Below are 57,671 nucleotides of genomic sequence, written 5' to 3'. Positions count from 1 at the left end.
CGGCCGCACATGCCGCCGCATGTCCGTACGTGCGTCGATAAGGGATTGGACACTACGGCGAACGACGCGTCTGTGAGCGATCCCACCGAACGCCGATGTTCATACGAAGCCGGGATCGCGCCCCGAGTTGCCGGCGCATGCGATGCACGCGGCACGGCACGCATCACGGCCTGCCGACCGACACGTTCGCGTACGGCCCGGCGTCCGCTTCACGCGCAGCGGGATCGGCGGCGCGTGCGGCCGGCCATGCCGCGTCGCGACCGAGCGCCTGCATGCACAGCCCGATCACGATGTCCGTGCCGAGCGCGCCGTACACCGCGTGATCGACCTGCGGCTCGAGGTACAAGCGCACGTGACGCGAGCGCCGGAACGCGCACTCGATCGCACCGAAGTGGCGCCGCACGTCGTCGATGCCGGGATCGAGCGCGCCGTACACCAGCGTTGTCCGGACATTGCGTTGCGCCAGCACGTGCATCACGCCGCGCGGCGTACCGTCGCGCGGCTTCCATCCGACGCGCGCCGCCGCCTCCTTCACCGGCACGCTGACCCGCGCGATCGCATTCGCGGCGACTGCGCGCACGATCGGCCGCAGGTCGCGCCGCTCGCGCACGAGGCGCTTCCACTTCTGCCAGTCGCGCACCGACAGCCAGTAGCCGCGCACCGAGTTGTTCCGCTGCTTCTGCACCGCCTCGAGCGCGAGGCCGGCCGGCCACACGAAGCGCGCGAGGTTGATCGCGATCACACCGCCGAGCGACGGGGTCTTCACGGCCGCATGCAATGCCGCATACGCGCCGGAACAGATACCGGCCGCGACGACTTCCGGGGAGCCGAGCGCACGCAGCCAGTCCGCGGCGGCCGCCACGTCGTCGCTCGACCGTGCCGAATACACGACGCGCGACTGGTCGTCGGGCGCGGTGGCCCCGCTGTCGCCGACGCCGTTCACGTCGATCCGCAGCGTCGTGACGCCGGCGCGTGCGAGCGTGCGCGCGAGCCGCACGCTGAAGCGCCCTTCGCCGCTGCGCGGATTCGTCGACGTGTTCGCGATCACGAGCGCCGGAGCAACGGGATTCGCGGGCCCCGTATCGGCGGGACGGCACAGCACGCCAACCAGCCGGTCCGGACCGACCGCGACGACCTGCTCGGTCATGTCGATCATGTCGAGTGCAACGGCCGATTCGCCATTCCATGGCGGATCCAGCGGCCACGCCGCGTCGATGCCTGCCACGCCGCGCGGGGCGCGTTCGGCGATCCACTTCGCGAGCGAATCGATCGCCTCGCGCGGCAGCCGCGAACGCGTACCGTCCAGCATCGTCGTCGGCCATTCGCGGAACGGATCGGTCGCCACGTTGACGCCGCGCGCGAGCAGCGCATCGCGCAACGCCGGTCCGTCGCCCTGATCGGGCTCGATCAGCAGCATCGCGCGAGGCAACGTCGGTGCATCGCGCACGACGTCGCATAAATCGACCGCCTTCAACGCATCGACGAAATCGTCGGGAAAGCGGTGCCCCAGCACGTTCATGCACGGTTCGTCGCGATGTGCGGCTCGAATCGCCGGCGACGTGATGTCGAGCCACTGGCGATGCACGAACGACAGTTCGCGCAGGTACGCGCGGCCCCGCACGACGGGCGCGAGCGCCGCCAATGCGTCGACGCGCGGCGACGGGCGCCGGCCGTCGCCCGCGGCGGCCAGCATCGCGAACAGCGCGCCGGCGCGGAGTCCGACGAGCGTCAGCGACGCAACGCCGACCTGGTCGCGCAACAGATCGATCGCGTCGTGAATGCTGCCGATGCACGCGGCATGCCGATCGGCGTCGCGATCGTCGCCCGCGGAATCGCCCGTGCACGGATAGTTGAAGCGCAATACCGTGGCGCCGTCGCCGGCAAGGCGCTCGGCGATCGCCCGCATGAGCTTGTGCGTCCACGATGCCTCGTGGCCCAACGATTCGCACAGGATCACGCCTTGTGTCGTCTGTCCTTCGTGCAGCCACCCCACGCAGCTGCCGAACGTAATGGGCTTCAATCGGTACTCCTCGGATCGGTATTTTTATCGGATGCGGACACGCGCCCCGGCGGCTCCACCGGAACGAACGATTCCACGATCGTGCGACTGCGCAACGAACGCACGGCCGCGGGCAGCGGACCACCGCCGCGCCCCTGCGCGGCACCGCCCGGACTGTTCCATGCGTTGGCCTGCTCGCGTTGCCGGCAAAGCGATGTTGCGTGCCCGAATCATCGTCAGGCCGTTTCCGCCATGAACCAAAACAGTGCACCCGATTAGAGCACTCGGTTGGAGCGGCCTTCGGTGCGGCAGCTTACAAATGCATTCGTCACTGTCGCGATACGACGCCGCGCGCCGCATCGCGATTCATGCCGCACGCATGAACGGAATCCGCGAACGGTAGGCTCGCGAACACAGTCGTCCCGTGCGGCCCGTATCATGGCCGCCATACGATGTGGCCGTGTCCGGCAACGCCGGGCGAAACCGGCGCCGGCCGGGACAGGCCGCGAACCGATGCAGCCGGGTCAGCGCCGACCGGATGCACGCGCGCACCGCGGTCCAATGCCGCCTCACTGCGACACCCACGGCGCCGACCGAGCGAATGTCAAACCTCAAGAAGAATTTCCTGCTGCTGCTGACGTTGCAGATTTCGATGTACGCGGTGCCGCTGCTGATCGCACCGCTGCTGACGCACGCACTCGGGCCCGAAGGCTACGGTCAGCTCGCGTTCTCGCTCGCTGTCATTGCGTATCTCACCAACTGCACGAGCTACAGCTTCGACCTGACCGCCACGCCACGCATCGCACTCGCTCGCGACAATCGCGCCGAACGCTCGCGCATCTTCTGGGCGACGCTGTACGCGCAGATCGGCATCGCGGTGATCTGCTTCATCGTGCTGGTGGCGCTGACCTTGGTGGTCCGGCGCTTCGGCGAAGACCGCGACCTGCTGCTGATCGGCTTCGGAATGGTGGCCGGCGTGGCGTTCACGCCGGGCTGGTATTTCCAGGGCATGGAAAAGTTGCGCGCGCTCAGCGTGATCCTGTTCGTTGGTCGCATCCTGAGCCTGCCGGCCATGTTCGCGCTCGTGCACAGCCCGGCGGACATCGACCGCGCGATGATCGTCAACGCAGCGGTGCCCACGCTGTCCGCAGTCGCGCTGGCCGCTTACCTGTACTTCAACCGGGAAATCGACTTCGTGCGCGTCGGCGCCGCCGACATCGCCGAATCGCTGAAGGGCGGCTGGCAGGTGTTTCTCGCGTCGACGTCGATCGCGTTCTATGCGTCGACCAACACCGTGCTGCTCGGCTTCGTCTCCGGCAACGTCGCGGCCGGCTACTTCGCCGCCGGCGACAAGCTGATCCGCGCGGCGCTCAGCATGCTGCAGCCGCTGAAGGCCGCCACCTACCCGCGCATCAGCTACCTGATGCGGCACGCGCGCAACGACGCATTCTCGTTCCTGCGCAAGCTGTTCGTCGTGCAGGTCGCCATGGTGCTCGGCATCTCGCTCGTGATCTTCTTCGGCGCACCGCTCGCCGTACGTATCCTCTATGGACCGTCGTACGAACCGACGGTCCACGTACTGCGCTGGATGGCGTTCATCCCGTTCATGGCCGGCATGACCGATCTGTTCGGCGTTCAGACGATGCTGCCGCTCGGGATGAAATCCGCATTCACGCGCATCCTGATGTCGTCCGGCATCCTCAACATAGTGCTCGTGCCCGTGCTCGCGAAGTACTTCGCCGAACTGGGCGCGGCGGCCGCCGTGCTGACGGCAGAAGCCGCAGTCGCTGCGGCGCTCGCGACCGTCGTCTATCGCGCAGGCATTCCGCTGCCCGGCAGCCCTGTCGCACGGCGCGGCTAGCGCAGCGGCACATTGCACCGCGCCCCCGGCGGTTCCATCGGCCTGCCGGCCCGGGCCGGATGACGTACGGTTCGATGCGCTCGCAACGAGTCGCGTCGTGCCGCGCACGGTGCCGTCCCCGCGCCGGAATGCTCGCCCCCGGTACTTCTTACCCCGCCGCCCCTACGCAATCGGGAACGATGACCGGCCGCATCTCGCGTGCCCTCACCCGATCGAAGAAAGATCGTACATATCGGTAGAAACACCGATGCTGTAGTCAAACTACATTCGTACGATTAGTCGCTGCAGAGAATCGCTACATCCGATTCGGCAGTGCCGGGCGGTCCGCGTCGCCGTCCGCATGGTCCGATCGGGGCCCAACCGGCCGTAACGATTCCCCGCCCGGACTGGCATGCCGACGCGCAACCACCCTGCATCGCCAGCCGAATGCGTACGGTGCGAATCCACCGGACGTGCGCAGCTCCAGACATCATCCGAACAACCGGCAATACGATCATGGAGAGCAACATGCGGGACACACTCTGGCCGGCCGCCGTGCTGGCAGCGACCCTCTGCACCAGCGTCTATGCAGCCAACGCCGATTTCGATTCACGTGGCGATGCCATCGACGCGTTCGCGTCGTCCGCCGCGCAGCGGCGCGCCGACCTGCTCGTGCGCAAGATGACGCTCGACGAGAAACTTCAGTTCATCCATTCGCAATACGAAATGTCCAAGGTGCCGGGCGGCGGCGCCGGCTACATCCAGGGTGTGCCGCGGCTCGGCATTCCCGATCTGAACATGGTCGACTCGGCGACCGGCTCGGGCAGCACGTCGCAGGCCAGCACGACGTTCCCCGCGACGATCGCGGTGGCCGCGAGCTGGGATCGCCGCCTGTCGTACGACTATGGCAAGCAGGTCGCGATCCAGTTGCGCGCGCAAGGATTCGGCATGGGTCTCGGCGGCGGCACGAATCTCGCGCGCGAGCCGCGCGGCGGCCGGTTGTTCGAATATCTCGGCGAGGATCCGCTGCTCGCCGGCGACCTGCTCGCGGAGCGCACGCTCGCCACGCAGCGGCAGAAGGTCATCGCGACCATCAAGCACTATGCCGGCAACGAGCAGGAACACGGCCGGATGGGCGGCAACACGCAGATCGACGAGCGCACGCTGCGCGAGCTGTACCTGCTGCCGTTCGAGATCGCCGCGAAACGCGGGCAGCCCGGCAGCGTGATGTGCAGCTACAACCGCCTGAACGGCACGTACGCATGCGAGAACCCGCATCTGCTGAACGACGTGCTGAAGAACGAATGGGGCTTCCAGGGCCAGGTGCAGTCCGACTGGGGCGCGACGCACAGCACCGCCGCCGCGATCAACGCCGGGCTCGACGAGGAAGAGGACGTCGGGTCAACCGTCTACCTGACACCGGCCGCGGTCAAGCAGGCGATCGCGAACGGCTCGGTGTCGACCGCGCGCCTCGACGACATGGTGCGCCGCAAGCTCGCCGTGATGATCCGCGTCGGCGTGATGGACGATCCGGCGAAGAGCGGCGGCACGATCGATTTCGCAGCCGGCAACCGGTTCGCGCAGAGCGTCGCCGAGCAGTCGATCGTGCTGCTGAAGAACGACGGCAACCAGTTGCCGCTGGCGGCGTCCGCGCTGTCGCGCATCGCCGTGATCGGCGGCCATGCCGACGCGGCCGTGCTGTCCGGCGGCGGCTCCGGCAACACGCGCGACCCGGTCAGCGGTTCGTTCGCGGGCTGCGGCGGACTGACGTTCGGGTCGTCGACGGGCTGCAGCTGGTGGCGCAATCCGTGGCTCAAGGTCGACGTGCCGATCGTCGCGGCGATCCGCGCGCTCGCGCCGGCCGCGCAGGTGACGTTCGCCGGCAACAGCGACCAGCAGTCGCCGTTCCGTGCGTACACGCAGCAGGAAATCGATCAGGCCGCGGCGCTCGCGGGCCGCTCGGACGTCGCGATCGTCGTGGTCGCGCAGCCGGCCGGCGAGGATTTCGGCGATCTGCAAAGCCTGAGCCTCGCGAATCCGTCGAACCAGGATGCGCTGGTCGAGGCGGTGGCGCGTGCCAACCCGCACACGATCGTCGTCGTCCAGAGCGGCAATCCGGTGCTGATGCCGTGGAAGGACAGCGTGTCGGCGATCGTCGAGGCATGGTATCCGGGCGAAGGCGGCGGCAAGGCGATCGCGAACGTGCTGTTCGGCGCGGTCAATCCGTCCGGCAAGCTGCCCGTCACGTTCCCGGCACGCGATCAGGACACGCCGACGTGGGGGCAAAGCGGCGCGTTCGAAAGCGATCCGGTCTACGCGGAAAAGCTGAACATGGGCTATCGCTGGTACGACGCGCGCAACATCAAGCCGATGTTCGAATTCGGCTACGGACTGTCGTACACGCACTTCGCGTATTCGGGATTGTCGGTGTCGCGGCAACGGGACGGCTCGCTGAGCGTCGCGTTCACCGTGCGCAACGACGGCCGCGTCGCCGGCGCGGAAACGCCGCAGGTCTATCTCGGCGTGCCGTACAAGGACGAACCGCCGAAGCGGCTGGTCGGCTGGGAGAAGATCCGGCTGAACCCGGGCGAGGCCCGGCACGTGCGCGTGACGGTGTCGCCGCGGATGCAGAGCGTGTGGGACACGTCGCGCAACGGCTGGAAGGTCGTGCCGGGCGGGACGGTGTATGTCGGCGCGTCGTCGCGCGATATCCGGCTGCAGGGTAGCTGAGCGGCCGCCCCGCGATGCCAGGCGTCGGGTGGCTGCCCTGCCCGGCGCCCGGGCGCGCGAGCACGGCGGCGATTCCTGCGACGAATTACCCGGCGCTGACTCGCATCGCGCAAGGAATCGCCCGGCTTCGTTCGCATTGCCGACTACGCGGCGACAATCCGTACGCGGCGCCCGCACCGATGAAAATCCGGAACGCCATCCATTCCCGGTTTGACTTGCTCGCGCCGCCCGTTCGGGTAGGATGGGAACGTGCGATTTGCCGGATTCCGTACCGGCCACTCCACCGCACGAATGTATGTGCTAGCGTGGTGAAACCGCAGCGCGGTCGCGCCGCCGATGGTTGCGAGCGAAACAGGTCGGCAGGATTGTGGACGCGCTTCGTCGTCAGTCGTCATTGCAAAGGAGTTCTCCCATGTGGACCAAGCCTGCCTACACCGATCTGCGTCTCGGTTTCGAAGTCACGATGTACGTGTCGAATCGCTGATCCGGCACGCCATCCGGAAAGCAAAGCCTCGGTCTGCCGAGGCTTTTTCTTTGCTTCGCCCTCCGGCCTCTCGACGCACCGCCATGCTCATACACATCCTCGGATCCGCCGCGGGCGGCGGCTTTCCGCAATGGAACTGCAACTGCGCGAATTGCGCGGGGTTTCGCGCCGGCACGGTCGACGCGCGAGCCCGCACCCAGTCGTCGATCGCGCTGTCCGACGACGGCACGAACTGGGTGCTGTGCAACGCGTCTCCCGACATTCGGGCGCAGTTGCAGGACTTCCCGCCGTTGCAGCCGGCGCGCGCGCTGCGCGACACCGGCATCGGCGCGGTCGTGCTGATGGACAGCCAGATCGACCACACCGCCGGCCTGCTGAGCCTGCGCGAAGGCTGTCCGCTGCAGCTGTGGTGCACCGACACGGTCCGCCAGGACCTGACCACCGGTTTTCCGCTGTTCAACATGCTCGAGCACTGGAACGGCGGGCTCGTCTGGAACCGCATCGCGCTCGGCGGCAGCTTCGCCGCGCCGGCCTGCCCGAACCTGCGCTTCACGCCGCTGCCGTTGCGCAGTGCAGCGCCGCCCTACTCGCCGCACCGTCACGATCCGCATCCCGGCGACAACATCGGCCTGCTCGTCGAGGATCGCCGCACCGGCGGCACGCTGTTCTATGCGCCCGGCCTCGGCGCGGTGGACGACGCGCTGCTGCAACGAATGAACGACGCGGACTGCGTGCTCGTGGACGGTACGCTGTGGGACGACGACGAGATGCAACGACGCGGCGTCGGCACGCGCACCGGGCGCGAAATGGGTCATCTCGCGCTGAACGGCCCGGGCGGCATGCTCGACGTGCTGGCGCGGGTGCCGGGCCCGCGCAAGGTGCTGATTCACGTCAACAACACCAACCCGATCCTCGACGAACGCTCCGTCGAACGCGCGGAATTGCGGCAGCGCGGTATCGACGTCGCCTTCGACGGGATGGACATCGTGCTATAAAAAATGCATGGCGCCACCGCGACGCACATCGCGATCGCGCGCAGTCGGCGGCGGTACGCCGTGCGCCGTGCGCCCCTTACCCCCCAACGTCATGGAATCGTCGATGAGCCAACCCGCTCTGACTCCGGCCCAGTTCGAACAGGCGCTGCGTGCAAAGGGTGCCTTCTATCACATCCACCACCCGTACCACGTCGCGATGGTCGAGGGCCGCGCGACGCGCGAGCAGATCCAGGGCTGGGTCGCGAACCGCTTCTACTACCAGGTCAACATTCCGCTGAAGGATGCGGCGATCCTCGCGAACTGCCCGGACCGCGAGGTGCGCCGCCAGTGGGTGCAACGGCTGATCGATCACGACGGCGCGGCCGGCGATGAAGGCGGCATCGAAGCATGGCTGCGGCTGGGTCAGGCGGTCGGTCTGGACCCCGCGGAGTTGCGCTCGCAGGCACGCGTGCTGCCCGGCGTGCGTTTCGCCGTCGACGCTTACGTCAATTTCGCGCGCCGCGCGAACTGGCAGGAAGCGGCAAGCAGTTCGCTCACCGAGCTGTTTGCGCCGCAGATCCATCAGTCGCGTCTCGATACGTGGCCGCGCCATTACCCGTGGATCGACCCGGACGGTTACGCGTATTTCCGCATGCGCGTCGGCCAGGCGCGCCGCGACGTCGAGCACGGCCTCGAGATCACGCTCCGGCATTGCACGACCTACGACAGCCAGCAGCGGATGCTGGAAATCCTGCAGTTCAAGCTCGACGTGCTATGGACGATGCTCGACGCGATGGCGATGGCTTACGAGCTGAATCGGCCGCCCTATCACACCGTCACCGACCAGCCCGTCTGGCACAAGGGAATCACGCCATGAACTTCGACAGGAATCGCGTGCCGCGCTGGCGGCCGGGTTTTCGCTTTCAGTTCGAGCCGGCGCAGCATGCGCACGTGCTGCTGTACCCGGAAGGCATGGTCAGGTTCAACGAAAGCGCGAGTGCGATCGGCGGGCTGATCGACGGCACGCGCAGCGTCGCGGACATCGTCGCGCATCTCGAACGGCAATTCCCGGACGTACCCGAACTCGGCGTCGACGTCGAAGGTTTCATGGAGACCGCCCGTGACCAGCACTGGATCGAATTCGCGTGAACCGCCGACATCCGACGCGACGCGAGCCGCGACCGGATTGCCGCTGTGGTTGCTGGCCGAGCTCACGTACCGCTGCCCGCTGCAGTGTCCGTACTGCTCGAACCCGCTCGATTTCGCCCGCCACGGCGACGAGCTCGACACGGCACAGTGGTTCAGGGTCATGGCCGAGGCGCGCGAGATGGGCGCCGTGCAGATCGGCTTCTCGGGCGGCGAACCGCTCGTCCGGCCTGACCTGCCTGACCTGATCGGCGAGGCGCGCCGCCTCGGCTTCTACACGAACCTGATCACGTCGGGCATCGGCCTCACCGAGCAGAAGATCGCCGAATTTCGCCGCGCCGGCCTCGATCACATCCAGATCAGCTTCCAGGCGAGCGACGCGACCGTCAACAACATACTCGCCGGATCCGAAAAGGCATTCGCGCAAAAGCTCGCGATGGCACGCGCGGTCAAGGCACACGGTTATCCGATGGTCCTGAACTTCGTCACGCACCGGCACAACATCGACGACATCGACCGGATCATCGAGCTGTGCATCGCACTCGACGCGGATTACGTCGAGCTCGCGACCTGCCAGTATTATGGATGGGCCTATCTGAACCGCCGGGCGCTGCTGCCCACCCGCGCGCAGCTCGAGCGCGCCGAGCGCATCACGAACGAATACCGGGCGACGCTCGCGGCGGCGCACAACCCGTGCCGGCTGATCTTCGTCACGCCGGACTACTACGAGGAGCGGCCGAAGCCGTGCATGAGCGGCTGGGGCAGCCTGTTCCTGATCGTCACGCCGGACGGCACGGCGCTGCCATGCCACGGCGCACGACAACTGCCGATCGCCTTTCCGAACGTGCGGGACCACGGCCTGCGGCACATCTGGTACGAGTCGTTCGGATTCAACCGCTTCCGCGGCGACGACTGGATGTCCGAACCGTGCCGGTCGTGCGACGAAAAGAAGAAAGACTTCGGCGGATGCCGCTGCCAGGCATACATGATGACCGGCGATGCTGGCGTGGCCGACCCTGTGTGTGCCAAGTCGCCCCATCACGATCGGGTCGTGAAAGCACGCGAGGCCGCCCTCGCGCCGCTGCAACCCGTCGCGCAACTCGTGTTCCGCAACGCGCGCAACTCGCGTGAATTGACGAAGACCTGAACGGCGCGCCGCGGGCGCCGCGGTGCGCGGCCGATTGCCGATTGCCGGCCGCCGGCTGTTTCCGGATATCGAACGCAATGTTCGCGCATTGCATCGGACCGGCTCACTATAATTCGGTCGAACGAATCCGGCCGACAGGCCCATTACCGGAGCAGACCATGACCGATCTCCATATCGTCGCCGTGCTGTACGCGAAGGAGGGACAGGAAGCGCAACTGCGTGAAGACCTGATCGCCCTCGCTGCTCCGTCGCAAAACGAAGAAGGCAATCTGCGCTACGAGGTGCATGTCGATTGCGAAGATCCGCGCCGGTTCGTTTTCGTCGAGCATTGGGCGAATCCCGAGCTGCGAGAAAAGCATCACACGCAAGGCGCGCACATTCTGAATTTCCACGCCAACGGCGTGAAGAATGTCGAGCGAGCGGAAGTCTTCAAGCTGTCCCGCCTCGCCTGATTTCAGGGTCGGCCCGCGACGCGCCGGCCGGCAGCACACCGCCCGCAGCATTCCCGCGAAAGAACTGCCCGGACGGCTCGCGACGATGTCCGGGCCTGCGTTCCTCGCTACCGCGTCCGATCGCGAAGGCGGCGTGCGATCGAACGCGAACGGCGCGCCGCAGCGCGCCTGCGCTCACTGCTTGGGAACCGCAAACGCATAGAGCTTGTGACTGTCGCCGGCGTAGGGCAGCCCGAGTACCTTCGTGTGATAGCCGGTACCCCAGTAAACGGTGCCGTCGACGATCGCGGCGCCGGCCACGACCGCGCCACCGCTGTCGAACTTCCACTTGATGTCGCCGGTGGCCGCATCGAGCGCGTACATGTTCGCGCCGGTGCCGGCGAGCGAGCCGGCATAAACCACGCCGTCGGCCTCCGACATCGCGACCGTGTCCATCGTCTGCTGCGGATCCGCCGTGCGCCAGAGCACCTTCCCCGTGGCCGCATCGACGGCGGCCCAGATCCCGCCGGTGGTCGACGTCATGCCCTGCGGCCCATTGACGGCGATCGATTCGTGGTTCATGTTGCCGATCGACACGTAGATCCGCTTGCCGTCGGCGGCCGTGCCCCACAGCATGCCGCCCAGCAGGCTGCCCGGGCCGACCTGCGTATGCCACACCACCTTGCCCGTCTTCGGTTCGAGTGCCCAGTAGACGCCGCTCTTCTGCCCGGCGCCGAGCAACGTGCGCGTATGCCCGCCGATCGTCGTGGTGAACAGGTTCGGCCCCGAGCCGAAGTCGAAATCGGGACCGTCGTTGTGATCGTAATTCGTCGACATGTCGGCCGGCAACGTTCGGGTCGCCCAGGCGATCTTGCCGGTCTTCAGATTGAGCGCGACGAAGCTGTCGATATGATTGGCCGGCGAGCCCGGTTTGCACTTGGTCTGCGTCGGATACCGGCACACGCCCTTCGGGACGGTGAAGTTGTTGCCCGTCGTCACGTACAGCAGGCCGGTCTGCCGATCGACGACCGGCGTGTTGCCCCAGACCGAGCCGCCGGTGTAGCCTTCGGGCACCATGTACGTCTTCCACAGCAGCTTGCCGGTCGTCGCATCGAGTGCGACCACGCTGCCGCGGTACGTGGGCACGTCCTTGAGCGCTTCGGCCCGCGACGACACTCCGACATAGACGACACCGTCGTCGACGACCGGCGAGCTGGTGATGATCGCCGACGGATCCGCTTCAACCTGCGTGCGCCATTGCGGCGAGCCGTCGTCGGCCTTGATGCCGAGCATGAACGCGCCGGTCGGATTGTTCGCGAGCTGCGTGCCCTGGCCGATCACCAGCGTGCCGTTCCAGTACGCCGGGGTTGTACGCGACGCATCGTTCGGAATCCCGCTGTAGTCGCTGACTTTCCTGTGCCATTTCACCTGCCCGCTCGCCGCGTCCACGGCCCACAGCGTCCCGCCGAAGTCCGGCACATAGACGACACCGCCGACCACCGCCGGCGTCGCCGATACGTTGCCGTCCGTGTCGAGCGTCCATCTCGGTGCGAGCTTCGCGACCTCGTCGGGCCCGATTCCTTTCCCGGCCGGCGCGCTGCGCGTATTGCGAACGTTTTGCCCGGCCATCGGCCAATCCGTCGCGCTCTGCGCGAAAGCGCCGCTGCCCGTGACGACGGTTCCCGTCAACACGACGGCGGCCATGATCGCCGAACGCCGCCCGTGCAACCAGGAAGGCCGGTACATGCTTGTTCTGCTGAACGCCTTCTTCATTTTTCCCTCTCTATGAGATGGTGGATCGGGGGACCAGCGCCAAACAGTTGTATGAACAAATATCTGCATCCGTTGCGCGTCATGGCGAACGACGACGTCGACGCGAAGTGCGCGTAAGGCAAGCATAGGAGAGCACTTCAACGTCTTACAAGCACGACCTGAGGACGCGGAACGACTCCATCCCCTTCGCAATCAATTGGACTCCTGCCCGATCGTTTGATTACTGTCGCGACTGGATTGCGCCGGGTACGCGACCGCCCGGTCCCGCGCCTCATCATCGCCCCGTATTCACCGGTGAACAACGGGGTTTTCGGCAACCCATGGTTTCCGTTTTTTCGATGCTCACGCGTCGGCCATCGCGTCACGCGCCGGTCGCGGCCCACGGCGCGGCCGCGAGGCGCTCCGCCAGATAGTCGACAAACGCGGTCACGCGCACGGCGCGCAGATTGCCTGGAGGCGTCACGAGATTCACGCTGACCCGATCGATGCGCCAGTCGGGCAATACGTCGACCAGGTCGCCTCGTCTCAGCGCGTCCCAGACGACGAACTCCGGTTGCAAGCCCACGCCGCGGGCTGCCAGCAGCGCGGGAACGATCACGTCGGCATTGTTGCTGCGAATGCTGCCGCGCACGGTCACCGCGAATGTCTGTCCGTCCGCATGGCGAAACTGCCATAGTTCGGGCGTCGCCAGTCCCGTGTAGACGAGACAGGCGTGTCGCGCGAGATCGCGCGGGTGGGTTGGCCGTCCCCATCGTTGCAGATAAGCCGGAGAAGCGACCAGCGGGTAATTCATCGCGCAGAGCCGGCGCGCCCGCAACGACGAATCGGCGAGTTCCGCGATGAGCACGGCCACGTCGAACCCGCCCGCGACCACATCGACGATCCGGTCGGTGACGGAAAGGTCGATCTCCACCGCCGGATAGCGCTCGAGAAACGCCGGAATCAACGGCGCGACATAGCGGCTCGCGAACGACATCGGCGCGGCCACGCGCACCAGACCGCGCGGCTCCGTCGCGTGCGACGACGCCTCGGTCTCCGCCGCCGCCGCTTCGGTGAGGATGCGTATCGCTCGCGATCTCGCGATTTCGCCGGCCGGCGTCAGCGAGACCTGCCGCGAGTTCCGATACAACAACGCCGTGCCGAGCCGGCGCTCGAGCCGGGAAATGGCTTTCGACACGGTCGGCTGCGAAAGCTCGAGCGCTTCCGCGGCCCGGGCAAAAGAACCGGTTTCGAGCACGTGCGCGAAAATCGCCCACGCTTCGAGATCAGGGAGTATCTGCATCAGACAGCAAGCCTCCGGTCAGGCGTTCCGGCCGGTTCCGGCCGATACCGGTGCCGCTCGCTGCAGCGTTCGCGCTGCACGAGCACCACCGCCGATACCGTCTGCGCGATGCGCACACCGCTAGAACAGCGTATGAATGCCGATGCGGGCAATGGCCTGGTTCGCGCCGGACGAAGCGCCATCCGGGTCCAGCACCCCGTTGATGCGGGCCTGGGCGCCACTGTTGGCCCGCTGCCACGCGCCGCTCGCGTACACCATCGTCCGCTTCGACAGCGTGTACTGCACGGTCGCCGTCAATTGATGCGCGTGGTCGTTGTCGAGCGCCGCGTTGCCCTTCATGTACAGGTAGTCCGCGCCGATCCGGACCGGACCGGCGAACTGCCAGGTGCCGCCCCACTCGGCCATCCATACCGAACCGCCGGATGCCGCGTTATGCACGGTCGTCATCAGGGCGCTCAGCTTCGCCGGCCCGATCCGGTAGTGCGCGCCCGCGCCCCAGTTGCGTACGCTCGTCGCGGTGGAACCGGCTCGAGGGCCGTATTTCTCGTTGGTATACGCAGCGGCGGCACCGAACGGGCCGGCCTCGTAGTCCAGACTGGCGCTCACCGTATTGCCGGCTCCGATGGAGCCCGGCACACCGCCGAACCCGTAAAGCGCGCCCGCCCTCAACCCGTGGATGGCGGGGCTCACGTACTTGACGGCGTTCGCCACGCGCTGGCTGCCGGCCATCCGGTCCCAGTCGAACGCGCCGGTCGGATTGCCCGGCAGAGCGAGCTTGCGGAACGGGCCGTTGCGCAGGTTGTACAGGCCGGCGACATCGGCCGCGGCGTCGGTGCCGCTGAAAAACAGCGTCTCCGCCATGAATTCATACTGGTTACCGAGCGTCAGCGTGCCGAGCCGGTCGTTCTGCACGCCGACGTATGCGGTCCGTGCGAACAGGCCATTGCCGATCGTCGCGCCCGTACCGGGGGAAAGCTGGCTGACCAGCTGGAAAATGACCCGCGAGCCGCCGCCGATGTCTTCGCTGCCCCGCAAGCCGAGCAGGCTCGGCGTAAAGATCCCGTCGTCGAATTTCGCGTTGCCGTGACCGGCTTCGTTGCTGACGTAGCTGAGCCCCACGTCGAGTGCGCCGAACAACGTGACGCTGCTCTGCGCACATGCCATCGGCACAAGAGCAACCAGCAGCGGACCCGCGGCAATCCAACGCTTTCCGAACATCAGCAACCTTCTATTACTTGGTCGTCCGAATCAAAATGAACGGACTCCGCGAAAATTCCGCGCAGATACAGTGGTACAGCGATGCAGCTACGCACGCGCATGCCGTGCTTCGTTCTCGCGCGACGGTCGACACCCTTTGACGGGGACGAGTCTAGCGCATGGAACGGCGCGTCGACGTTCGGCCGCCGAGAACATAATGTTCTGCATCTCGCGGCTACGCAGTGCGGTATGGATCGCCTACACTCGATCGGTGCACGCGCAGACGCTCGACGATCGAACCGTCGAACCGAAGCCGGGATGCCCATATTCCCGGCAGCATCGACGCCGGTAATGATTCTCGTTCGTTTCTGCGCGCCGCGATCGACGCGATTCCGGTACGCGAGTACATCCACGCCGCTCGCCGCGCTTGACATCCGCCAATGTAAGCCTTCGGGAATTGCCTGCCAAAATGCGGGCAATTCTGGCTCCGGCGTCGATACTTGCGCAACGCCGCCGCCCTATCGACGTCGCGCCATGGATGTCAGTATCCGTCTTTCGGCCGACAAATCTCGGCAAGAATATCGAGACCCCGTGCCGGTTCCCGTACGAAAGGATTAGTCTCGTCCCACGCGTAGCCGGCCAGGATCGAGCAGATCATGTCCTTCACGTCCGATGCCTTGTCCTCATGGAACACGATGTCCTGCAACGCCCCCGAGTACCAACGCTCGACGAACGCGCGGAAGGTGTCGATACCCTTGCGCAGCGCGATGTCGTAGTCGCGCGACCAGTCGACCGACTCGCCGCGCAACTGACGCTCGAGCGCGGCGACCGCCAGATGGGCCGAGCGCATCGCGATCGTCACACCCGACGAAAAGATCGGATCGAGGAATTCGCCCGCGTTTCCGAGCAGCGCATAGCCCGGCCCGTGCAGGCGCTCGACATTCGACGCATAGCCGGAGATGCGCCGCACCGGCATCGCGAACGGCTTGCTCCCGACCAATCGCGACAGGGTCGGCTCGCTCTGCAGCAATTCACGCAGTAACGATGCCTGCCGGGACTCCGGCACGTCGAGGAACCCGGCATCGGCCACACATCCGACCGACGAGCGCCCGTTCGTCAGCGGGATCATCCAGAACCACACGTCGCGCCGCTCCGGATGGACGGCGATGCAAATCTTGTCGCGATCGGTCGAACCGGCAGGCAGGCTGTCTTCAACGTGTGAAAAGATTGCCGCGCGCGTCGGCAGTCCGGTAGGCGCCTCGAGGCCCAGCAATCGCGGCAACACGCGACCAAACCCGCTCGCGTCGAGCACGAACGACGCGTGAACGGAATAGTCTTGGCCGGCTTCGTCGACGACGTCGAGACGCGGCGTATCGCCGGGCGCGAACGCACGCACTGTATGGCCGAATCGTACGTCCGTGCCTTGTGCGGCCGCGCAGCGGATCAGCAGATCGTCGAACGCAGCACGTTCGACCTGGTAGGCCGTTCCCCAGCCTTCGGAAAATTTCTCGCGGAAATCGAACGACGACATTCTGTCGCGGTAAACGAAATACGCACCGTTCTTGAACTGGAAGCCCGCCTCGACGACCGCCTGCAGCATGCCCGCCTCCTCGAGATACTGCATGCTCTGTGGCAACAGGCTTTCCCCGATCGAGAAGCGCGGAAAATGCTGGCGTTCGAGTACCAGCACCGAGCGGCCGGCCTTGCACAGCAGAGCGGCCGCAACGGCACCGGACGGCCCTGCTCCGATGATCGCGACGTCGACGGAATTCGATCTCATATGGTTCATGCTTGCCAATTCATTTCGATTGATTGGGTATCTTATGTTTCTCACGCCATGATCCGGCGTGGCAAACTACAATAGGTGCTCAACAAATCCAAGATTACGACGAGAGACCCATGACGTCCCACCACACGCACGCTCCCGCCTATGTTCCCGAAACCCGCTTCGGCATCTGGTTTCTTCGCACGTACACGTGGGAGCATCATGTGCTCAGGGTTGCCATCGACGATCTGAAACGACTCATCTCGGCACCGCTGCCGACCGCGCCCGTCATCGTCGATGCTGGCTGCGGCCAGGGGAAGTCGTTCCGCCTGCTGTCCGATGCATTCTCGCCCGCCAGGATCATCGGCATCGATTGCCACAGCGAGTCGCTCGAACATGCAGCGACAGAAGCCCGTCGCTGCGCTACGCCTGTCGAACTGCATCATGCCGACTGTACGCGGATTCCGCTCGCAGATTCGAGCGTCGACATCGTCTTGTGCCATCAGACCTTTCACCATCTCGTCGACCAGGAGCATGCGCTGAGCGAGTTTCGCCGCGTGCTGAAACCTGGCGGCCTGCTGCTCTTCGCGGAATCGACCGACGCGTACATCAAGTCATGGGTAATCCGGCTACTGTTCCGTCATCCGATGGAGGTTCAGAAAAGCGCCGATGGCTACCTCGCCATGCTCCGTCACGCCGGGTTTGCATTCGAATCCCGCAACGTGTCGTTTCCGTATCTGTGGTGGAGCCGCGCCAAAGACTTCGGCCTGCTCGAGCGCATCGGCCTGTACGCGCCGAAGCCCGGCAAGCGCCGCGAAACGCTGGTCAACGTGGCCGCACGCAAGCCTGTCTGAGCCGGGCCACCGTTCGGCGGCCCGCGCCCGCTGCGTGCCCGTTACGGCTTCAACGTCACCACCTCGCCCGTCAGGGCGGCGCCGGCTACGATCGCACCGGCGCCGCACGTGTACTCGGTCGAGCTCGAACGCAACACGTTGCGATAGTTGCTCTTGATGCCGATGACGGCATTGCCGCCTTCCTTTCGCGCGCGCGCCTGGAGTTCGAGCACGGCCGACAGGAACACATGCTGGCACGCCGCCTCGTCGCTCTTGCCGAACGAGTTGGTCTTCTTGTTGGTCGCGAATGAACCATACGACCTGAGGACGCGCGGATGCGCCTGATCGCCGAAATACAGCGCGACGCCGTCATCGAGCTTGCCTTCCTCGCTCTTCAACGCGCTCTCGATCGGATAGTCGTTGATCGTGTCGCGTGCGTATGCGGCCGGCGCCGCGAACGTCGCGGCGAGCAATGTCAATGCAATACGATATTTCACGTCTACTCCGTTATTGTGTGTTCAGTTGCACGACATCGCCCGATACGGCGATCGCACCGGCGCTGGCGCTTACGCCGCACGTATATTCGGCCGTCGAATTCGAACGCGTTTCATGAAAGCGCGTCGTCACATTGATGACCGCGTTGCCGCCGTGATTCTTCGCATAAGTGCGAAGGCGATTCAGTGCCTCGGCCAGCGCCTGCTCGCACGTCGGCTGCTCGGTTTGAGTCCCGCGCTGAACACGCACGGACTCCGAACGCGGACCGATGCTGGCCTTCACGTCCGGATGCGGCTGCGCACCGAAATAGATCGCGACGCCACTCGCGTCCGCTGCCGTCGCTGCCGCCGGCAGGGGCAGCGAACGGACCACGGTGCCGCACCCCGTCAGCAACGATGCCGCGACCAACATGCCGGCCAGATGTCGTTTGTGCTTCATTGTTATCGTCCTCTCAGCTCAGTAATTTCACATCAATCGCCCTTCCAGGCGTCCAACAACACACTTGCACAGCTGCCGCCGAAGCCGAACGAAATCGACAGCGCGCGGCCGATCGTCGCTTCGCGTGCGTCGCGCACGAGCGGCATGCCGGCGACTGCGGGATCGGCGTCGCTGCCGACGGCCGTCCCCGCGACGAAACCGTCGCGCATCATCAGGAGCGTATAGATCGCCTCATGTGCACCGCTCGCGCCAAGCGGATGCCCCGTCATGCCTTTCGTCGACGAGAACGCCGGCACGTCGCCGCCGAATACGTCGACAAGTGCATTCAGTTCCTCGATGTCGCCGAGCGGTGTCGACGGCGCGTGCGTGTTGACGTAGTCCGGGCGTCGTTCGCAGCCGGCGAACGCGGCGCGCATTGCCCGTGCGATGCCCGGCGCGTGAGGCGCCGCCATGCCGGCGCTGTCCGTGCATTGACCGAACCCGGCGACCTCCGCGTAGATTCGCGCGCCGCGCGCACGCGCATGCTCGAGCGATTCCAGCACGAGAATGCCGGCACCGGCCGCAATCACGAAACCATCGCGGCCGAGCGAATACGGGCGCGACGCGCATTCCGGCGTGCCGTTGAAACCGCTCGACAACGCGCCCATCGCGTCGAACATCAACGTCATGTTGTCGTGCAAAGCCTCGCTGCCGCCGGCCAGCACGATGTCCTGGCAGCCGGCGCGAATCAATTGCGCCGCGTGCCCGATCGCCAGCGCCCCGCTCGTGCAGGCGGACGACGGCGAGTACGACACGCCTTCGATACCGAACAGCTGCGCAACGGATGCCGACGCCGTACTGCTCATCGCCTTCGGGACGACATAGGGCGGCGTCTTGTCGATGCCGCGCTGCCATGCGATCGCCATCGCGTCGTCGTATTCGGCCATCGATCCGATTCCCGAACCGATGATCGCGCCCGCACGCGGCGAGCGGAGCCGTTCGGCATCGAGGCCTGCATCGTCGAGCGCTGACGCGGCTGCGTGCGCGGCAAAGCGCGCCGTATCGCCCATGAAGCGCTCGTGTTTGCGCGCGAAGCGCGCGTCCGATGCGACGGACGCCACGCCCGCGATCTGGCTGCGAAAGCCGCGCGCGCGCCATGCGTCGACGCGGCTCACGCCCGAGCGACCGGCGCGCAGCGCGGCCGCCACTTCGTCCAGCGCGTTGCCGAGGCACGACACGATGCCGAGCCCCGTGACGACCACGCGCGACGCCGCGCCGCCGATCGCCGTCACGCGGTGAAGCGCCGGAAAACCAGCGACGTGTTGATCCCGCCGAACGCGAAGTTGTTGCTCATCACGAATTCCGCGTCGATCCGGCGCGCGTCCCCGACAATGTAGTCGAGCGATGCGCAGGCCGGATCCACCGTCTCGAGATTGATGGTCGGCACATACCAGTTGCGCTTCATCATCTCGATCGTCCACCACGCCTCGAGCGCACCGCACGCGCCCAGCGTGTGCCCGACATAGCTTTTCAGCGAGCTGATCGGCATGCGCTCGCCGAACACGGACGCCGTCGCGTGACTCTCCGCCACATCGCCGCGATCGGTCGACGTGCCGTGCGCATTGACGTAGCCGATTGCACCGGGGTCGATCGAAGCATCGCCCAGTGCGAGACGCATCGCTATCGCCATCGTCTCGGCCGTCGGCTGGGTGATGTGCGCACCGTCGGAATTGCACCCGAAGCCGACGATCTCGGCGTGGATCGTCGCACCGCGCGCAATCGCGTGCTCGTGTTCCTCGAGCACGAGCGTCGCGGCACCTTCCCCGACCACCAGGCCGTCGCGAGCGGCATCGAACGGACGCGGCGTCAGATGTGCGGCATCGTTGCGCGTGCTGGTCGCGTACAACGTGTCGAACACCGCCACCGCGGGCCCCGACAATTCTTCGGCGCCGCCCGCGAGCATCAGCGTCTGCTTGCCCGTCGCGATCGCCTCGTATGCATAACCGATCGCCTGACTGCCCGACGCGCACGCGGACGACGTCGGCACAATTCGGCCCTTCAGATCCCAGAACAGGCTGACGTTGACCGCGGTCGTATGCGGCATCATCTGTACGTAACTGTTCGACGTGACGTCTCGCATCGAACCCGTTTCGATCATCGTGCCGAACGCCCTGATCGGTTCGACCGACCCCGACGACGATCCGTACGCGACACCCATCCGGCCATCCCGGATCGACGGGTCGTCGGTCAATCCCGCGTCCGCCAGCGCCAGTTCGCTTGCACGCACGGCATACATCGACACCGGCCCCATCGATCGCGTCTTCTTGCGCGGATACGTTTTCGGCAGCTCGAAGGCCGGCAACGGACACGCGAGCCGCGTATGCAACGCTTCGTAGCAATCCCATTCCGGCATGCGCCGCACCGCATTGCGCCCTTCACGCAATCGCGCCTCGATTTCCTGCCAATGCTGACCGAAGGCAGTCACGCCACCCATTCCCGTCACGACCACTCGCTTCATCACACCATCCCGCCGTTGACACCGATCACTTGCCGGGTGACGTAGGTCGCCGCATCCGACATCAGGAAGCCGACTACCGCCGCGACTTCGTCGGGCTGGCCGACGCGACCCATCGGCACCGTCTTCAATACATGCTCCAGCGGCATGTCGTCGAGCATGCCGGTGTCGACCAACCCGGGTGCCACGCAGTTGACCGTGATCTTGCGCGATGCCAGCTCCACCGCGAGTGCCTTGGTCGCGCCGATCAGGCCAGCCTTCGCGGCGCTGTAATTGACCTGGCCGCGATTGCCCATCACCCCCGACACGGATGCGATCGTCACGATACGGCCGCCACTGCGCAGGCGCACCATCGGCATCGTCAGCGGATGGACGATGTTGTAGAACCCGTCCAGCCCGGTTTCGATCACAATGTCCCAGTCTTCCTCGGACAGCGCCGGGAATGCGCCGTCACGCGTCACGCCCGCATTGCAGACGATCCCGTAGTAAGCGCCGTTCGCTTCGACATCGGCTTCCAGTTCACGCCGGCACGCCGCACGATCGCGCACGTCGAACTGCAGTACGCCCGCCGTGCCGCCCTGCGCGCGAATCTCTGCGGCGACCGCTTCCGCGTCGGCACGGCCGGTGCGGCAATGAACCGTCACGGCAAAACCGTCCGACGCCACACGCAGTGCCACCGCGCGGCCGATGCCGCGGCTCGCTCCTGTCACGAGAACTCGCCGTGTCATGAATTGAAGCTCCCTTCGATGAAAGATTGAAAATCGTCCGGTTGGTACACCTTGACGACGGCTTCCGCGCAACACTCGCCTGCGGCATGAATCGCACACTCGTACGCGCCGTGCCCCTCGTCGCCGCGCAACAGCTCACGGGCCACGATGCGCAACACCGTATCCGCACCGAACGCCGTACGATGCGCGACGTAGCGGTTCGCACCGAGCAACACGCCCGGTTTTGCGCGGCCGCCCGCGTGGGCGGCAAGCAGGCCGACGTGCGCGGCGATAGCCTGCGCCATCAGTTCGATGCCGATCCACGCCGGCATCGCCCCGTTGCCGTCGGCATACCACGCATCGCGGCGTGCGATCGCGCTCACCTCGATACCCGTTTCCGAGCAGCGCTCGATTGCATCGAGCAGCAGCATCGTGCCGCGATGCGGCAACACGTCAGTCACGTTGCCGACGGGAATGTCCGCGCCACCGTGCAGCGCATCGCTCAATGATCCGGCATGCATGTCAGGTCCCCAGAATCAGGCTGGCATTGCTGCCGCCGAACGCGAACGAATTGCTCATTACATAGTGTCCTGCTGCATTGCCGGTCAGCCGCCGCTCGCTTCCGACGAGGTCGAGTCCAGGCAGCGCCGGGTCGTGCTCGCCGTCCCAGAGGTGTCGCGGCAGCGCGATCCCGCGCGCCAGCGTCAGCCAGCCGAAGCCTAGCTCGGTCGCGCCCGCCGCGCCGAGCATGTGGCCGGTCAACGGCTTGGTCCCGCTCGCCGGCACACCCTGCGGAAACACCCGCGCCATCACCTTCGCTTCCATCTCGTCGTTCAGCCGCGTCGCCGTCGCGTGCAGGTTCACGTAGCCGATCGACGACGAAGCGACGCCGGCGTCCGCGAGCGCTGCGCGCAGCGCGTCCTCCGCACCGTGACCCGCGGGATCCGGTGCCGAGATGTGATGCGCATCGCTCGACTCGCCGACGCCGGCCAGCCGGACGGCCGCTTCGTCGCGACTCATCACGAACAGCGCGGCCCCCTCGCCGATATTGATACCGTTCCGGTTCCGGCTCATCGGATTGGTGCGGCCCGGGCTGACCGATTCGAGCGACGCGAAACCCTGCAGCGTCAGCTCGCATAGCGAATCCGCACCGCCGACGACAACCGCATCGCACAGCTTCAACCGCAGCAGACGGCGTGCGGCCGCGAATGCCTTCGCACTCGACGTGCAGGCAGTCGATAGTGTGTAGGCCGGCCCGGCCACCCGCAGCACCGCGCGCACGAACGGCGCCGCCGTACCGATTTCCATCTGTCGATAGTCAAATCCGGCGGGCATCTCGCCGAGCGCGGCGAGCTGGGCGAGCGCCTGCTCGGCCGCCTGGATGCCGGACGTGCTCGTGCCGATCACGACACCGATCCGGCCTGGGCCGTAACGCGCGATCATCGCGTCGACGGACGGCCCGATCTGCGCCAACGCGGCGAGCAACAGTCGATTGTTCCGGCAATCGAAATGCGCGAGCGCCGGCGGCGGCTCGATGTCGAGCGTGGTCCGTACGCGCCCGACCCAGCCGCCGGCGGGCACATCGGTACGCGGCTCCATGCCTGGTGCGATGCCGGCGCGCAGTGCGTCGACGATCGCGTCGGTGGTGGCGCCAAGCGCGTTGATCATGCCGGGTGCGGACACGTAGACCGCCGTCTGGATCGAGTTCATGCGCGACGCTCCTTCGTGGATGGCGTGGCGAGCGGTGCGAACAGCACGGAAAAGACGATGCCCATCGCGAGCGTCGTGCCGAAGCTGCGCAGCGCGGGCATCGCGCTCGCCCCGAGCATCCCGAACGACAGCAACGTCGTGGCAGCCGACAGCAGCACGCCGGTCCATACGGCGCCGACGCCGGCTGCATCCCGCATGCAGCCTTCGCGCAGGAACACCGCATAGTTCGCGCCCACGCCGAGCACCAGCATCAGCGCGAGCCAGTTGAACAGCGTGAGCGGCACCCGCGCGTAGCCGAACGCGGCGAGCGTCAACGCAATCGCGAACACGACGGGCAACGTGGTGACGATGCCGCCGCGCACGCCGTATCGCCACATCAGCAGTGCGGCGACCACGATCAGCGCGCCCGCCAGCCACAAGCCGCTGTCGACTCGATAGGCGCCGAACAGGCTCGACACACTCGAGGCCTTGTCGACCCACGATACGCCCGGCAGCGCGCGCGCGACGGCCGCAAACGTCGCGGCGTTCGACCCATCGACGCGCTCGGGAATCGCGAGCGCCGCATCGACGGGACCGGCGCCGCCGTCGATTTTCCCGAGCCATAGATGCCGGAACGGTGCTGACCAGCGCGCCGCCAGCCAGGTGTCGACGGACAGCGTCGCCGGGACGTCGCGGGAGAACGCCCGCATCCACGCATCGGCGACCTCGTCGCGGAAGCCCGCGTGAGCGAGGCTCTCGCGCAGTGCAGCGGGGTTGGCAAATACGTGCGTGGCCAGCACTGCCCGATTGTGTGCCTGCCGCTTCGCCGACGGCACGAACATCGCGATCGACTGAACGCGCCCGACCCGCTGTTGATCGAACGCCCCGATCAGCGCCTCCGAGCGCTCGAGCACCTCTTCCTGAGACGCGCCCTGGATGACGAAGAATTGCGCGGTGTTGGCGAGCCCGACCGCTGCGCGAATGCGGTTTTCCTGCCGCGCGAGATTCGCATCGCGCTGGATCAGCAGATGAATGTCGTCGTCGCTCTTCAGGACAATCCACCCCGGAATCGCGACCAGCGCCACCAGCACGGTGGCGGCGACGGCGCGCCGGCCTGTCAGCAGCGCCTGCCAGCTGCTCAGCAGTCGGGCTGCGTACGCGAAAACGCGAGACGGCACGCGGCGTGGCCCGCGGACAAGCACGAGCGGCAAAAAGCCGGTGACCGCCGCGAACGCGCTGAGGATACCGACGATCGCAAAGCACGCGATCTGCTTGAGTGCCGGGAACGGCACCCACATCAGGATCGCGTAGCCCAGCAGACTGGTCGCGAGCGCAACCGCGAGCGCCGGTCTGACCGCCGCCGCCGCGCGCCGTGCATCCCATTGCCGCCCCGCTGACAGGTAGGCGACGAAGTACTGGATCGAATAATCGACGGCCTCGCCGATCAGGCTCACGCCGAACACCAGCGTCAATAGATGTAGCTTGCCGAATACGAGCAATGTCGCGGCCAGCGCACAAACGATGCCGAACGCCGTCGACGCAAATGCGAGCACCAGCAGGCACGGCGAGCGGAATACGCTCATCAGCAGCAGCGCGATGCCGGCCAGCGAAACCGCGCCGATCACATGCACGTCGCGCTCGGCACTGGCGCGCGCGGCTTCCGCGTAGAACACAGCCCCTGCCCGGTCGATGCGGACGCCCTGGAAATCGGCCACGAGCGCACGTTCCGCATCGGCGGTGGCAACACGTACCGCATGCTGGATCTTCGATTCGTAGGCCGACCCCGGCAGCGACGTCATCACGAGCACGCCCGTTGTGCCATCGAAATGCGACACGAGCATGCCGTCCTCGAGCGACAGATCGGATGCCGCGAGCGGCAGCGCGCCAAGCCAGTGCTGCAGCCAGCCGAACGGATCGTCGGCAACCGCGGTCTGCAGGCCGTCGACCGGCGGTGCATACAGACGCCGCGCCAGTTGCTCGTCGAGCGTGGCGCCGCCCCGTTCGAGCGTGCTGCGATCCGCGTCCGTCAGCAAACCGGAGCGCGCCGGCAGGTAGGAGGCCGCGATCTGCGAAAGGTCGAACGGAGGGACCTCGACGGTCACCGAACGAAATGCGCCGCTGGCGCCGAGCCGTGCGCCGAACAGTTTCGCGGCAGCCTTGGCGCGTGCGGCGTCCGGGTGGCTCACCAGATAAACGGTGCGATTCCCGAGCGCATCGCCGAGCATGTCGACGGCGCGTTCGGCAACCGGATTCGCCTCGGTGGCCGGCAGCAACGCGAGCAGGTTCGTCTGCAGCGGCGTCGGCCCGCTGAAGCGCCACAGGATGATCGCGGTGGCCGCGAGCGTAACGAGCAGCCAGGCGACGCACAGCATGCGCCGCCGGATACGTCCGCCCGCGCCGTCGATCACGTCGCGTGCCGTGCTCATTACCGTGCCTCCAGCCACGCGCGCTCGGCCGGCGCGGGAGCGTCGACCGGCGTCGGCCGGACAAACTCCAGCGCGCTCACGTTGCCGTTCGCGAACGTCATGTCGAGCCGGCCAAGATATGCGCCGCCGCTCATTTCGAGCACCCGCACCGCCTGCGCGAGCTGCGGCTGATTCGGCCGCAACACCATCCGCCATCGTTCCGGCGTGCCGCTCGCCTCGACGTCGAACTGTGCATACAACGCCGACAGGTCGCCGCCGAGCATGTCGCGCATCATCCGCGATACTTGCGCGACGCCGCGGCCGCCGCCGTTCGCCCCGACGAGACGCCCGTCTGCGCCGACCTCGCGCACGCCGCCATCGGTAATCACGTAAGTGGCCTTGTATGGCGTTTCGATGCGCCACACGACACCGGAGCGTCGATCGAACAACATCGATCCGGTGCTGACGAGCGGCTGCTTCATCGCCGACAGTGTCTGCGTCTGCCGGAAATTCGCGCGAATCGCGCCGACCCGCGCAAGCCGCACCGCGATATCGGACACCAGCGCCGCACTCGCGTGCCCTGCCGCCGCGTCAAGAGCGGGAGCAGCCGATACCGGGCCACTCGCGAGCGCCATGCACGCGGCCAGCATCGCCACCGCGAACCGTCTGCCGTGCGAATTCAGGCCCATCGTGCATGCACCCTTTCGATCAGGGCCGCCGGCGACACGAACTGCAGTTCGCGCGTCGTCGCATCGACGGCCAATTGCACCGTATACCCCTTCGTCAAGCGCTCGCCGGAAGCGGCGTCGACGATTTCGTAGCCGATCTTCAGCCGGTTCTCGAATTCGAGCAGCGTCGCACGCACGTCCAGCTGCTGACTGTAATGGGCCGGGCGAACGTACTTCAGATGTGCCTCGACCACCGGCCACATGTACCCCGACGCCAGCATCGCCGGATAGTCGTAGTCGATCATGCGCAGGAGGGCCGCGCGGCTGCTTTCGAAGTACTTGAGGTAATGGCCGTGCCAGCAGACGTTCATCGCATCGACGTCATGAAACAGTACTTCGACGCGCGCCGTCGCGCTCAGCGCCGGACGAGACGTACTCATGCCGCCTCCCCGTGCCGGATTCCGTCCAGCAATCCGCCAATCGGTTCGCATGCGGCGAGGCGCGCGGTCAGCGCGCGCAACTCCGCTTCGAGCGGTCGGTCCTCCACCACAAGCGGCGAGTGTCGGCCCACATCGTCGATGAACGCGCGCAACGCGGGCGACAGCTGGGCCTGCGAATCGTCACGCAGCCGCAGACGGACAGCTTGTACGCTCGCGAGTACATGCGCTGCGGCAACCTGTTCGGTCAGCGCCAGCACGCGCAGGCAATCCCGCGCGGCGATCGTTCCCATGCTGACCTTGTCCTGATTGTGCGACTCCGTCGAGCGCGAGAACACGCTCGCCGGCATCGTATGCTTCAGCGCCTCCGCCGTCCATGCCGAGGACGAGATCTGCACGGCCTTGAATCCGTGGTTGATCGGCGCACGAGCGGGGGCGGCGCCCGTCAGGTTGCGCGGCAGTCCGTTGCTGAATTTGTCGTCGACCAGCAGTGCGAGCTGGCGATCCATCAGGTCCGCGAGATTGGCCACCGCGGTCTTGAGCGCGTCCATCGCAAACGCGATGTGACCGCCGTAGAAATTGCCGCCGTGCAGCACGCACCCTTCGTCCGGATCGATCAGCGGGTTGTCGTTCGCGCTGTTCAACTCGTTCTCGATATCGCGGCGCATCCACGACAACGCATCGCGTACCACACCGATCACGTGCGGCGCGCAGCGAACCGAATAGCGATCCTGCAGCCGGCGTCCCGGTAGTTCGTCTCGTCCGGCCAGGTCCGCGCGGATCCATGCCGCCGCTTCCGCCTGCCCCGCGTGCGGTTTCGCGTCGAACAGCCGCGCATCGAAGTGCCCGGCCCGGCCGTCGAGCGCGACGGTCGTCAATGCCGTCAGCCGGGCCGCCACCCGCGTCAGGTAATCGGCACGCGCAAACGCGAGACAGGCCAGCCCCGTCATGACCGCCGTACCGTTCATCAGCGCCAGCCCTTCCTTCGGCGCAAGCGTCAGCGCCTCGCGATCGATTGCGTGCCATACATCGCGCGCGTTGCACTCGCCACCGTCGAACACGACAGTGCGCTCGCCGACCAGCGCCGCGGCGATATAGGACAGCGGGGTCAGGTCGCCGCTTGCACCGACCGAGCCCTCCGACGGAATACGCGGCAGGATGCGGTAATTGACGAGATCGGCCAGCCGCTCCAGCAACGTGAAGCGGACGCCCGACAAGCCGAACGCGAGCGAATTGAGCCGAGCGACGACGATGGACAGCGTTTGCGTCGCATCGAACCAGTCGCCCATGCCGCAGCCGTGATACCGGGTCAGTTGCAGCGGCAACGCTTCAACCAGCGACGGCGGCACTTCGACGACGCACGCATCGCCATACCCCGTCGTTACGCCGTACAGCGTGCCGCCATTCGCGAGATAGTCGCGCAGCCAGATTGCGCCGCGCTCGATCCGCGCGCGCCATTCGGGCTGCGCGTTCAGGGCGACCGGCGCACCGTCGCGGGCGATCGCGACGACGTCCTCGATCGTCAGATGCCGGCCGCCGACCACGACGGCCGACCGGCTCGGGGCTGCCGCCGCGCGTGTCGCGACGTCGTTCATGTCATGCTCCGCCACGCGGACCTCCATCGGGCCGCGCCCAGAAATCGAAGAAGTTGAACCATTGATAGGGAGCCTTGCGGCAATAGTGTTCGAGCCGCGCGGCATAGCGCTGCGCCCATGCCGCTACGTGGCCGGCGCGCTCCCGGCGCGGTAGCTCGATCCGGTCGGCGAACGGCTCGAAATAGAGCCGGTAGCCGCGCGCCTCCTTCAGGCAAAAGAACAGGTAGACCGGGCAGCCGAGCGCGTGGGCGAGGATATACGGGCCCTGCGCGAACGGGGCGGTCTCGTCGAGAAAACGGGCGTCGACGGTCTTGCCGGAGTCGCGTGGCGGCACGCGGTCGCCGACGATCACGAGCAACTCGCCCGCGTCGATACGCGACTGCATCATCAGCGCCGTATCCGGCCCGAAGTCCGACACCTCGACGAGTTGCTTGGCGAATTCCCGATTCGCCCCGGCGAGCACGCCCGTAAACCGCTTCGCATGCTCGGTGTAGACGATCGCCGTGACCTTCGTGTGCGCATCGCGCAGCGCAAGCGCTCGCGTCATTTCGAGGTTCCCCAGATGCGCGCCGATCACGAGCGCGCCACGCCCGCTCGCCGCGAGCGCATCGAATGCGGACGAATCGTCGAAACGCACGTCGAGTTCGTCGAGACGCCCGGACCATGCGACGAACTTGTCGAATCCCGCCTGCGCGAACGCAAGCATGTGCCGGTATGCACTGCACCATCCCGGCTGCGGTACGGCCGCCGCTTCCACGTCGCGCAGACGACGGATATAAGCGTGCGACGCGGTGCGTGCCGTGCGATTCGTCAGTACGAAATAGCCGACGATCGGATGCAGCCAGAGCGACGTGAAACCCTTGCCGAACCAGCGGCAGCTCAGCGCGAGCAACGCCATGCCGACACGGCTCCCACGCTCGGGCAAGCGCCACCACGCGCGCGTGCGCGTCGTCGGCGATGCACCGCGCCGACCGACGAGCCGGCGCGTCAGCAGCATCGGCGCGCGCGCAAGCATCCCGGCGACGAGGCGCGTATGGCTCAGGCTGATCCGCACGTTGTCACGCCACACGTCGAAATGCGACACGCCGTCCGCAGGGTAGACGACGCGCGTCGGGATCGTCCTGAATGCAAGTCCGCGCCAGTGAAGGCGGACCAGAATTTCGCTGTCGAAAGCCATCCGTGCGGGCATCGATACGGTGTCGATCAACTCGCAAACGGCGTCGACCGGATAAAGACGAAACCCGCACATCGCATCGGGAATATCGAGCGACAGCGTTTCGATCCATACCCACGCGTGCGTGAGATAGCGGCCGTACAGGCGCGCCTTCGGCACACTATCGTCGAAGCGCGGCCGACCGAGAATCACGGCGTCCGGCTCGGCCTGCGCGGCCGCCACGAACTTCGGCACGTCGGCCGCGTCGTGCTGACCGTCCGCATCGATCTGGATCGCATGCCGATAACCGCGGGCGCGCGCCGCACGCAATCCTTCCATGACCGCCGCGCCCTTCCCGCCGTTGACGGGCAACCGCAGCAACGTCATCGAGCCTGCGTACTGCGCTGCCAGCGCGCTCAACGCCCGCTGCGTCGGCTCGTCGCTGCCGTCGTCGATCACCAGGATCGGCAGGCCATGCACGGCGAGCCGCGCCAACGTGCCGCCGATGGCGTCGCGATGGTTATAGATCGGAATGACGATGCAGGTTCCGTTCATCCGGCCGCCGCACCGTAGACCAGTACGCCGGACGTGCATTCGCGCCCGCCGCGGCGAAACGCGAAGCGCGCGCATCCGCGGACCGGATCGTGCGCGATGCGCAGCGCCAGCACCGCGCCGGGCGGCACCGGCGCCTTGAATTTCAGGTGTTCGATGCAACGGATTTCGCGCGCGGCCGGCATCTCGCGGCCGGCAAGGCGTGCGGCCCAGTCGATTTGCACGACACCGGGCAGGATCGGCAACCCCGGAAAATGTCCTTCGAAATGCACGAGCGTGGCCGGCACGCGCAGCTCGTAATGCAGCGCGTCGCCGCTGCGCCATGACGCGAGCAGTTCGAACCCTTCCGGTGCTGCCCTGAATGCGGCCGCCAGCGCGGCGGCCGGCAATTTGCCGCGCGCATCAAAGGGCATCGCGTGCAGGAATCGCCAGTAGCGTGGCAACGCCGCCGCGTCGAGGTAAGTCCCGAGCGCATGCCGCAGGGTCGTCGCGACGGCCACCCGTCCGTCGGCGACGAGCGCTTCGCGCCCCGCGGCGGTCAATACCACGACGGCGCCGACGTGCGCGCGTGTCGTGCCGTCGATCACCGCCGCCGCCGCCTGTTCGACGAATGCATGCGCGTGCAGACGCGCCTCGAGCTCGGGCAGCGACACGCGCTTGCCGTCGAGCTTGACGACGCGATCGCGCCGCCCTGCGAGCACGAAGCGGCCACGCGTGTCGAACCGTACGGTGTCGTCGGTGCGGTGCCAGCGATCGTGGCCGAGATGGGCGGAACGTACGGACAGTACGCCCTCGTCGTCGCACCGCACGTCGACACCGGTCAGCGGCTGCCATGCGTGCGACACGTCCTGGCGACGCCACGCGATGCCGCCCGTTTCGGTGCTGCCGAAGATCTCGAGCGGGGCCGCGCCGAACGCGTTCGAATACGCCGCTGCCGCATCGGCGGGCAACGGGCCGCCGGACGAGAAGAACGCGCACGGCGCGGGCGCCTGCATCGGAAAACCCGGCATCGCCGGCCAGCGCATCAGTTGCGACGGTGTCGAAACCACGGCACCGCCACCGTAGTCGGCCAGCCGCTGCCGCAGTTGCAGCGGCTCGAGCACCGATGCCCGGTCGAACGCACGCCCGGCCGCCAACGGCCACAGGATTCTGAAGAGCAGTCCGTAGATATGGTGGTGCGGTACGCTCGACAACGTCACCGCGGTACCGACGCAACGGCCCCATTCGCGCTGCAGCGTTCTCACTTCGGCATCGAACTGCGCGAGCGACTTTCGCACCGGCTTCGCGGTGCCGCTGCTACCGGACGTGAAAAGCGTCACCGACATGGCGGCATCGATCGGACGCGCGGGAATTGCAGAGGCGCCGTCCGTGTCGCGCGCGCACGCGGCCAACGCCGCGGCATCCAGCATCAGGTCGTACGCATGATCAAGATCAGAGAGATAGCCGGGCGCGTTGCTGGCTGGAATCACGACCTCCGCGTGCGCCGCCGCGATCGCGAAGAATGCGCACGCAAACTCGTACGGATCGTCCGTCCAGATAGCAACCCGTCGCGCGCCGCTTGCGACCACCACCCGCGCAATGGCATCGGCCCGGGCGCGCAGATCGCCCAGCGTCAGCACGCGAGCGCCGTCGCGACAGACCGCAACGCCGCTTTCGGCTTCGGCGCACAGGATCTCGTTCAGAGCGATCATGCGACACCGGTCCGTTTTCGCGCGGCGGCGATGAAGAGTCTGCGCCATACCCACTCGCCCGCGATCAGCGCGCCGATCAGCACGTATGCGATCAGCCCGTTGTACAGCGCCCACGACGCACTGGTCCAATACAGCGCCGTATAGACCGAAATACCGCCGTTGACGATGAAGAACGCGCACCATACCTGTGTGACGCGACGCGTGTACCGGACGATTTCCACGGTCGGTTCGGGATATGTCAGGCGTGCGAATTTTTCGATCATGGTCGGCCCGCGCCACAGCGTCGCGCCGAACGCGACCAGCAAGCCTGCACTGACACATGCTGGATAGAGATGAAGAAGCCGCTCGCTGTCGGTCACGGCGATCGCGATCGATAGCGCGGTCAATGCACCGGCCACGCACCAGTCGAGCATCGCGAGCCGTTTGAGCGCGTGCGCCAGCGTGCCCTTGCCGATCGTGCGCTGCAACCACAGCAGCGCCACCAGCAGGCAACCGACGTAACGCGGCGACATGCTTTGCCACGCAAACAGGATGACGAACGGATAAGCCACGACCAGCGCAGCCCTTGCCGCGACACGTGCCCAAGGCGGCAAGGCCGTACCGCTCGTCGTCCGCATGCCCGTCACTGCCATCGTCAAGCGCGCGCGAGCAATGCGTGAACGGCGGCAATCACGTCACCGACCGTACGCACGGACTTGAACTCTTCGGGCTTGATACGCTTGCCGGTCATTTCCTGAAGCTTGATGGCGAGATCGACCGCGTCGATGCTGTCCAGGTCGAGCTCTTCGAACAGGTGGGTCTCGGGCGTCACCTGCTCCGGTTCGATGGCGAAATTCTCGTGAAAAATGGCGCGGATGCGCTCCAGGATTTCTGCGTCGGTCACGCTTGGTTCCCCTTTTCCAGCACGGCTTCGTGCGGTGCCTGATGAGACTGCTGATCGGCAATGAAGGCCGCCAGCGTATTGATCGATCGAAAATGCGCCTTCGTACGCTCGTCGTTGGCGGCGATGGTCAGTTGAAACTTCTTGCGCAGCATGATGCCGACTTCGAGCGCATCGACGGAATCCAGACCGATTCCATCAGTCGAGAACAACGGCGCATCGTCGTCGATATCGTCGACCGTCATGTCGCTGAGATCGAGCATCTCGATCAGCAGCTGCTTAATTTGCAGTTTTAAAGTATCCATGCTGAAACAGGCTTTGGGTAATATGCACTTCCACCTCGCGGGCAATGCTCCGAGCTGCAATCGATTGTGATGCAGCGCGCGATGCCAGCCGGTTCAGGTCGAGCGGCTCCAGTACGTCGATACGCATGCGAAAGGCGCGACCTGGCACGTGATACCAGCGTATGGCCTTGGTAAATACCGGTGGGTCGCAATCGATCAACACCGGCTGGATCCGGCTGCCGGACTGCAGCGCCATATGCGCGAAGCCGCGCGAGAACGCATGCAGACGATTGCCGCCCGGGCTGCGCGTCCCTTCCGGGAAGATGATCATCGTGTACCCGGCCGCGAGTTGCCGCGCGCCCGCTTCGACGAGATTGACGGCATCTGCATTGCTCACGTACTCGGCTGCACGGACGATGCCCCAGAAACACGGATTGCCCCAGTGGCCGCGCTTGACGACGCAGCAGGCCTTCGGCGTCAGCGACAGGAGTACCATGACGTCGAGCCACGTCGGGTGGTTGGCGACAACGATTGCGGGGCCGACCTCGGCAAGTCGCTCGGCGCCGCTCACCTCGAGCGTCATCACGCCGACGCGCTGCAGTAACGCAACCAACGCGCGGAAGAAATGGTGAATGACGAGAGTCACGCCACGCTGGCGCGAGCGCCGATGCGGCCACAGTCCGCCCGCGACGATGAGCAGTAACGAAAACAGCGCTCCGCACAACGCGAAAAACGCGAGACTCGCACCGGTTGCGAACAAACGCCACCCGTAGTCAAGCCGCGCGATCATGCCAGATCCATTGCCACGACGCGTGTTGACCCGACCACGATGCCGGCGAGCGCGTCGCCAGGCAACGCAGCACCGCTGCGCTTTGCGTACCGGCCGCATCGTCTGAACCGTGGAAGCCACCCGCGCGGCCTGTCGTCATTTCGCAGGTCAGATAGCCGGCCGGTTCATCCGCGCCGAGCAGAATGGCGAGCCCGACACTGTCCGGATCGTCGCCAACATCGCCGTACACCGAATCGGCCGGCTCGTGCGCATAGACCAGCAACACCGGCGAGGCCGGCGACGTTTCGTATTGGGAAAAAGCTTCGAGCAGCGCGTAACCGAGGGTTTCATGTCCGGCAGCGATCGCCGTCGCCGCCGACCGGTCGTGACGGGCGATTCCGAATATGCCCGTTACGGCATTGAGAACCGAGAGACTGAAGGCCGTTGGCGAGACGGGTTCCGCAGCCGCGATGTCGGCGAGAATGCCGGTGGTTCGCGCCAGTTCCCCGTGACGCGATGCGAATACCATGCGCACCGGAAGTTTCGATCCGGCGCAGTCGTAGGCGGCTTGAAGCGCGAGACGCGACAGTCGGCTCAAGCGGCGTCGCACCATCGGATCGAGGGCTTCGACGCCCGGTACCCCCGCGGTCGAAATCGACGTCCATCTGGCGATTGGCATGGTCCAATGCAAATCGGCCATTGTTGTTCTCGTTGGAATTGTTACTCTTCAGTGTTTTTATATAGCGCCGTCCCATATTGGGGTGGTTGCGCTCCGCTTTCGCTCAAATCCGCCCATCGCGCGCATTGAATACCGGACTCGCGCCATCGATCTCCTTTGTCGCAATGCCAGGAAAAGACTGGAAATCATCATGTTGCGATGCCGGCACCCGGATTTTCAATCGCCGCGACTGAGTAGGCGGTATCTCGGTGCGGCGGAACTGTAACAGGGCTGTTACAAAAGATCAACGCCGCCGTGCAATGCGCGCTGGACATTTGACCATTTATCAATTTCTCGAAAGGCCGATGGATGGCCGTTTATCGCCGCGCCCGCCGCCCGGCACACGTTGCGCCGATCCGGCGCAGGAATGGCTCATAATGCGCTCGATGCCGAATCACCCATTTTCCGCTCGATGAGTTACTCGCTCGCCACCCCGTACACCCGGGAACTCGAAATCCGCAAGAGCCGCTTCATCGCATTCGCGATCCCCGTCGAAGACCGCGACGCCGCGATGCAGGCGTTGCAGCGCCTGCGCGACGAGCATCCGACGGCCACCCATGTCTGCTGGGCGCTGCTCGCGGGCGGGCAGTCGGGCATGTCGGACGACGGCGAACCGTCGGGCACGGCCGGCCGGCCAATTCTGGAAGTGCTGCGCCATCACGATCTCGACGGCGTGCTCGGCGCGGTCGTCCGCTACTACGGCGGCGTGAAACTCGGCGCGGGCGGCCTGGTACGTGCGTATACGGACGCGATCGCGTCGGCGCTGCTCGATGCCGAGCGCGTCGAGCGCATTCGCCACACGCGGTTCGCGATCGAGATCGGTTATCCCGACGAGGCGCGCGTGCGCCGCTGGATCGAGCAGTCGGGTTACGAACTGGCGGACAGCGCGTACGGGATGACGGTGAAGCTCGTCGTGAAGCTTCCCGAAACCGCCGAAGCGGCGGCAAAAGCCGAACTGTTCGACCTGACGCAAGGACGCTCCGGCTTCCCGGACCTGTAGCGAGCGGGCGGCGTCCGTCCATCGCGATCACGGCTGCCTGCCGATTGCCGATTCCCACGAAAATTCAGATGCGTCCGATAGAAAAAACGCGCGGCGGTATTTAATCTCCGAACATTACCCGCGCCACATTTCGCACCTGCGCGGCCGGGAGGCACCGCCACAGCCAGCATGCCGCGGCCGCGCACGTCGCACGCATCCCATCGCGCGCCGTCAAAAATCAGAATTCAGCTACGGGGATATCGGACGCATGCAACTGCAGAAACTGCAAGCCCAGCTCGCGGAACTCGATCAACGCATCCGCGCGGCGCGCCGCCGCGAACGCAACGCGGCACTGACGCAGGTGCGCCAGATCGTGACGAACTATGCGCTGACCGCGCGGGAAATCTTCGGGCAGGGTTACAGCGATCGCGCGAAGCTGTTCACGACCGGTGCGAAATACCGCGACCCGGCGACGGGCGCCACCTGGAGCGGGCGCGGCCGCGCACCCGCATGGATCGCCGGGCGCGACCGCACCGCATTCCTGATCCGGGATTGACGCGCGCCGCGTTGCACGGCGCGCCGGTCCGATCGCACGCGCGGGCGGAACCCGGCTCTGAACCGAAACGCGAACGGCTCAGTAGACTTCCGGCACGATCATCGTATCCGGCACCGGCCGCCGAATGTAGTCCTCGTGATGCTCGCGCTGCGGCAGGTCGATCGTCGGGCGCGGCACCTCGTGATACGGCACCTGGGTCAGCAGATGGTGGATGCAGTTCAGCCGCGCGCGCTTCTTGTCGACCGCCTGCACGACCCACCACGGCGCCTCGGGGATATGCGTGCGCTGCAGCATCTCTTCCTTCGCGGCCGTATAGGCCTCCCAGCGGCGGCGGCTTTCGAGATCCATCGGGCTCAGCTTCCACTGCTTCAGCGGATCCTCGATCCGGCTCTGGAAGCGCCGTTCCTGCTCATGATCGGTGATCGAGAACCAGTACTTGACGATCTGGATCCCGCTGCGCGCGAGCATCTTCTCGAACTCGGGCACCGAGCGGAAAAACTCCTCGTATTCGTCGTCGGTGCAGAAATTCATCACGCGCTCGACGCCCGCGCGGTTGTACCAGCTGCGGTCGAACAGCACGATCTCGCCGCCGGCCGGCAGGTGCGCGACGTAGCGCTGGAAATACCACTGCGTGCGCTCGCGGTTGTTCGGCGCCGGCAGTGCCGCCACGCGGCACACGCGCGGATTCAGCCGTTGCGTGATGCGCTTGATCGCGCCGCCCTTGCCTGCCGCGTCGCGCCCTTCGAAAATCACGACGAGCCTGTGCCCCGTGGTCACGACCCAGTCCTGCAGCTTCACGAGCTCGCCCTGCAGCCGGAACAGCTCGCGAAAGTACTGCTTGCGCGCTTCGCGGCGCTCCTGCGAAAACAGCAGATCGTCGCCGTCGTCGAAGCGGCGGTCGTCGAGCTCCATTTCGAGTTCTTCGTCGTACGCGTCGACGAGGTCTTCCTCGAAGCGGCGCTGGCGCGCCTCGCGCGATGCCGTATCGGTCAGGTTGTCGGTCTCGGTGCGGGTTTCGTTGTCGCCCATGGGGCCTCCTTCCTTCAATTGACGCAGGCAAACGCCACCATTATCCCAGCGTCGCGCGTCAAATTCATGAAAAAGGGGCTGACCGGGTCGTCCGAGGCGGAATTCGGGCGGCACGCTGGCCCGTACTGGATTCTCGCAAATATCGAACGCATCGGACGCCTGCGTACGGTCCGGCCGAGCCGATCATGCACGCGCCCGCGCTGCCGAAACGGCGCCGCAAGCGCGCGACGCCGCCGCACCATGAAAAATGCCGGGCAAGCGCCCGGCATCGACCGCGCTCAGCACGACCGCCGCGGCGGTCGTGCATCGTGGCTGCGGCGTTACCGAATGATGCGCGTCACCCCGCGCCCGCGCGGATCGGCCATTGCCTCCGGCGTCCTGCCATCGATCTTGATCACCTGGATGTCGCCGCTGAAGTCCTGCCCCTTCAGCGTATAGCCGCGCGCCTCGAGCTGTTTCGCCAGTTCGCCCTCGATCGGATGGTACGGCTCCCAGAAGATCGTGTTCGGCGGCAGCAGCTGATGGTGGAACCGCATCGCGCCGACGGCCTCCTTCAACGGCATCTTGAAGTCGTAGATGTTGTTGATCACCTGGAAGATCGACGTGAAGATCCGCGAGCCGCCCGGCGTGCCGATCACGAGCGACACCTTGCCGTCCTTCGTCATGATCGTCGGCGACATCGACGACAGCGGGCGCTTCTTCGGCTCGATCGCGTTCGCGTCGCTGCCGACCACGCCGAACATGTTCGCGACGCCCGGCTTCGCGGAAAAGTCGTCCATCTCGTCGTTCAGCACGATGCCGGTGCCGTCGGCGATCACGCCCGAACCGAAATAGCCATTGATCGTGTACGTGTTCGACACCGCGTTGCCCCACTTGTCGACGACCGAGAAGTGCGTCGTCTCCGCCTTCTCTGGCATCGACGTGCCGAGGCCGGGCTGCACGCTCTTCGTGTCGGCGATCTGCGTCGGACTCACTTCGGCCGCCCGCTTCGCGATATACGCGTCGTCGGTCAGCTGCGCGACCGGCACCTTGTAGAAGTCGGGGTCGCCGAGGTATTGCGCACGATCGGCGAACACGCGCTTCTCGATCTCCGCGACCAGATGGATGTACTGCGGCGAGTTGAGCGGCACACCGTCGAAGTCCTTCTTCAGGTCGGCCTTCATCTTCAGCAGCTGCACGAGGCCGATGCCGCCCGAGCTCGGCGGCGGTGCGGTGATCACGTCATAACCGTTCCACTTCGCCTGCACTGGCTGGCGCCATACCGCGCGATACTGCGCGAGATCCTCGGTCGTGATCAGCCCGTTCCCGTCGCCGGTCTTCATCGACGCGGCGATCAGTTCGGCCGTCTTGCCCTTGTAGAACCCTTCCGCGCCGTTGTTCGCGATGCGCGTCAACACGTCGGCAAGATCGGGCTGCTTGAAGTTCGCGCCGGCCTTCAACCCGGAGAAGTATTTGTCGAAGTTGGTCTTGCCGCCGAATTCCTTCGACGCGTCGACACCGCGCTGCGCCAGTTGCTCGTCGACGACGAAGCCGTCGCGCGCATAGTGGATCGCCGGTGCGAGCACCTGCTTCCACTTGAGCTTGCCGAAACGTTTCTGCGCTTCCCACATGCCCGCGACCGTGCCGGGCACACCGGCAGCACGCGGCCCGTACAGGCTCATGCCCTTGACGACGTTGCCGTCCTTGTCGAGGTACATGTCCTTCGTCGCGGCGAGCGGCGCGCGCTCGCGGTAGTCGATGAAGTACGGCTTGCCGTCCTTGTAGATCGTCATGAAACCGCCGCCGCCGATGTTGCCGGCCTCCGGGTACGTGACGGCGAGCGTGAACGCGATCGCGACGGCCGCGTCGATCGCGTTGCCGCCTTCCTTGAAGATCCGCTCCGCGGCGTCCGCGCTGTATTTGTCGGCGACCGCGACGGCCGAACTCGTCAGGACGGCCGGCTGCGGTCCCTTCGCGTAAGCGGGCGCGTTCGGCAGGAAGCCGAGGCTGGCCGCCGTTGCAAGCACGGCAGCGGATGTTTTGAAGCGATTCAGCGTAGTCATTGCATGTCTCCCATATGGATCTCCTTCAGGCAGGCAAGGCACCCGATCCGCTGATGGCCGCTGGCGCGCAGACGGCCACGTGCGGTCTCGTAGTATAGGAGGACAAAAGGGGTCGAACACGCTGCATGCGACGAAACGCTTCAAATTGTGGGCACACGGCCCCCGCAGCCGGCGGTAGCGAGGCCCGCGTATCGGTCGAAATTGCATGCATCGCTGCGCGAGCCGGCCGCAAAAAGAACCGAAAGTTGCGAATCACGCCGGCTGTCCCGCCGCACATGCAAAAAAGTGTGATCGGCGCGGGCGCTGTGCCGGCCGATCTGCGAAGATAGCGCCCCGCTTTCGCGCCGCCTGATCCATTTTCGCTCACGCCGCATTCACGTTTCTTCGTCTCGCTCCCTATGGCATCACACAATGCGCATCACGCGTCCGGCTTCGCGGCCGGCGTCGCCGCCGCCGTCCTCGTCGCGCAAACCGGCGCAACCGGCCCGTGGCACGCGGGCCTGCTCGCCGCGTTCGCGGCCGGCGTCGCGGGCGGCACCGCGCCCGACTGGCTCGAAGTCGCGTGGTGGACGCGCAAGCGCCGCTTGTGGATCACGCACCGCACCGTCACGCACTGGGGCATCGGCTGGATCGCGCTGCTCGCGCTCGGATGGCACGGGCTCACGCATCATCCGCATCCGCTGTGGGCCGCGCCGCTGTTCGGCTTCGCGTGCGGCGGCGTGATGCATCTGCTTGCCGACTGGCCGAATCCGCTCGGTGTGCCGTGGATCTGGCGGCGCCACTCGCTGAACCTGTGGAACAGCGGGCATTGCGACCTGATCGTCGTGGCTGCCGCCTGGGGCGGCACGCTGTGGCTCGCACAATCGCTGTGGACGCGCGCGCCGTTCCTCGAACACTGGCTCGGCTGGCTGCACCGCGTGTAGTCGCGCATCGGGCCGCGCGTCGCCGAGCTACGTCCGACGCGCGTGCCCGATCTTTCCGATCGGCACCGCGAGCGCGCCTGTGGCGTCCGCACGCACGCCTGTTGAAACGGCGGCACCGCACCTCATCTGATTCCCGAACGCGCACGCCCGGCGCGCGTGCCCGGCACGCCCCCGCGACGTCTGGCACACTGACGATTCGCGCGATCGCGCGCACGCTCGCACCCCATTTCAACGCTCCGATGGACGTCACCGCCACCCGCCCCGCCCATGCGCTCGACGTGTTCCACCCGGCCGTCGCCGCGTGGTTCCGCCGCACGTTCGCCGCGCCGACCGGCGCGCAGGCGCTTGCGTGGCCGCACATCAAGGCCGGCCGGTCGACGCTCGTCGCCGCGCCGACCGGCTCGGGCAAGACGCTCACGGCGTTTCTGTGCGCGCTCGACGATCTGGTGCGCGACGCGCTCGCGCACGACGGCGCGCTGCCCGACGCGACGCTCGTCGTCTACGTGTCGCCGCTGAAGGCGTTGTCGAACGACATTCACGTGAACCTCGACGCGCCGCTCGCCGGCATCGCCGCATCGCTCGCGCAGCTCGGCCTGCCGGTGCCCGCGATCCGCACCGCCGTGCGCACCGGCGACACGACGCAGGCCGAACGCGCGGCGCTGCGCAAGCGCGCGCCGCACATCCTCGTGACGACGCCGGAATCGCTGTACGTGCTGCTGTCGTCGACGTCGGGACGACAGATGCTGTCGAGCGTGCGGTCGGTGATCGTCGACGAAATCCATGCGCTCGCGTCGTCCAAGCGCGGCAGCCATCTCGCGCTGTCGCTCGAACGCCTCGACGCGCTGACGGACCGCGCGTTGCCGCGCATCGGGTTGTCGGCCACGCAGAAGCCGATCGACGCGGTCGCGCGCTTCCTGGTCGGTGGCCCGGCCGATGCGCCGCGCGACTGCACGATCGTCGATACCGGTCACACGCGCGAACGCGATCTCGCGCTCGAACTGCCGAACGTGCCGCTCGAACCGGTGATGGCGACCGACGTGTGGGAACAGGTGTACGACCGGATCGCCGCGCTCGCCGCCGCACATCGCACGACGCTCGTGTTCGTGAACACGCGCCGCACCGCCGAGCGCATGGCGCGCCACCTGGCCGACCGTCTCGGCAAGGACGCGATCGCCGCGCACCACGGCAGCCTCGCGAAGGAGCATCGCTTCGAAGCGGAACAGCGACTCAAGCGCGGCGAGCTGAAGCTGCTCGTCGCGACCGCGTCGCTCGAACTCGGCATCGACATCGGCGACGTCGATCTGGTGTGCCAGGTCGGTTCGCCGCGGGGGATCGCGCCGTTCCTGCAGCGCGTCGGCCGCTCGGGACACCATGTCGGCGGCGTGCCGAAGGGCCGCCTGTTCCCGCTGTCGCGCGACGAACTGGTCGAATGCGCGGCGTTGCTCGACTGCGTGCAGCGCGGCGAGCTCGACGCACTGCGGATTCCGGAGGCGCCGCTCGACGTGCTCGCGCAGCAGATCGTCGCGGAAGTCGCGTGCGCGGAATGGCAGGAGGACGCACTGTACGCAAGCTTCACGCGCGCGGCGCCGTACGCGCGCCTGCCGCGCGAACGCTTCGACGACGTGATGAAGATGCTCGCGGAGGGCTTCACGAGCCGCCGCGGCGTGCGCGGCGCGTACCTGCATCGCGACGTGGTCGGCGGCACGGTGCGCGGGCGCCGCAACGCGATGATGACCGCGACGACGTCGGGCGGCACGATCCCCGACATGGCCGACTACGCGGTGCTGCTCGAACCGCAGGGCATCCAGGTCGGCACCGTCAACGAGGATTTCGCGGTCGAGAGCCTGGCCGGCGACGTGTTCCAGCTCGGCAACCAGTCGTACCGGATCATCCGCGTGGAAACGGGCCGCGTGCGGGTCGAGGATGCGCAGGGCCAGTCGCCGGGCATTCCGTTCTGGCTCGGCGAGGGGCTCGGGCGCAGCGACGAGCTGTCGGCGGCGGTCGGCCGGCTGCGCGCGCGGCTCGACGCGCTGTTTGCCGAGGGCGACCGCCATGCCGCAGCGAGCGGCACCACGCGCAAAAGCGGCGACGCTGCCGGCAAGACGGCCACGCGCGACAAAGCGCAGAAGACGGCCGCCGCCGCCGCGTCGACGGACTCGCGCAACGACACCGGCGGCACCGTCGACACCGCCGGCGCCGCGCTCGGCACCGCCGAAAGCCGTCTCGCGCCGGCGCTGCGCTGGCTCGTCGACGATCTCGACCTGTCGCCGGACGCGGCCCGCCAGATCGCCGAATATCTGGCACGCACGCGCGCCGCGCTCGGCGCGTTGCCGACGCAGGACACGCTCGTGATGGAGCGCTTCTTCGACGAATCGGGCGGCACGCAGCTCGTGATCCATTCGCCGTTCGGCAGCCGCATCAACCGCGCGTGGGGACTCGCGCTGCGCAAACGCTTCTGCCGCACCTTCAACTTCGAGCTGCAGGCCGCCGCGACCGACGACGCGATCATCCTGTCGCTGTCGCTCGCGCACAGCTTCGCGCTCGACGAAGTGTGGCGCTACCTGCGCGCCGCGACCGCCGAGCACGTGCTCGTTCAGGCGCTGCTCGACGCACCGATGTTCGGCGTGCGCTGGCGCTGGAACGCGACGACGGCGCTGGCGCTGCCGCGCTTCACCGGCGGCCGGCGCACCGCGCCGCAACTGCAGCGGATGAAGAGCGACGACCTGCTCGCGACCGTGTTTCCCGATCAGGTCGCGTGCCTGGAAAACGTCGTCGGCGAGCGCGAGATCCCGCACCACCCGCTCGTCGAGCAGACGCTCGACGATTGCCTGCACGACGCGATGGACACCGATGGCTGGCTCGCGCTGCTGCGCCGGATCGAAAGCGGCGCGATCGAACTGGTCGCGCGCGACCTGCCCGCGCCGTCGCCGCTCGCGGCCGAGATCCTGAACGCGAAACCGTATGCATACCTCGACGACGCACCGCTCGAGGAGCGCCGCACGCAGGCCGTGCAGTCGCGTCGCTGGAGCGATCCCGAATCGGCCGACGATCTCGGTGCGCTCGACGCCGACGCCATCGACGCGGTGCGCGACGAAGCATGGCCGCTGGTGCGCGATGCCGACGAAATGCACGACGCGCTGCTCACGCTCGCGTGCGTCGCCGACAGCGAAGCGCATGCGCACGAAGGCTGGCGCGAATGGCTCGCGCAACTGGCGGAACGCCGCCGTGCGACGCGACTCGTCACGCCGGACGGAGCCGCGCTGTGGGTGCCGGTCGAACGGCTGGTCTGCCTGCGCACGCTGCATCCCGACGCACGGGTCGCGCCCGCGCTGAAGGTGCCGGCAGCATGCGCGCAGCCGTGGGAACCGGACGCCGCGCTGGTCGACGTGATCCGCGCAAGGCTCACCGGCTTCGGGCCGCTGACGGTCGACGCCATCGCGCAGCCGCTCGGCCTTCCGGTCGCAGCGATCGCGACGGCACTCGCGACGCTGGAGCGCGAAGGCTACGTGATGCGCGGGCGCTTCACGCCGGGCGCGACGGTCGACGAGTGGTGCGAGCGCCACCTGCTCGCGCGCATTCATCGCTATACGGTCAAGCGGCTGCGCCGCGAGATCGAACCGGTCGAGCGCGCCGATTTCATGCGCTTCCTGTTCCACTGGCAGCACCTGACACCCGACTCGCGCGGCACCGGCCGCGACGCGCTCGCGGCCGTGGTCGAACAGCTCGAAGGCTACGAAGCCGCGGCTAGCGCATGGGAAGACGCGCTGTTGCCCGCGCGGCTGACCGATTACACGGCCGGCGGCCTCGACGACCTGTGCCGCTCGGGCAAGCTCGTGTGGACCCGGATCGGCGCACCCGCGCGTGCGGCCGGCACGCCGGTGAAGACGACGCCGATCGTGCTGCTGCCGCGTCGCCACCTCGGCGCGTGGCAGGCGCTGCGCGATCCCGACGCGCAACCGGCGCTGTCGGCGCGCGCGACGCAGGTGCGCGATGCACTCGCCGCGCACGGCGCGATGTTCTTCGATGCGCTCGTCGACGAGTTGCACATGCTGCCCGTCGAACTCGAACAGGCGCTCGGCGAACTCGTGTCGGCCGGCCTCGTCAATGCGGACAGCTTCGCCGGACTGCGCGCGCTGCTGAAGCCGGCGGTCAAGCGCAGCGCGACGTACGCGCCGCGCACGCGGCGCGGCGGCGCACTGATCGGCGGGATGGACGACGCAGGCCGCTGGGCGCTCGTGCAACGCGTGTCGGCACCGAACGACGCGCCGACGCAGACCGGGACGCCGGCGCCGGTACCGAAGCGCGCCGCGCCTGCGACCGATCCGGACGCGCTCGAACACATCGCGTGGACACTGCTGCGCCGCTACGGCGTCGTGTTCTGGCGGCTGCTCGAACGCGAAGCCGACTGGCTGCCGAGCTGGCGCGAACTCGTGCGCGTGCTGCAGCGCCTCGAGGCCCGCGGCGAGATTCGCGGCGGGCGCTTCGTCGCGGGCCTCGCGGGCGAGCAGTTCGCGCTGCCGGAGGCGATCCCGATCCTGCGCGAGCTGCGTCGCCAACCCGGCGACGGCCAGTACGTGTGCGTGACGGGCGCCGATCCGCTGAACCTCGCCGGCACGCTGCTGCCCGGCGACAAGGTGCCCGCGCTGGCCGGCAACCGCGTGCTGTTCCGCGATGGCGTGCCGGTCGCATCGCTCGTGGCGGGCACGTTCCACTACACGCCCGACCTGCCGCCCGCCGCACGCGAGGATGCGCGCCTGCGGCTCGCCCGCCGCTACTGAAATCGCCGACCTTCCTGACACAGGCTGACACGCAGCACGTCGCGGACTACTGAACGCCGCGCGGCATCGCCGCGCGCGTTCGGGTAGCATCGAACGATTCACCGCGCGCACGAGCGCGCCCAGAACAAGCCTTCCGGAGACTGTCCTTCATGCCCTCGCATGCCGATTCGCCCGCGGTTCATCACGCGGGCTCGCTGACGATTTTCCAGGGCGCCGCGCTGTATATCGGCGCGGTGCTCGGCACCGGTGTCATTGCGTTGCCGGCGCTCGCGGCCGAGGTCGCGGGGCCCGCGTCGCTGTTCGCGTGGGCCGCGCTCGTCGTGCTGTCGGGGCCGCTTGCGGCGACCTTCGCCGCGCTCGGCGCGCGCTATCCGGACGCAGGCGGCGTATCGACCTATGCGCGGCGCGCATTCGGACCGAAGGCGGCGGCCATCGTCGGCTGGTGCTTCTATTTCGCGGTGCCGGCCGGCGCGCCGGCGGCCGCGATGTTCGGCGGCGCGTACGTCGCCGCCGTCACCGGCGGCGGCCATGTCACGGTGATCGTCACGGCCGCCGCGCTGATCGCCACGGTATCGGCTGCGAATGCGTTCGGCGTCACGGTGTCGGGCCGCATGCAGCTCGTGTTGTCGGCGCTGCTCGTCACGCTGCTGCTGGCCGCCGTGTTCGCGTCCGCGCCGCATGCGCGCACCGCGAACCTGCATCCGTTCGCGCCGCACGGCTGGCTCGCGGTCGGCCAGGCCGCCGCGTTGCTCGTGTGGAGCTTCGCGGGCTGGGAAGCGATCACGCACCTCGCCGCCGAATTCCGCCGGCCGGCACACGATATGCCGCGCTCGGCCGGCATCGCGGTCGTGGTCGTCGGGTTTCTGTATCTGTCGGTGGCGGCCGCGAGCGTGACCGTCCTGGGGCCATCGGCCGGCGCGTCGGGAGCACCGCTCGCGGAGCTGATCGCCGGCGGCATCGGCGGCCACGCGCAGGTGCTGGCGGCCGCGGCCGCGCTGCTCCTGACGCTCGGCACGATGAACGCGTATTTCGCCGGAGCGGCCAAGCTCGGCGCGGCGCTCGGTCGCGACGGCGCGCTGCCCGCGTGGCTGGCACAAGGCAGCCAGGTCGGCGGCGTGCCGCGTCGCAGCCTCGGCGTGATCGCGGTGCTGGCGGCCGTCGCGCTCGCCGCGACGACGTTGTCCGACGTCGGGCCGAAACCGCTCGTGCTCGTGACTTCCGGATGCTTCGTGATGGTGTACGGGCTCGGCGCGGCCGCTGCGCTGAAGCTGTTGCCGCGCGGCAGCATCGCGTATCGCTGCGCGTGGGTTTCGCTGGTCGCCGTCGCGGGGCTGTTCCTGACGACGGGGTGGTATATCTTGTGCCCGCTGCTGCTCGCGGGCGGTGCGCTGGTTTATCTGCGGATGGCCGGACCGCGCACGTAATCGTGTGGCTGTGCGCGGGCCAGCCGGGAACCGGCCATGTGCACCGCTTCGCCGAACGCGTCAGGCCGGCACCAGCTCGAAACTGAGCCGCTTGCCGAGCGCGGTGGCCGCGCTTGCGAGCGTCGCGAGCGTGAGGCTCGTATCGGTTTCATCGAGCAGCCGGTTGAGCGCGGCGCGGCTGGTCTTCATTCGTGCGGCCATCGCGGTTTTCGTGATGTGCTGGGCCTTCATTTCCTGGCCGATCTGCCACGCGATCACGCGCTTGATCGCGGTGGCGGTGGCCGCCTCGAGATGGCCGTCGTCGTCGAGGAAGGTGTCGAAGTCGCTGCCGATATGCGGGTTGTTCGTGGTCGTCATGGGTACTCCAATTCAGGGTGTGGCCGGCGGGCCATCGGCGATGACCTGTGCCGGCTCAACCGGGAAATTCAGATGGCGCGAGCGAGCGCTTTCAGCCGCGCGACGCTGACGTCGAGCTCGTCGGACGGCGTGGCCTGCGATTGCTTGAAGAACGCGTGCAACAGCACCATCGTGTTGCCGACCACGGTGAACAGCACGCGCGCATTGCGCGTCGGCAACGTCACGCGGATCTCCCACAGATCCTTCGACATCTTCCGGACCACCGGCATGCCGAGCGGCCAGCCCAGCTGAACGGTCTTGATTTCTTCGCCGATCGTCCTGCGCTCAACCTGCCCGAGCGCGCCAAGCCATTCGCGCACCGGCTCGTTGCCGCGCGCCGTGCGGAAGAACCGCACGCCGAGCGTGATCTGAATCTGCTGTCTCGCCATCGTCGTGTCATGGATCGTACCAAAAACGATACGATATGCCAAGCACGACGATGCTCGCTACTGACCGTACGACTAACGTGATGTGGCGAACGGAACGCCGCTGCGCTGGCCGTCCGCCCGGCCCCTTCACGACGGCTCAACGTTCGCGGCGAGCCGGCTTGCGCGCGCGGCGCGGCGCCCGCGTCGAGCGCACGTCGCCGAACCGCGCCTGTGCGATCTCGCGCACGGCGTCGATCAGCGTGCGCGCGACGGGCGACGGCTGCGCATCGGTGCGCAGCACGAGCCCGACCGGCTCGTCGGTGCCCGCCGACGGCAACGGCAGGCGCGCGAGCGCGCCGGCCGACAGGTCGTATTCGGCCGCATAGAGCGGCACGAACCACACCGCGTCGTTTTCGAGCGCGAGCGCGCGCGCGACCGACACCGACAGCACCTCGATGAACGAATCCAGCGGCGGCGCACCGCACGCGCCGAGCAGTTGCTCGGCCGACTGGCGGATCAGCGTGCCGAACGGCGGCAGCACGACCGGATAGCGCGCGAGCTCGGCGGCCGGCGCGGCGCTCGCCAGCAGCGGGTGCCCGGCCCGCACGACCGCGACGAGCGGCTCGTTGTACAACTGCTCGAATGCGAGCCCGATCATGCGCTCCGGCTCCGACAGACGCCCGATCGCGCATTCGATCGCGCCCGCCTTCAGGCGCTCCAGCAGTTCGGTATTCGCGGCCGTCGCGATCCGCACGACGACGCGCGGCCAGCGCGCGGCCAGTGCCTTCATCAGCGCGGGGGCGAGCGATGCGGCAACCGTCGGCAGCATGCCGATTTCGAGCGTCGCCGCGGCCGCGCCGCCCTCGCGCGCGAGCAGCCCGACGCCCTGCCGCAGCGCGAGCACGCACGCGTTCGCATGAGGGATGAACAGCTGCGCTTCGCCGGTCGGCTGTGCGCCATGCCGTCCGCGCTCGAACAGCTTCACGCCGAGGATCGACTCCAGCTCGGCGATCGTCTTCGACACCGCCGGCTGCGTGATCGACAGGCTTTCGGCCGCCTTCTGCACGCCGCCCAACTGCGCGACCGCGAGAAAACACTGCAGGTGCCGGAATTTGACGCGGCCGTCGGCGATGCGATTATTCATAACAGGCGGTTATACGAAAGGTGGTATCACGCCATTTTGCATAACTTTCCGGAAAGCCCCAAGCGATCCGTCGACGCCGCGACCGGTTCGCTGGCGGCCGGGCGCGGGGCCGGCATCGACGATGCGAAACCCGACGCTTTTCCCGCCGCAAATACGGCCGGCACGGCCGATTTTCATCGGCCCGGGTGAACATAACGAACGGTTATGCGATTCGCGAAAAAAGGTCATTTTGCATAACTTTCCGGAACAGCTAAAGTCCTGCCATCCACTTCGCGAAATACCTATCAGGAGACGCCCGATGGATTCCCCCACGATCCTCACACCGCGCGACTGGCCGTCGCATCCCGCGTATGTCCACCCCGAGTACCGTTCGTCGGTCAAGCGCGGCCCAACCCGCCCGATGATCCCGCTGAAGGAGAAGCTGCGTGACCAGTACGCGCCCGTCTACGGCGCCGAAGATCTCGGTGCGCTCGATCACGACCTGACGAAGAACGCCGTGAAGAACGGCGAGCCGCTCGGCGAGCGCATCGTCGTCACCGGTCGCGTGCTCGACGAAGGCGGCAAGCCGGTGCGCAACACGCTCGTCGAGGTGTGGCAGGCGAACGCGGCCGGCCGCTACGTGCACAAGGTCGACCAGCACGACGCACCGCTCGACCCGAACTTCCTCGGCGCGGGCCGCTGCCTGACCGACAACGAAGGCCGCTACCGCTTCCTGACGATCAAGCCCGGCGCGTATCCGTGGGGCAACCATCCGAACGCGTGGCGCCCGAATCACATCCACTTCTCGCTGTTCGGCGATTACTTCGGCTCGCGCCTCGTCACGCAGATGTACTTCCCCGGCGATCCGCTGCTCGCGTACGACCCGATCTTCCAGGGCACGCCGGAAGAAGCGCGCGAGCGCCTGATCTCGCGCTTCTCGATGGACATCACCGAAGAAGGCTATGCGCTCGGCTACGAATTCGACATCGTGCTGCGCGGCCGCGACGCCACCCCGATGGAGCGCTGAACCATGACGACGCTGAAGCAAACCCCTTCGCAGACGGTCGGCCCGTACTTCGCGTACGGCCTGTGCCCGCAGCAGTACGACTACGACCTGAAGAGCCTGTTCACGCCGGCGATCGCGACGCCGGAAGCCGAAGGCGAGCACGTGCTGCTGGTCGGTCAGGTGTTCGACGGTGACGGCAACGTCGTCGGCGACGCGGTGCTCGAATTCACGCAGGTGGATGGCGCGGGCCGCTATCCGGCGTCTCGCGACGACATCGCGAAGTCCGGCTTCACGGGCTTCGCACGCGTCGGCACCGGCACCGATCCGCAGCAACGCTACGTCGTGCAGACGGTGAAGCCGGGCCGCATCGCCGCCGACGAAGCGCCGCACATCAACGTGACCGTGATGATGCGCGGGATCCTGACCCACGCGTTCACGCGCGTGTATTTCGACGACGAAGCCGCAGCGAACGCGGCCGATCCGGTGCTGAACCTGGTGCCGGCCGAACGCCGTGCGACGCTCGTCGCGAAGCGCGACGCACAGCCGGGCCGGCCCGTCGTGTACCGCTTCGACATTCGCATGCAGGGACCGGAAGAAACCGTGTTCTTCGACGTGTGACGCGCGAGCCGGCGCGGGCCGGCTGTCCGCCCGACACCGCCGCGTGGCGCGATACCGACAGGCATCGCGCCACGCGGCGGTTTTCGTTTTCGGGCGTCAACATTCGATGCTGTGGCGCAGCACGCGCACGCACGATGATCGACCTCGACGGTTCAGTCCTTCCGTCCCCGGAATCGAACGCGCGATTCAAACGCATGCTGCGACCGCACATCGATGGGTGCGACGGGCCCGATATCGTTTGCGCGTTATGCGGCGTATGCTTCGTTATCCGCGATGCATCGACTTGATTGAATCGATGCAGGAAATAATTCACGAGTCGATGAGCGCGCGTCACGTCTGCGGCTGAGCGCGCATTACTTCTGACCGCGTGCCTTTAAGCGCGCCTGACCGAAACCTGGCAGGCGCGTTTTTTTCGCCGGCCGCCGGTGCGGTGCCGGGCGGTGCCCGCCGCCCGCCCGTGCCGGCTAGCGGCGAACCTCCAGATACCGGCTCGGCGTATCGCCGAGGATGCGGCGGAACGCGGACGTAAAGGCGCTCGCGCTCGCGTATCCGAGTTCCAGCGCAACGCGCGTGACGGATTGGCCGTCGCTCAGCCGCGTAATCGCCGCCAGCATGCAGACCTGCTGACGCCATGCGGCGAAACTCACGCCGGTCTGCGCGCGGAACAGCCGTGTGAACGTGCGCCGGCTCACGCCCGCATCGGTCGCCACCTGGTCGAGATCGGCCGCGATCGACGGCGACGCGAACAGATGCCGGCAGATCCTCGCGAGGCGCGCGTCGGTCGGCAGCGGCGCGTGCAGCGACAGCCGCGGCATCGTCGCGATTTCCGCGACCAGCAGCGCCATCAGCTTGCCCGCGCGGCCGTCGACGTCGTACATCGCAGGCAGGTCGATCGCATCGTCGATCAGCTGCCGCAACAGCGGCGACACGCCGTACACGCCGCACTGGTCCGGCAGCCCCGCGGCGCGGGCCGCGTCGTCGGCGACGAACGTGTTGAACAGCGTAACGGGGCCGGTCATCGTCACTTCGTGCCGCACGCCGGCCGGCACCCAGCACGCGCGCTGCGGCGGCACCAGCCAGCGGCCGTGCGGCGTCGACACGCCGATCGTGCCGCGCGACGCGAACGCGAACTGTCCGCGCGCGTGCGCGTGCTCCGGAAACGTCGTACCGGCCGCGTAGTCGTTGGCGGTCACGACCACGCTACGCGGAATGTGTTCGTAGGGATCTAGCAGCGTATTTCTCAAGGCCCGAATTCCATCATGAATACCCGAGATCGAAGGCGGGTCACCTTCGACCGGTCTACGATCCGCTCCGCGCCTGCGCGACCGGACGGCCGCGGGACCCGACGGCCGAATCGGCCGGATAGCGACTTCATCGGAGCGGAAGCACGCATTACCGCAACATGAACGACATCGCCGACAGGCTGTTCAGCGTGCGCACCACGTGCTCGACCGACGGCCCGTCGAAGCGCAGCGTCACCGCGTCGACGCGTTCGAGCGACGGCAGCACGCAGAACAGATCGGCGAGCGCGGCCGTCTGCACGCGCAGCGTGCACGCGGCCGGCGCGGGCCGATGCGCGGTCGCGCGCAAGCCGGACGACAGCGCATGCGCGACCGTTTCGCGAGCGGCGGTCGCGATGCGGGCGCACGACGCGGCCGGCGTCAGCGTGTCGCCGCTCGATGCACCGCCGGCCGTCTTCACCGTTTCGAAACGCGCGTCCGGAAACAGCAGCCGCGTTTCGTCGACGAACACGTCGTCGCCCGACGCCAGCGCGACGTGCGCGCCGTATTCGCGCGCCAGCGCGCCGTACAGCCCCGCTTCGCCGAGCTCGATGCCGTTCAGCCATACCTGCGTGAACGCGAAGCCGTTGATGGTGTGCGCGAGCACGCCGCGCGTCTGCGATTTCGCGTGGAAACCGATCATGAACACGAGGTCGGGCTGCTGTTCGAGTCCCGCCATCATCCCGAGCGGGCGCGGCTTGCCGAGCACGACGCGTGCACGCGCATCGAGCCCGTCGGGCAGCAGGTTCCGGAAGCCGCCGTGCGAATCGTTGACCCAGACGGCCTGCGCGCCGCCCGCAAACGCGCCTTCGATCGCCGCGTTCGCCTCGGCGGTCATCCAGCGGCGCGCGCGTTCGTATTCCGGATTGCCGGCACGCGTCTGCTCGGTGGCGAACACGCCGGCGACGCCTTCGATGTCGGTCGAGATCAGGATCTTCATGACGGGTTGAGATGTCCTTGGTCGTACTTGTTGAACAGATGGGCGAGATCCGGCACCGCGTCGCGCAGCGATTGCCGCACGTGGCCGTCGCGCCCGGCGACGGTCACGGCCTGCAGCAGCGCGTCGGCGATCGCATGCTCGACGCTTTCGGCCGCGGCCATGAACAGCGGATCGAGTGCCGCGTCGGCCACGAGCGCCGGCAACGCGACGGTCGACGCATCGTGCGCGACGGTGTACGCGGTGGAAAACGCGAGCGCGATGTCGCCGCTGCCGTGCCCGTAGACCGAACCGGTACGGGCGAGCCCCGCACCCGCGCGGCGCGCGAGCCGCGACAACTGCCGCGCGTCGAGCGGCGCATCGGTCGCGAGCAGCAGGATGATCGAGCCTTGTTCGGGCGGCGCCGCGTGTGCCGCCTCCTGTGCCGGCTGCCCGGCCGCGGCCGCATGACGCTGCGCGACGATGCGTCCGACCGGCACGCCCGCGAGCGTCAGCATCGGCAGCCGGCCGAAATTCGCGAGCACGAGCGCGCCGACCGTATAAGGCCTCGCGGCCGCGACGGCCACGCGCGACGCGGAGCCGATCCCGCCCTTCAGGTCGAAGCACGACATCCCGCGCCCGGCGCCCACCGCCCCGCGAGCGAAGTCGCGCGACGCGGCGCGGCACGCCGCGTCGTAATGCGCGGCCGTCACCGCGAACGCGTGGATGTCGTTCAGATAACCGTCGTTGCACTCGAACACGAGCGGATTCACGGTCGGCCAGTCGCGGCCGATCCGCGGATTCGCGGCGATGGCCGCGCGGATCTGCGCGTCGGCGACCGTGCCGACGCCGAACGTATTCGTCAGCGCGACCGGCGTGTCGAGCATGCCGAGCTCGTCGACCTGCACGAGCCCGGTGCTCTTGCCGAAGCCGTTGATCACCGCCGCGCCGGCCGGCACCTTGCTGCGGTACAGGTCGCCCGCGTGCGGCTTCACGACGGTGACCCCGGTCTGCACGGCGCCGGCGTCGAGCGTCGCATGACCGACCGTCACACCCGGCACGTCGGCGATCGTGCCGCGCGGGCCGGACGGCAGCGTCTCGCTCCACATCGGGACTGCGCGCATCAGCGGCGCTCCAGCTTCGGATCGAGCGCGTCGCGCAGCCCGTCGCCGAGCAGGTTGAACGCGAGCACGGTCAGGAAGATCGCGAGGCTCGGGAAGATCGCGACGTGCGGCGCGGTCACCATGTCCGCGCGCGCCTCGTTGAGCATCGCGCCCCACTCCGGCGTCGGCGGCTGCGCGCCGAGCCCGAGGAACGACAGGCTCGCGGCCGTGATGATCGACGTGCCGATCCGCATCGTGAAGTACACGACGACCGACGACACGGTGCCCGGCAGGATGTGCCGCATGATGATCGTCCAGTCCGACGCGCCGATGCTGCGCGCGGCTTCCACGTAGGTCATGTGCTTGAGCATCAGCGTGTTGCCGCGCACGAGCCGCGCGAACGCCGGGATGCTGAAGATCGCGACCGCGCAGATCACGTTGATCATCCCGTTGCCGAGGATCGCGACCACGCCGATCGCGAGGAGGATCCCCGGGAATGCGAACAGCACGTCGGCCACGCGCATCGTGATGCGGTCCCACCAGCCTTCGTAGTAGCCGGCGAGCAGCCCGAAGAACGTGCCGACGAGCGCACCGAGCGCAACCGAGAAGAAGCCGGCGGCGAGCGAGATCCGCGTGCCGGCGATGATCCGGCTGAAGATGTCGCGGCCGAGCGAGTCGACACCGAACCAGTGCACGGCCGACGGCCCCGCGTTCAGCGCGTCGTAGTCGAAATAGTTTTCCGGATCGAACGGCACGATGTGCGGGCCGACGAACGCGAGCACGACGAGCGCGAGCACGAAGCCGCCGGCAACCAGCGCGACGGTCTGCTTGCGGAACTTGCGCCAGAATTCGCGCCACGGCGTGCGGATCGCGCTCGATGCGGCGGGCGCCGCGGGCTGGACAGTCGCGTTCATGCGCGCCTCACTTGAACCGGATGGTCGGGTTGATGACCGCGTACAGCACGTCGACGGTCAGGTTGATCAGGATGAACTCGAGCGAGAACAGCAGCACGATCGCCTGGATCACCGGGTAGTCGCGCATCGTCACCGCGTCGACCAGCAGGCGCCCGAGGCCCGGCCAGTTGAACACTGCCTCGACGACGATCGACCCGCCGAGCAGGAAGCCGAACTGCAGCCCCATCATCGTGACGACCGGAATCATCGCGTTGCGCAGGCAGTGCTTGAGCACGACCATCGGCTCGTGCACGCCCTTCGCGCGCGCGGTGCGCACGAAGTCCTCGTTGAGCACCTCGACGAACGATGCGCGCGTGAAGCGCGCCATCACGGCCGCGACCGCGGCGCCGAGCGTCAGCGACGGCAGCACGTAGCTCTTCCACGTGCCGTCCGGCACGACCGGCAGCCAGCCGAGCTTCACCGAAAAGATTTCCATCAGCAGCATGCCGAGCGCAAATGCCGGAAACGAGATGCCCGACACGGCGATCGTCATCCCGACGCGGTCGGGCCAGCGGTTGCGCCACACCGCCGACGCGATCCCGATCGCCATCCCGAACGCCGTCGCCCACACCATGCTGACGAGCGTGAGCAGCAGCGTCGGCATGAAGCGCTCGCCGATCTCGGTCGACACCGGCCGCTTGCTGCGCGTCGACGTGCCGAAATCGCCGTGCGCGATCTTCACGAAGAAGTTCGCGAACTGCGCAGGCAGCGGCCGGTCGAGCCCGAGATCGGCGCGCACAAGCGCGACCGTCGCGTCGTCGGCTTCGGGGCCGGCCGCGAGCCGCGCCGGATCGCCGGGCAGCAGGTGCACGAACAGGAACACCAGCACCGCGACGATCGCGAGCGTGGGCAGCAGGCCGAACAGGCGTTTGACCAGAAAATTCAGCATGGGGCACCGATCGAATCAGCGCGCCGGCAGCTTGCGCCGCCGGCGCCGCACAGCGGGCGAATCGCCGTCATTTCACCGAGATTTCGTCGAAGTTGAACGAACCGTCCGGCATCACGTACATGCCGTGCAGGCGCTTGCTGCGCGCATATACGATCTTCTCCTGCACGAGGAAGATCCACGGCGCATCGGCCCACACCTGCTTTTGCGCGTCGGCGTACAGCGACGCCTTCTTCGCACGGTCGGTGGTCTCGAGCGCCTTCGCGAGATCGTCGTCGACGGCGGCGTTCTTGTAGTACGCGGTGTTGTACAGCTTCGGCGGCGCCGACGTGGACGCGAGCAGCGGCGACAGCGCCCAGTTCGCCTCGCCCGTCGACGCGGACCAGCCGCTGTAGTACATCCGCACGGGAGCGGTTGCCGGATCCTGCGCGCTCTCGACCTTCGCGACCCGCTCGCCGGCCTCGAGCGCCTGCACCTGCACCTTCACGCCGACCTGCGCGAGCTGCTGCTGCACGAACTGGATCAGCTTCTGCGCGGTCGAGTGGTTGTATGCGGACCACAGCGTCGATTCGAAGCCGTTCGGATAGCCGGCCTCCTTCAGCAGCGCGCGCGCCTTCGCCGGATCGTACGGCCAGGGCCCGAGCTTCGTCGCGTATTCGACGCCGACCGGTGCGACGCCCGTTTGCGGCGTCGCATAGCCGGCGAACACCACCTTCGCGAGCGCTTCCTTGTTGACCGCGTAGTTCAGCGCTTCGCGCACCTTCGGATTGTCGAACGGCTTCTTCTGCGTGTTCAGCGAGATGTAGCGCTGGATGATCGACGGCCGCTCGATCAGCTCGACCTTCGGGTTGCTCTTCAGATCGGCGGCCTGCTCGAACGGGATCGTGAACGCGAAGTCGGCCTCGCCGGTCTTCAGCAGCGCGGCGCGCGTGTTGTTGTCGACCACCGGCTTCCAGTCGATCGAATCGACCTTCGGATAGCCCTTCTTCCAGTAGCCGGCAAACTTCTTCACCTTCATGTCGTCGGTCTGCTTCCATTCGACGAACTCGAACGGGCCCGTGCCGACCGGATGCAGCGACACGTCGCGCCCCCACTTCTTCAGCGCGGCCGGCGAGATCATCACCGCCGACGGGTGCGCGAGCGTGTTGATGAACGCGGAGAACGGCTCGCGCAGCGTGAAGCGCACGGTCATCGGATCGACGACTTCGGTCTTCTCGATCACGCGGAACAGCCCGTACCGCTTCAGCTTGTTCGCCGGATCGGTCACGCGGTCGAAGTTCGCCTTCACCGCGGCGGCGTTGAAGTCGGTGCCGTCGTGGAACTTCACGCCCGCGCGCAGCTTGACCGTGTACGTCTTCGCGTCGGGGCTCGCCTCGTAGCTCGTCGCGAGCACGTTGACGAGCTTCATGTCCTTGTCGAAACCGAACAGTCCTTCGTAGAACGACTTGACGACCGCCTGCGACACCGTGTCGTTCGCATCGTACGGGTCCATCGTCGTGAACGTCGAATACACCGCGACCACCACGTTCTGCTGCGCGAACGCAGGCAGCGCGGCCGTCAGCGCGAACGCGCCGGCGAGCGCGGCGAAGGATGCACGCGGACGAAACATCGGGAACGGATACGGCTTGTTCATGTTGCTGGGCTCCTGTAGGTGGATCGGTGACGCCTCGCGGGCGTTTCGGTTTCGACTTCCTGCTGGGTTGCGCGCATCGTGCGCGCGCTCGTCGGGGCGTGGCGCGAAGCGACCGGCCCGCGGCACTTCACTTCAATACGCGCCGCCGACGCGGTGCGTCGCGACGAAATGATCCGGGCCGACCGCGACGAGCGGCGCGACCGTGGGTTCGTCCCCGACCGCGCGGATCGGGCTCGGAATCTCGTCGGCCGCGAGCTGGCGCGGCGCATGCCGGCGCGCCGGGTCGGCCACCGGCACCGCGCTCATCAGCTTCTTCGTGTACGGATGCTGCGGCGCCTCGAACACCGCGCGGCGCGGGCCGATCTCGACGATCTGGCCGAGATACATCACCGCGACGCGATGGCTGATGCGCTCGACCACCGCCATGTCGTGCGAGATGAACAGATACGCGACGCCGAGCTCGCGCTGCAAATCGAGCATCAGGTTGACGATCTGTGCCTGCACCGACACGTCGAGCGCCGACACCGATTCGTCGGCGATCACGACCTTCGGATTCAGCGCGAGCGCGCGCGCGATCGCGATCCGCTGGCGCTGGCCGCCCGAGAATTCGTGCGGATAGCGGCGCGCGGCCTCCGGCGGCAGGCCGACCTTGTCGAGCAGCCAGTCGACGCGCGCCTGCGCTTCGCGGCCGCTCGCGACGCCGTGCACGAGCAGCGGCTCCATGATCGAGAAGCCGACGGTCAGCCGCGGGTTCAGCGACGCGAACGGATCCTGGAAGATGAACTGGATGTTCCGGCGCAGCGCCTGCAGGTCCGCGCCCTTCAGCGCGCTGATGTCGCGGCCGTCGAACTCGATCGAGCCGCTCTGCGATTCGACGAGGCGCAGCAGCGAGCGGCCGGTCGTCGACTTGCCGCAGCCCGACTCGCCGACGAGCGCGAGCGTCTCGCCCGCACGCAGCTCGAAGCTCACGCGCTCGACCGCATGCACGTACTGCGACACGCGGCCGAACACGCCGCTCTTCACCGGGAAGCGCGTGACGAGATCGCGCACGCGCAGGATCGGCGGCGCCGCATGATCGACGA

General features: G+C 67.2%; 51 protein-coding genes (1 of these 51 only partly in view). 16 read left to right on the top strand and 35 right to left on the bottom strand.

The window, feature by feature from the left end:
• Positions 1-163: 163 nt before the first annotated feature.
• Entirely contained in the window at positions 164-2,020 is a 1,857-nt protein-coding gene (locus Q3A80_RS09630; protein WP_446328810.1) for an alpha/beta hydrolase, read from the bottom strand.
• A 580-nt stretch (positions 2,021-2,600) separates the two neighbouring features.
• On the opposite strand from Q3A80_RS09630, the gene Q3A80_RS09625 reads away from it, so the two are divergent.
• From Q3A80_RS09625 to Q3A80_RS09590, 8 genes are all read left to right on the top strand, one after another.
• On the top strand, positions 2,601-3,860 hold the full coding sequence (locus Q3A80_RS09625; RefSeq protein ID WP_446328809.1) for an oligosaccharide flippase family protein: 1,260 nt from the start codon (positions 2,601-2,603) through the stop codon (positions 3,858-3,860).
• Between the two features lie 507 nt (positions 3,861-4,367).
• A complete protein-coding gene (locus Q3A80_RS09620) occupies positions 4,368-6,569 on the top strand; it encodes a glycoside hydrolase family 3 C-terminal domain-containing protein (protein ID WP_446328808.1) in 2,202 nt (733 codons plus the stop codon).
• Positions 6,570-6,981: 412 nt separating this feature from the next.
• Positions 6,982-7,053, top strand: a complete 72-nt coding sequence (gene pqqA / locus Q3A80_RS09615) for a pyrroloquinoline quinone precursor peptide PqqA (RefSeq protein ID WP_124485082.1) — start codon at positions 6,982-6,984, stop codon at positions 7,051-7,053.
• 83 nt (positions 7,054-7,136) lie between these two features.
• Complete coding sequence (pqqB, locus tag Q3A80_RS09610) at positions 7,137-8,048, top strand: pyrroloquinoline quinone biosynthesis protein PqqB (protein WP_446328807.1); 912 nt, start codon at positions 7,137-7,139, stop codon at positions 8,046-8,048.
• 103 nt (positions 8,049-8,151) lie between these two features.
• Complete coding sequence (gene pqqC, locus Q3A80_RS09605; protein WP_446328806.1) at positions 8,152-8,904, top strand: pyrroloquinoline-quinone synthase PqqC; 753 nt, start codon at positions 8,152-8,154, stop codon at positions 8,902-8,904.
• A complete protein-coding gene (gene pqqD, locus Q3A80_RS09600; protein ID WP_446328805.1) occupies positions 8,901-9,176 on the top strand; it encodes a pyrroloquinoline quinone biosynthesis peptide chaperone PqqD in 276 nt (91 codons plus the stop codon). Before pqqC ends, pqqD begins: the two co-directional genes overlap by 4 nt.
• A complete protein-coding gene (gene pqqE / locus Q3A80_RS09595) occupies positions 9,148-10,320 on the top strand; it encodes a pyrroloquinoline quinone biosynthesis protein PqqE (RefSeq protein ID WP_446328804.1) in 1,173 nt (390 codons plus the stop codon). Before pqqD ends, pqqE begins: the two co-directional genes overlap by 29 nt.
• A 158-nt stretch (positions 10,321-10,478) precedes the next feature.
• Positions 10,479-10,772 (top strand): putative quinol monooxygenase, encoded by a 294-nt coding sequence (locus tag Q3A80_RS09590; protein ID WP_446328803.1) that lies wholly within the window; start codon positions 10,479-10,481, stop codon positions 10,770-10,772.
• Between the two features lie 174 nt (positions 10,773-10,946).
• On the opposite strand, the gene Q3A80_RS09585 is transcribed toward Q3A80_RS09590, so the two are convergent.
• The 4 genes from Q3A80_RS09585 to Q3A80_RS09570 form a co-directional block, all read right to left on the bottom strand.
• Positions 10,947-12,380: an outer membrane protein assembly factor BamB family protein gene (locus tag Q3A80_RS09585; RefSeq protein WP_446328802.1), complete on the bottom strand. Its 1,434-nt coding sequence runs from the start codon at positions 12,378-12,380 to the stop codon at positions 10,947-10,949.
• A 505-nt stretch (positions 12,381-12,885) separates the two neighbouring features.
• On the bottom strand, positions 12,886-13,806 hold the full coding sequence (locus Q3A80_RS09580; RefSeq protein WP_446328801.1) for a LysR substrate-binding domain-containing protein: 921 nt from the start codon (positions 13,804-13,806) through the stop codon (positions 12,886-12,888).
• Between the two features lie 120 nt (positions 13,807-13,926).
• Positions 13,927-15,024, bottom strand: coding sequence for a porin (locus Q3A80_RS09575; protein ID WP_446328800.1), 1,098 nt, complete (start codon positions 15,022-15,024; stop codon positions 13,927-13,929).
• Positions 15,025-15,544: 520 nt separating this feature from the next.
• Positions 15,545-16,792 (bottom strand): NAD(P)/FAD-dependent oxidoreductase, encoded by a 1,248-nt coding sequence (locus Q3A80_RS09570; RefSeq protein ID WP_446328799.1) that lies wholly within the window; start codon positions 16,790-16,792, stop codon positions 15,545-15,547.
• Positions 16,793-16,902: 110 nt separating this feature from the next.
• On the opposite strand from Q3A80_RS09570, the gene Q3A80_RS09565 reads away from it, so the two are divergent.
• Positions 16,903-17,622, top strand: a complete 720-nt coding sequence (locus Q3A80_RS09565; protein ID WP_446328798.1) for a class I SAM-dependent methyltransferase — start codon at positions 16,903-16,905, stop codon at positions 17,620-17,622.
• Positions 17,623-17,663: 41 nt separating this feature from the next.
• Here the strand turns inward: Q3A80_RS09565 and Q3A80_RS09560 are convergent, their stop codons facing one another.
• The 18 genes from Q3A80_RS09560 to Q3A80_RS09475 are packed head-to-tail and all read right to left on the bottom strand — an operon-like array spanning position 17,664 to position 34,558.
• Complete coding sequence (locus tag Q3A80_RS09560; protein ID WP_446328797.1) at positions 17,664-18,098, bottom strand: excinuclease ABC subunit A; 435 nt, start codon at positions 18,096-18,098, stop codon at positions 17,664-17,666.
• Positions 18,099-18,108: 10 nt separating this feature from the next.
• On the bottom strand, positions 18,109-18,534 hold the full coding sequence (locus Q3A80_RS09555) for a signal peptidase (RefSeq protein WP_446328796.1): 426 nt from the start codon (positions 18,532-18,534) through the stop codon (positions 18,109-18,111).
• Between the two features lie 32 nt (positions 18,535-18,566).
• Positions 18,567-19,805: a beta-ketoacyl synthase N-terminal-like domain-containing protein gene (locus Q3A80_RS09550; RefSeq protein WP_446328795.1), complete on the bottom strand. Its 1,239-nt coding sequence runs from the start codon at positions 19,803-19,805 to the stop codon at positions 18,567-18,569.
• Positions 19,802-21,031, bottom strand: a complete 1,230-nt coding sequence (locus Q3A80_RS09545; RefSeq protein WP_446328794.1) for a beta-ketoacyl-ACP synthase — start codon at positions 21,029-21,031, stop codon at positions 19,802-19,804. The genes Q3A80_RS09550 and Q3A80_RS09545 overlap by 4 nt, the downstream gene beginning before the upstream one ends.
• Complete coding sequence (locus Q3A80_RS09540; protein ID WP_446328793.1) at positions 21,031-21,756, bottom strand: 3-ketoacyl-ACP reductase FabG2; 726 nt, start codon at positions 21,754-21,756, stop codon at positions 21,031-21,033. The genes Q3A80_RS09545 and Q3A80_RS09540 overlap by 1 nt, the downstream gene beginning before the upstream one ends.
• A complete protein-coding gene (locus tag Q3A80_RS09535; protein WP_446328792.1) occupies positions 21,753-22,256 on the bottom strand; it encodes a hotdog family protein in 504 nt (167 codons plus the stop codon). Before Q3A80_RS09535 ends, Q3A80_RS09540 begins: the two co-directional genes overlap by 4 nt.
• Position 22,257: 1 nt before the next feature.
• Complete coding sequence (locus tag Q3A80_RS09530) at positions 22,258-23,445, bottom strand: beta-ketoacyl-[acyl-carrier-protein] synthase family protein (RefSeq protein ID WP_446328791.1); 1,188 nt, start codon at positions 23,443-23,445, stop codon at positions 22,258-22,260.
• Positions 23,442-25,850, bottom strand: a complete 2,409-nt coding sequence (locus tag Q3A80_RS09525; protein ID WP_446328790.1) for an MMPL family transporter — start codon at positions 25,848-25,850, stop codon at positions 23,442-23,444. Before Q3A80_RS09525 ends, Q3A80_RS09530 begins: the two co-directional genes overlap by 4 nt.
• A complete protein-coding gene (locus Q3A80_RS09520) occupies positions 25,850-26,518 on the bottom strand; it encodes a LolA family protein (protein ID WP_446328789.1) in 669 nt (222 codons plus the stop codon). Before Q3A80_RS09520 ends, Q3A80_RS09525 begins: the two co-directional genes overlap by 1 nt.
• Positions 26,509-26,937: an acyl-CoA thioesterase gene (locus Q3A80_RS09515; RefSeq protein ID WP_446328788.1), complete on the bottom strand. Its 429-nt coding sequence runs from the start codon at positions 26,935-26,937 to the stop codon at positions 26,509-26,511. The genes Q3A80_RS09520 and Q3A80_RS09515 overlap by 10 nt, the downstream gene beginning before the upstream one ends.
• The gene (locus tag Q3A80_RS09510; RefSeq protein WP_446328787.1) at positions 26,934-28,544 is read right to left on the bottom strand and encodes an HAL/PAL/TAL family ammonia-lyase; all 1,611 of its coding nucleotides are present in this window, start codon (positions 28,542-28,544) and stop codon (positions 26,934-26,936) included. The genes Q3A80_RS09515 and Q3A80_RS09510 overlap by 4 nt, the downstream gene beginning before the upstream one ends.
• A complete protein-coding gene (locus tag Q3A80_RS09505; protein ID WP_446328786.1) occupies positions 28,531-30,237 on the bottom strand; it encodes a glycosyltransferase family 2 protein in 1,707 nt (568 codons plus the stop codon). The genes Q3A80_RS09510 and Q3A80_RS09505 overlap by 14 nt, the downstream gene beginning before the upstream one ends.
• Entirely contained in the window at positions 30,234-31,925 is a 1,692-nt protein-coding gene (locus tag Q3A80_RS09500; protein ID WP_446328785.1) for an AMP-binding protein, read from the bottom strand. The genes Q3A80_RS09505 and Q3A80_RS09500 overlap by 4 nt, the downstream gene beginning before the upstream one ends.
• The gene (locus Q3A80_RS09495; protein ID WP_446329003.1) at positions 31,922-32,557 is read right to left on the bottom strand and encodes a hypothetical protein; all 636 of its coding nucleotides are present in this window, start codon (positions 32,555-32,557) and stop codon (positions 31,922-31,924) included. The genes Q3A80_RS09500 and Q3A80_RS09495 overlap by 4 nt, the downstream gene beginning before the upstream one ends.
• A gap of 2 nt (positions 32,558-32,559) precedes the next feature.
• Complete coding sequence (locus tag Q3A80_RS09490) at positions 32,560-32,808, bottom strand: acyl carrier protein (RefSeq protein WP_151063381.1); 249 nt, start codon at positions 32,806-32,808, stop codon at positions 32,560-32,562.
• Entirely contained in the window at positions 32,805-33,110 is a 306-nt protein-coding gene (locus Q3A80_RS09485) for a phosphopantetheine-binding protein (protein ID WP_446328784.1), read from the bottom strand. Before Q3A80_RS09485 ends, Q3A80_RS09490 begins: the two co-directional genes overlap by 4 nt.
• Positions 33,085-33,879: a lysophospholipid acyltransferase family protein gene (locus Q3A80_RS09480; RefSeq protein ID WP_446328783.1), complete on the bottom strand. Its 795-nt coding sequence runs from the start codon at positions 33,877-33,879 to the stop codon at positions 33,085-33,087. The genes Q3A80_RS09485 and Q3A80_RS09480 overlap by 26 nt, the downstream gene beginning before the upstream one ends.
• Positions 33,863-34,558, bottom strand: a complete 696-nt coding sequence (locus Q3A80_RS09475; protein WP_446328782.1) for a beta-ketoacyl synthase chain length factor — start codon at positions 34,556-34,558, stop codon at positions 33,863-33,865. The genes Q3A80_RS09480 and Q3A80_RS09475 overlap by 17 nt, the downstream gene beginning before the upstream one ends.
• A 430-nt stretch (positions 34,559-34,988) precedes the next feature.
• Here Q3A80_RS09475 and Q3A80_RS09470 point away from each other — a divergent pair, with 430 nt between their 5' ends.
• Both Q3A80_RS09470 and Q3A80_RS09465 read left to right on the top strand, forming a co-directional pair.
• Positions 34,989-35,576, top strand: a complete 588-nt coding sequence (locus Q3A80_RS09470) for an IMPACT family protein (RefSeq protein ID WP_446328781.1) — start codon at positions 34,989-34,991, stop codon at positions 35,574-35,576.
• 247 nt (positions 35,577-35,823) lie between these two features.
• On the top strand, positions 35,824-36,111 hold the full coding sequence (locus tag Q3A80_RS09465) for an H-NS histone family protein (RefSeq protein WP_446328780.1): 288 nt from the start codon (positions 35,824-35,826) through the stop codon (positions 36,109-36,111).
• A 78-nt stretch (positions 36,112-36,189) separates the two neighbouring features.
• Here the strand turns inward: Q3A80_RS09465 and ppk2 are convergent, their stop codons facing one another.
• Together ppk2 and ggt are read right to left on the bottom strand one after the other, a co-directional pair.
• Positions 36,190-37,140 (bottom strand): polyphosphate kinase 2, encoded by a 951-nt coding sequence (ppk2, locus tag Q3A80_RS09460; protein ID WP_446328779.1) that lies wholly within the window; start codon positions 37,138-37,140, stop codon positions 36,190-36,192.
• 320 nt (positions 37,141-37,460) lie between these two features.
• Entirely contained in the window at positions 37,461-39,182 is a 1,722-nt protein-coding gene (gene ggt / locus Q3A80_RS09455) for a gamma-glutamyltransferase (RefSeq protein WP_446328778.1), read from the bottom strand.
• Positions 39,183-39,580: 398 nt separating this feature from the next.
• On the opposite strand from ggt, the gene Q3A80_RS09450 reads away from it, so the two are divergent.
• The 3 genes from Q3A80_RS09450 to Q3A80_RS09440 all read left to right on the top strand — a co-directional run bounded on the left by Q3A80_RS09450 (position 39,581) and on the right by Q3A80_RS09440 (position 46,307).
• Positions 39,581-40,105 (top strand): metal-dependent hydrolase, encoded by a 525-nt coding sequence (locus tag Q3A80_RS09450; RefSeq protein WP_059466236.1) that lies wholly within the window; start codon positions 39,581-39,583, stop codon positions 40,103-40,105.
• A 239-nt stretch (positions 40,106-40,344) separates the two neighbouring features.
• The gene (locus Q3A80_RS09445; RefSeq protein WP_446328777.1) at positions 40,345-44,883 is read left to right on the top strand and encodes a DEAD/DEAH box helicase; all 4,539 of its coding nucleotides are present in this window, start codon (positions 40,345-40,347) and stop codon (positions 44,881-44,883) included.
• A 149-nt stretch (positions 44,884-45,032) separates the two neighbouring features.
• Complete coding sequence (locus tag Q3A80_RS09440) at positions 45,033-46,307, top strand: APC family permease (protein WP_446328776.1); 1,275 nt, start codon at positions 45,033-45,035, stop codon at positions 46,305-46,307.
• 60 nt (positions 46,308-46,367) lie between these two features.
• On the opposite strand, the gene Q3A80_RS09435 is transcribed toward Q3A80_RS09440, so the two are convergent.
• From Q3A80_RS09435 to pcaQ, 3 genes are all read right to left on the bottom strand, one after another.
• Positions 46,368-46,664, bottom strand: coding sequence for an XRE family transcriptional regulator (locus Q3A80_RS09435; RefSeq protein ID WP_040139646.1), 297 nt, complete (start codon positions 46,662-46,664; stop codon positions 46,368-46,370).
• A gap of 68 nt (positions 46,665-46,732) precedes the next feature.
• Complete coding sequence (locus Q3A80_RS09430) at positions 46,733-47,092, bottom strand: type II toxin-antitoxin system RelE/ParE family toxin (protein ID WP_446328775.1); 360 nt, start codon at positions 47,090-47,092, stop codon at positions 46,733-46,735.
• 136 nt (positions 47,093-47,228) lie between these two features.
• Complete coding sequence (gene pcaQ, locus Q3A80_RS09425) at positions 47,229-48,215, bottom strand: pca operon transcription factor PcaQ (protein ID WP_446328774.1); 987 nt, start codon at positions 48,213-48,215, stop codon at positions 47,229-47,231.
• Positions 48,216-48,513: 298 nt separating this feature from the next.
• Between pcaQ and pcaH the strand changes: the two genes are divergently transcribed.
• Together pcaH and pcaG are read left to right on the top strand one after the other, a co-directional pair.
• Positions 48,514-49,221, top strand: coding sequence for a protocatechuate 3,4-dioxygenase subunit beta (pcaH, locus tag Q3A80_RS09420; protein ID WP_446328773.1), 708 nt, complete (start codon positions 48,514-48,516; stop codon positions 49,219-49,221).
• A gap of 3 nt (positions 49,222-49,224) precedes the next feature.
• Positions 49,225-49,818 carry a protocatechuate 3,4-dioxygenase subunit alpha gene (gene pcaG, locus Q3A80_RS09415; protein ID WP_446328772.1) on the top strand — a complete coding sequence of 198 codons (594 nt, stop codon included), beginning with the start codon at positions 49,225-49,227 and terminating at the stop codon, positions 49,816-49,818.
• Between the two features lie 464 nt (positions 49,819-50,282).
• Here pcaG and Q3A80_RS09410 read toward each other — a convergent pair whose 3' ends face one another.
• From Q3A80_RS09410 to Q3A80_RS09380, 7 genes are all read right to left on the bottom strand, one after another.
• Positions 50,283-51,062 (bottom strand): AraC family transcriptional regulator, encoded by a 780-nt coding sequence (locus tag Q3A80_RS09410; RefSeq protein ID WP_446328771.1) that lies wholly within the window; start codon positions 51,060-51,062, stop codon positions 50,283-50,285.
• A 148-nt stretch (positions 51,063-51,210) separates the two neighbouring features.
• Positions 51,211-52,038, bottom strand: a complete 828-nt coding sequence (locus Q3A80_RS09405; protein ID WP_446328770.1) for a M55 family metallopeptidase — start codon at positions 52,036-52,038, stop codon at positions 51,211-51,213.
• Complete coding sequence (locus tag Q3A80_RS09400) at positions 52,035-53,138, bottom strand: DmpA family aminopeptidase (protein WP_446328769.1); 1,104 nt, start codon at positions 53,136-53,138, stop codon at positions 52,035-52,037. The genes Q3A80_RS09405 and Q3A80_RS09400 overlap by 4 nt, the downstream gene beginning before the upstream one ends.
• Positions 53,138-54,031, bottom strand: coding sequence for a glutathione ABC transporter permease GsiD (gene gsiD, locus Q3A80_RS09395; RefSeq protein WP_446328768.1), 894 nt, complete (start codon positions 54,029-54,031; stop codon positions 53,138-53,140). Before gsiD ends, Q3A80_RS09400 begins: the two co-directional genes overlap by 1 nt.
• Before the next feature lie 7 nt (positions 54,032-54,038).
• The gene (gene gsiC / locus Q3A80_RS09390; RefSeq protein ID WP_040139637.1) at positions 54,039-54,959 is read right to left on the bottom strand and encodes a glutathione ABC transporter permease GsiC; all 921 of its coding nucleotides are present in this window, start codon (positions 54,957-54,959) and stop codon (positions 54,039-54,041) included.
• Positions 54,960-55,026: 67 nt separating this feature from the next.
• On the bottom strand, positions 55,027-56,589 hold the full coding sequence (gsiB, locus tag Q3A80_RS09385; RefSeq protein WP_446328767.1) for a glutathione ABC transporter substrate-binding protein GsiB: 1,563 nt from the start codon (positions 56,587-56,589) through the stop codon (positions 55,027-55,029).
• 132 nt (positions 56,590-56,721) lie between these two features.
• Positions 56,722-57,671 carry the end of a dipeptide ABC transporter ATP-binding protein gene (locus Q3A80_RS09380; RefSeq protein ID WP_446328766.1) on the bottom strand. The gene runs 967 nt beyond the window's last position, so 950 of the gene's 1,917 nt are visible here — the last part of the coding sequence; its start codon lies beyond the right edge, outside the window — the gene reads right to left on this strand; it ends in the stop codon at positions 56,722-56,724.

It is taken from the genome of Burkholderia sp. SR8 (assembly GCF_052851275.1).
This window is presented reverse-complemented; position numbering and strand designations above follow the sequence as displayed.

What these genes read in the sequence shown, in the direction of transcription:
- Q3A80_RS09625 (WP_446328809.1), top strand. Translation starts at nt 2,601, where the DNA reads ATGTCAAACCTCAAGAAGAATTTCCTGCTGCTGCTGACGTTGCAGATT.
- Q3A80_RS09620 (WP_446328808.1), top strand. Translation starts at nt 4,368, where the DNA reads ATGCGGGACACACTCTGGCCGGCCGCCGTGCTGGCAGCGACCCTCTGC.
- pqqB (WP_446328807.1), top strand. Translation starts at nt 7,137, where the DNA reads ATGCTCATACACATCCTCGGATCCGCCGCGGGCGGCGGCTTTCCGCAA.
- pqqC (WP_446328806.1), top strand. Translation starts at nt 8,152, where the DNA reads ATGAGCCAACCCGCTCTGACTCCGGCCCAGTTCGAACAGGCGCTGCGT.
- pqqD (WP_446328805.1), top strand. Translation starts at nt 8,901, where the DNA reads ATGAACTTCGACAGGAATCGCGTGCCGCGCTGGCGGCCGGGTTTTCGC.
- Q3A80_RS09590 (WP_446328803.1), top strand. Translation starts at nt 10,479, where the DNA reads ATGACCGATCTCCATATCGTCGCCGTGCTGTACGCGAAGGAGGGACAG.
- Q3A80_RS09585 (WP_446328802.1), bottom strand. Translation starts at nt 12,380, where the DNA reads ATGGCCGGGCAAAACGTTCGCAATACGCGCAGCGCGCCGGCCGGGAAA.
- Q3A80_RS09580 (WP_446328801.1), bottom strand. Translation starts at nt 13,806, where the DNA reads ATGCAGATACTCCCTGATCTCGAAGCGTGGGCGATTTTCGCGCACGTG.
- Q3A80_RS09575 (WP_446328800.1), bottom strand. Translation starts at nt 15,024, where the DNA reads ATGTTCGGAAAGCGTTGGATTGCCGCGGGTCCGCTGCTGGTTGCTCTT.
- Q3A80_RS09570 (WP_446328799.1), bottom strand. Translation starts at nt 16,792, where the DNA reads ATGAACCATATGAGATCGAATTCCGTCGACGTCGCGATCATCGGAGCA.
- Q3A80_RS09565 (WP_446328798.1), top strand. Translation starts at nt 16,903, where the DNA reads ATGACGTCCCACCACACGCACGCTCCCGCCTATGTTCCCGAAACCCGC.
- Q3A80_RS09555 (WP_446328796.1), bottom strand. Translation starts at nt 18,534, where the DNA reads ATGAAGCACAAACGACATCTGGCCGGCATGTTGGTCGCGGCATCGTTG.
- Q3A80_RS09545 (WP_446328794.1), bottom strand. Translation starts at nt 21,031, where the DNA reads ATGAAGCGAGTGGTCGTGACGGGAATGGGTGGCGTGACTGCCTTCGGT.
- Q3A80_RS09540 (WP_446328793.1), bottom strand. Translation starts at nt 21,756, where the DNA reads ATGACACGGCGAGTTCTCGTGACAGGAGCGAGCCGCGGCATCGGCCGC.
- Q3A80_RS09535 (WP_446328792.1), bottom strand. Translation starts at nt 22,256, where the DNA reads ATGCATGCCGGATCATTGAGCGATGCGCTGCACGGTGGCGCGGACATT.
- Q3A80_RS09530 (WP_446328791.1), bottom strand. Translation starts at nt 23,445, where the DNA reads ATGAACTCGATCCAGACGGCGGTCTACGTGTCCGCACCCGGCATGATC.
- Q3A80_RS09525 (WP_446328790.1), bottom strand. Translation starts at nt 25,850, where the DNA reads ATGAGCACGGCACGCGACGTGATCGACGGCGCGGGCGGACGTATCCGG.
- Q3A80_RS09520 (WP_446328789.1), bottom strand. Translation starts at nt 26,518, where the DNA reads ATGGGCCTGAATTCGCACGGCAGACGGTTCGCGGTGGCGATGCTGGCC.
- Q3A80_RS09515 (WP_446328788.1), bottom strand. Translation starts at nt 26,937, where the DNA reads ATGAGTACGTCTCGTCCGGCGCTGAGCGCGACGGCGCGCGTCGAAGTA.
- Q3A80_RS09505 (WP_446328786.1), bottom strand. Translation starts at nt 30,237, where the DNA reads ATGAACGGAACCTGCATCGTCATTCCGATCTATAACCATCGCGACGCC.
- Q3A80_RS09500 (WP_446328785.1), bottom strand. Translation starts at nt 31,925, where the DNA reads ATGATCGCTCTGAACGAGATCCTGTGCGCCGAAGCCGAAAGCGGCGTT.
- Q3A80_RS09495 (WP_446329003.1), bottom strand. Translation starts at nt 32,557, where the DNA reads ATGGCAGTGACGGGCATGCGGACGACGAGCGGTACGGCCTTGCCGCCT.
- Q3A80_RS09485 (WP_446328784.1), bottom strand. Translation starts at nt 33,110, where the DNA reads ATGGATACTTTAAAACTGCAAATTAAGCAGCTGCTGATCGAGATGCTC.
- Q3A80_RS09480 (WP_446328783.1), bottom strand. Translation starts at nt 33,879, where the DNA reads ATGATCGCGCGGCTTGACTACGGGTGGCGTTTGTTCGCAACCGGTGCG.
- Q3A80_RS09475 (WP_446328782.1), bottom strand. Translation starts at nt 34,558, where the DNA reads ATGGCCGATTTGCATTGGACCATGCCAATCGCCAGATGGACGTCGATT.
- Q3A80_RS09470 (WP_446328781.1), top strand. Translation starts at nt 34,989, where the DNA reads ATGAGTTACTCGCTCGCCACCCCGTACACCCGGGAACTCGAAATCCGC.
- Q3A80_RS09465 (WP_446328780.1), top strand. Translation starts at nt 35,824, where the DNA reads ATGCAACTGCAGAAACTGCAAGCCCAGCTCGCGGAACTCGATCAACGC.
- ppk2 (WP_446328779.1), bottom strand. Translation starts at nt 37,140, where the DNA reads ATGGGCGACAACGAAACCCGCACCGAGACCGACAACCTGACCGATACG.
- ggt (WP_446328778.1), bottom strand. Translation starts at nt 39,182, where the DNA reads ATGACTACGCTGAATCGCTTCAAAACATCCGCTGCCGTGCTTGCAACG.
- Q3A80_RS09450 (WP_059466236.1), top strand. Translation starts at nt 39,581, where the DNA reads ATGGCATCACACAATGCGCATCACGCGTCCGGCTTCGCGGCCGGCGTC.
- Q3A80_RS09445 (WP_446328777.1), top strand. Translation starts at nt 40,345, where the DNA reads ATGGACGTCACCGCCACCCGCCCCGCCCATGCGCTCGACGTGTTCCAC.
- Q3A80_RS09440 (WP_446328776.1), top strand. Translation starts at nt 45,033, where the DNA reads ATGCCCTCGCATGCCGATTCGCCCGCGGTTCATCACGCGGGCTCGCTG.
- Q3A80_RS09435 (WP_040139646.1), bottom strand. Translation starts at nt 46,664, where the DNA reads ATGACGACCACGAACAACCCGCATATCGGCAGCGACTTCGACACCTTC.
- Q3A80_RS09430 (WP_446328775.1), bottom strand. Translation starts at nt 47,092, where the DNA reads ATGGCGAGACAGCAGATTCAGATCACGCTCGGCGTGCGGTTCTTCCGC.
- pcaQ (WP_446328774.1), bottom strand. Translation starts at nt 48,215, where the DNA reads ATGAATAATCGCATCGCCGACGGCCGCGTCAAATTCCGGCACCTGCAG.
- pcaH (WP_446328773.1), top strand. Translation starts at nt 48,514, where the DNA reads ATGGATTCCCCCACGATCCTCACACCGCGCGACTGGCCGTCGCATCCC.
- pcaG (WP_446328772.1), top strand. Translation starts at nt 49,225, where the DNA reads ATGACGACGCTGAAGCAAACCCCTTCGCAGACGGTCGGCCCGTACTTC.
- Q3A80_RS09405 (WP_446328770.1), bottom strand. Translation starts at nt 52,038, where the DNA reads ATGAAGATCCTGATCTCGACCGACATCGAAGGCGTCGCCGGCGTGTTC.
- Q3A80_RS09400 (WP_446328769.1), bottom strand. Translation starts at nt 53,138, where the DNA reads ATGCGCGCAGTCCCGATGTGGAGCGAGACGCTGCCGTCCGGCCCGCGC.
- gsiD (WP_446328768.1), bottom strand. Translation starts at nt 54,031, where the DNA reads ATGAACGCGACTGTCCAGCCCGCGGCGCCCGCCGCATCGAGCGCGATC.
- gsiC (WP_040139637.1), bottom strand. Translation starts at nt 54,959, where the DNA reads ATGCTGAATTTTCTGGTCAAACGCCTGTTCGGCCTGCTGCCCACGCTC.
- gsiB (WP_446328767.1), bottom strand. Translation starts at nt 56,589, where the DNA reads ATGAACAAGCCGTATCCGTTCCCGATGTTTCGTCCGCGTGCATCCTTC.